Origin of the sequence: uncultured Mucilaginibacter sp. (assembly GCF_913773635.1) — a bacterium.
Classification (GTDB): domain Bacteria; phylum Bacteroidota; class Bacteroidia; order Sphingobacteriales; family Sphingobacteriaceae; genus Mucilaginibacter.
Map to the genome: position 1 here is coordinate 1 of NZ_CAJYGQ010000012.1, position 57,671 is coordinate 57,671.

Sequence of the window (57,671 nt, forward strand, 5' to 3'; positions counted from 1 at the left end):
AACAGAGAAGTTAAGCCCGCCAGAGCCGATGGTACTGCAGTAAAATGTGGGAGAGTAGGTCGGCGCCAACCCTTACAAGTTCATAAACCCCTGTCGTTGCTAAAACGTCAGGGGTTTCTTGTTTAAATATAATTTTTACGGCTGTTATTCTAATGTTCTATTTTAGCTTGGTGACTGTGTAAATACTGCAGCATTTTTCCTATATTTTTAACGTGCTAAGTCTATCATTTGAATTTGCACTTAATTCGCCTCCAGTATTTTTCTCGTGGGGAATTTCTTTAAATCTCAGCTTACATACTAATTATCGAAATGAAGCTTCTAAACTTCGTTCGATACCTTTGTCTTTCTCTTATTTTTAGTTCAATCTTATATTTAATCTTGCGATAATATAATTCTACAGCTAAATATTTATTACGATATTTACTTGCAAACCAATTACTTCAAACTGTTCACTCTTCCTGATTTATGAGCCAAAGATTTAAATCTTATGCTGTAGTTATGCTGCTGCTTAAATTATCCTTAGCAGTGTTCAGTGTAGGCGCTCAACCTAAATATAATTTAAAACACTATACCACCACAGACGGCTTATCTCATGATAGAGTTACCTGTATTTTAAAAGATACTGAAGGCTTTATGTGGTTTGGTACATGGGATGGGATTAACCGTTTTGATGGGTACAATTTTGTTACTTATAAAGGCAGGGCAGGTGACAGTTCCAACCTGGAGAATAATAAAATAAGGATAGTTGTGGAAGACAAAGCTCACTATTTGTGGGTGAAAACTTTTGATAACAAAATCTATCGGTTTGATAAGAAGAAGGAAGGGTTTTTAGCCATACAAGGTAAAAGTGCCTTACCTTATGTTAAAGATGTTCTTGTTGACCGCATCATTCCTACAAACGATGGCGACGTCTGGCTGCTTAGTCAAAAGCAAGGTGCACTATGCGTTTCCAGGCAATCTGGTGAACGCGTAACAATTAAGGCGTTCAATCAATTTGCTAATGGCTCCGCCCAACTTGCCGGCAACGAAATTAATTTCTTATACGAAGATTCAAATCTTAACCTATGGTTTGGCACATCAAAAGGCATTACTGCATTACGCAAGGACGGAAAAAAGTTGGTTAATTTAACATTTGACCGAACGGATAAAGTATTAGGAAGTGGTTTTAATTTTACCTGCTTTAAGCAACAAGCTAGTAAGATTTACTTTGGTACGCGGCAAGGTGTGGTATTTTGTTATGACTTATCCAGTAAAAGTTTCCATCAAATTAATGCCGCTGATGGTGCATGTATTAATGCTTTGGAGCTTGAGGGTAATAAGCTTTATCTTACTACAACAGGTAAAGGACTAATTCAATATGATCTTAAGTCTGGTAAAAAGCAGGTATTTATTAGAGAGTATGGCACACTGCGTAAAATTTATCTTGATAAGTATGGTTTACTGTGGCTCGAGCCAGGTGGAGGTATCATCAAATTTAATCCCTCAAATAAGACTTACAAGCATTTTATTCAAAAAAAGGATGCCGAAACGCAGGTGATACATACAACTTATCAGGTGTTTGAAGATGCATATGGCATATTATGGTCGTGCATGGCGGGTGGAGGGTTTGGTTATTATGACCGTTCTGCTGATGAGTTTAAATATTTTCATGATAAGCCAGGTACTGCCGAGCAGCAATTTTCAAATGTCGTAACTGCTTTATATACCGACCCTACCGGTATCGTTTGGTTTAGTGGCTACGACAGGGGAATCAATAAAATTATATTGCATCCGGCAACATTTAATCACCAATTGATTGATAGGGATGCTGATGCAAAAACCGTTAATGAAGTACGTTCACTTTGCGAAGATCATAACGGTGTTTTATGGGTAGGCACAAAAGCCGGTGAGATACTCACTTATATAAACGGAGTTAAGCAGGCCAATCCGTTTATCAACCTTAATCCACGTGATTTAAACAGAGTATACTGCATAGTTGAAGGTAGGAATCGTACCATTTGGATAGGTACAAAAGGAAGTGGCCTTATTGAGGCGGTTCCACTCGCAAACGATCCATCAAAGTATAGAGTAACAAGGCATATTAATGATCCGCAGGACAAGAATAGCATCAGCAGCAATTTGGTGTATACGGTTTTGGAAGACAAGCGAGGTAGAATTTGGGTTGGTACATTTGCCGGTGGCTTAAACCTATTGGTGCGTAAAGGAAGCAATACTGTATTTAAAAACCAAAATAATTCATTTAGCAATTACGCACAAGCCCGTGCTAACGGCGTAAGGCATCTTCAGGAAGATTTAAAAGGAAACATTTGGGTTGCCAGTACTAACGGTTTGGTAATTTTTGATCCTTCGCAAGGCGTTGAAAGATTTAATTTTCACAGGTATACCAAAGTGCGTGGAGACGAAACCTCGTTAGGTGCTAATGATGTACAATACATTTTACGCGATGCAAGCGGCAACATGTGGCTTGGTACATTTGGTGGTGGGTTGCAAAAGGCATTAACTGACTTTGATTTAAATAAAAAAATCAAATTTCAAGTATACACAACTGCTGATGGTTTGCCTAATGATATCGTATTAAGTATAGCGGCCGACAATAGGCAGCATTTATGGATTGCTACGGAAAATGGCTTGTCGGAGTTCGATCCGGTAAATCAAACCTTCAAAAACTATAATAATGATGACGGACTACCCCAAACGCAATTTTCTGAATCGGCGTTTATAAAAGGCAAGGGTGGGCGATTGTACTTAGGTTGCCTAAACGGATTCGTTGATTTCAATCCCCAACAAATTGGAAATAACCGACAAAATGCTGCTATCGCGTTTACCGGATTCAAGGTTGCGAACAAGAGCATAGTACCCGGAAGCGCTGATTCAATTTTAACAAATGCTGTAGATCAATCTCAAAAAATTGTTTTGAAATATGATCAGAACTTGTTTACAATAGATTACGTCGCTCTTAATTATAAGATTGCTAATAAAGTTTGGTACGCTTATAAATTAGAAGGCTTTGATAAACAATGGAATTATGTTAAAGATGCCAGGCAGGCAACCTATACCAACGTTCCTCCGGGGAAGTATAGGTTTGTTGTGGCTACGATAAGCAATTATCTATTTAAAAATAAGCCCGAGAAAAGTATAGAGATCACCATCCTTCCGCCATGGTGGCAAACATGGTGGGCTTACCTAATTTATTTGCTTTTACTGTGCATAGTGCTTGAGGTTGCAAGGCGGGTTATATTTACGATGATCAGGTTACGCCATCGTATTGCCGTTGAGAAAAAGATTTCGGCTATGAAGGTGGGATTCTTTACCAATATTTCACACGAATTACGTACGCCTTTAACATTAATTATTAATCCGCTCAAGCAAATTGCCAAGGATGAAACCCTATCGGCCAAGGGACGTGAGCATATCAACCTGGTAAACAAAAATGCCGATAGGATGGTGCGTTTCATCAATCAATTACTTGATTTTAGAAAATTGCAAGAGGGAAAGGCTGTCTTAAAATTATCGCAAATTGACATCGTTCAGCTTGTAAAAAATACGGCCTCATATTTCAATGATGTAGCGACTGAAAAGGATATAAACTTTAATATACATACTGATACGCCTGTTTATTTGCTGCCTATAGATGATGAGAAGGTGGATATTGTTATATACAACGTATTAGCTAACGCTTTTAAATACACACCTCCGGGCCGAAGCATATCGGTTGTAATAGATACTCAGGCTAATGACGGTTTTGTATCAATTGAAATTATTGATGAAGGTATAGGTGTACCTGACGATAAGCTGAACGAAATTTTTGAGTTATACTATGAAGGCTCAAACAGTAGCGCGAATGTTAAGGGAACGGGTATCGGTCTTGCATTCTCAAAGGAGTTGATCAACGCTCATCAAGGAAAAATTACTGCAGCAAACAACCCTAACGGTGGAATGACCTTTACTGTTAAGTTAAAATCAAATTTGCAAAATGTAAGCATAAGCGAGTATAAGCCTATTGATACCAGCCAAGTAGTAAGCGTTGAACCTGCTCAAAATTTTCCACCTACAGTTAATAAAAATGACGGTGATTTGGACAAGTCATTAGTTTTAATTGTAGAAGACAATACAGAGTTAAGAAGATTCCTACACGATCAGCTTAGTGAATATTATCGTGTTGAAGCGGCAGCCGATGGCGTTGAAGGACTGGAAAGAGCAAAGAGCTTAAACCCCGATTTAATTATAAGCGATGTAATGATGCCTAACATGGACGGAATTGCAATGCTTGATGCACTGAAAAATGAATTGTTAACCAGCCATATACCAGTTATATTGTTAACTGCCCGGTCGTCAGTGGAACACCAAATTGAGGGAATGCGGTATGGAGCTGATTTTTATGTTACCAAGCCGTTTAATACGGAGTATGTATTTGTATTGGTTGAAAGTTTGATAAGGCAACGGAAGCAGATGTTTGCCAATCTTTTAAACAGTAAGAATTTAGTACAACTGTCCCCTGGCGAAATTTTGATCACTTCAAAGGATGAAGAACTATTGAAACTGGTGGTTGAAACGGTTGAGCAGGGAATGAGTGATTGTGATTTTAACATTGACGACGTAGCCGGCGCTGTTGGACTAGGTCGTACAACTTTTTATAAAAAGCTTAAGAGTTTAACGGGGTTAGCTCCGGTTGAATTTGTAAAGGAAATGCGCCTTAAGCGCGCTAAACAATTAATTGATTCCGGTGAGTTTACCATGTCCGAAATCTCCTATCAAATTGGTTTTAACAGTTCAGGGTATTTCAGTACGTGTTTCAAAGATAAGTACGGTCAAACACCTTCTCAGTATTTGAAATCCCTGAAAGCAGCACAACCTCAAGAAAAATAATTTTTTTGAAAACCATTCAAATGGTATCAAAAAACGCGATTTAACAAATTTTAAAAACTATTTGTCAAATTTTAAAAACTTCATTTGTGCTTTCATATTAGGTTTGCTGTACAATTATAAACCGCCGGTGCCCGGCAATTATTAAGGAATAGCGTTTTATTTTTTTCGATAAACTTAAAGCATCCTGTCCTTAGATTTTTATACCGGCATCAGCATCGAACCAGTTTTCAAGTAACAATTCAAAAAAGACCAGCTGCCAGTAAAGGGCGGAGGTGTAATACTATGCATTTTATATGAGGAGAATTTTACCTAGTTTGTTATTGATTTTTTTGGCGCTGTTTGTACTCAACTCATGTACAAAGAAGGAGTTTAACGAGCGTTACGAACGCCCGGCAAACCTGGCCGATCCGATATATCAGCAATTGGAAAAGCGCGGAAACTTCAAGAGTTTGCTTATTTGTATTGATAAGGCAGGTTACAAAGATATTTTAAGCAAAGCAGGCTTCTGGACAATGTTTGCTGCAAATGATGCAGCTTTTAGCCAGTTTTTAAAAGATAAGAACCTGAACAGTGCTGCTGATATAGACGCCTCTACAGCAGAAAAGATTGTACGATATGCATTAGTGTTTAACGCTTTTAAAACCGACAGGCTTCCCGATTACCAGGCGCTTACTGGTTGGGTGCCTAATATGGCTTTTAAACGTCGTACCGCTTATTATGATGCACCGCAAACTACTAACTACAACGGCAAGGACATAACCTTCGTTAATTCAAACCGTAACAACAGGGGCGGAACCACTTATTTTACCGTAAGCGACAACAATAATAAGTATGTTCCATACATACTCGACAGATTTTTAACGCCTAAGAATCTTACACCGGCCGACTATAATTACTTTAATGCACAAAATCCTTACAATGGCTTTAGCGTTGGCGACGCACAAGTGGTAAGCAGCAATATAATTGCCGAAAACGGTGTAATACATGAAATTAACCGTGTGCTGATGCCATTACCAAGCATTGATCAGTACTTAAACGGTAACACGCAGTATAGCCTGTTTAAATCATTGTTTGACAAGTACATGGTATCTTACATTGTAAGTCCTGAAGCTACCGCCAAAAACCTTGAGAATACAGGTATACAAAAAGACATTTACGTTAAGCTATATGATGCAGGACTAGCCTACTCTCCAAATAACGAAAACTACCTGAAGCTGGATGATAATGATGGGCAAATGGAAGGCTATTCGATGTTCGCGCCAACCAACACTGCACTTAACGATTATATTAACAACGTATTACTCGAATACTACCCTTCGCTTGACGCCTTGCCAAAAGAAATTATGTATGATTTCTTAAATGCCCATATGTTTTCAACTACCGTGTGGCCAAGCAAGTTCGCAAGCACTACTAACGGACAGGGGCAAGGTGCTTTGTTTAACCCCGCTGCCGATGTTGTTGACAAAAAGCTTTTAAGTAATGGTGTTTTTTATGGTACAAGTAAGGTGCAAAATGCAAACGTATTTAGTACAGTATTTGGTCGCGCTTATCTAAACCCTAATTATTCTTTAATGACCCGTGCCTTAACACTGGCATTAAAGGCCAACATAATTAACACCAGTTTAAAGTATACACTGTTTTTAACGTCAGACGAAAAGCTGCGGGCCCTTGGTTTTAATTATGACCTGGATGCAAATACCTGGAGATATACGCCACCTGGTGGTGGAACTGCATTGTCAGGTTCATCGGCACTTGATAAGCTTAACCGTATCATTAATACCCAGGTTGTGCGGGCTGATGTTACAAGCATTGCAGGTAACGGTATCTTGGAGACTTATGATGGTGAGTATATCCGTTATAGTAATAACACAGTATATTCTGCCGGAAACCGGGATGCAGGTATTGTTTTGAATGCCACCAGCTCTCGTAAAACTGAAAACGGTACGGTTTATTACATAGACGGCCTGCTTTCTGAGCCAAGCCTGTCAGTAGGCAAACATCTTGAGGCATTAGCAGCCCAGGCAAATTCTCCATATAAAAAGTTTGTTGATTATGTTAAGGCATCAACTATTTACAATACGTCAAACGGTGAAATTTTAGGTGTTACCGCAGGCTCATTTTACACAGTACTTGCGCCAACAAACACTGCCATTGAAGCTGCTATAGCACAAGGATACTTACCTGCAACAACTTCGCCTACCGACCAGATAGGACGCGATAAGGTGGCAAACTTTATAAGGTACCACATTATTCAAAAGGCAACCGTTGTACCTGATGGTAAAAAGGAGGGAGGCTTTCTAACCTTACTGCAGCGAGCTAACGGTACCAGCACTACGGTAGCGGTTACCAATGTTGGCGTTAACAACATGCAGGTAAAAGATATGATGGGTGGAACTGCAAATGTAGTAGCAGCCAGCAGCAATAACTTATCTAACCGCACGGTGATTCATTTGCTCGACACTTTTTTGAAGTTTAACGCAAATTAAACTACACCATAATCAAATTATAACCAATTGCAATTGATGGTTGCCGGTTTTAACCTCCCGGCAACTTACCAAACCATTAATAACCTTAGTTAATGAAAAAAATATTTACTCACCTTTTTTTCTGTTGTCTTATACTGTGGCCCGCAGTGTTTGTAAATGTGGTTAAAGCCCAAACCACGGTTGCACCTGTTGCCACCGTACGCGGTAAAGTAACCGACAGAAAAGATAAAGCACCGCTGGTGGGCGTAACGGTGGTTGAAGTTGATAAAGAGAAGCGTATTGTTGGCGGCGTATCAACTGATATTGATGGTAATTATGCACTGAGGGTTAAAAGCCGTCAAAACAAAATATCTATATCGTTAATAGGCTACAAAACCATTACGATGGATATAAATGACCGCAGTACACTAAATATATCATTAGAACAAAGTTCAAACACGCTAAGCGATGTTACCGTTACGGCAAATAAAACGTCAAGCAACGGATTACTGCAAATTGATACACGCAACTCAACCACAGCCGTAGCAAAAGTAAGTGCAAAAGACATCGAAGAGTTATCAGCTTCTTCCATTGATCAGGCTATTCAGGGTCGCCTTCCAGGGGTTGATATAGCTGCCAATTCGGGCGATCCGGGTGCAGGAATGCAAATACGTATACGTGGTACGTCAACCATCAACGGATCAACCAATCCGCTTATTGTGTTGGACGGTATGCCTTACGATACCAGTATACCAACCGACTTTAATTTCGGCACTGCCGATGAGCAAGGTTATGCATCTTTGTTAAACATTGCACCGGCTGATATTCAGGATATATCTGTACTTAAAGATGCTGCCGCAACCGCGGTTTGGGGTTCAAGGGCTGCAAACGGTGTGCTGATTATCAATACCAAACGCGGGCGTGTTGGCTCTCCTCAGGTTACGTACACAATGCGTGCTACGGCGTCAAGACAACCCAATGCAATACCTATGCTAACAGGTGATCAATACTCTCAGCTAATTCCTGAAGAGGTAATGAATCGCACGGGTACTCCATTGAATACCCAAACAGTGAAAGAATTTTTATACGATCCGAGCGACCGGTATTACTACAATAATTACAGCAATAATACCGATTGGATAGGAGCCATAACCCGCACAGGTATTATGCATGATCATAACTTGTCGTTATCGGGTGGTGGCGAGAAGGCACGTTACTTTTCGTCAGTAAGTTACCTTAACCAGCGCGGAACAACTTTAGGTACCGCCCTAAACAGGGTTACTACACGTATAAACTTAGATTATAACGTATCTGATCGTATTAAGTTCCGTACGGATGTGTCTTACACCCACTCAAATACTGATAAGGTTTACAATGATGATGCCCGTAGCATAGCTTACCAAAAAATGCCCAATATGAGCATTTATGAAATCAACAGCCTTGGTAACAATACCGGTAATTATCTATCGCCGTTGCAAAACATACAAGGAAGTTACCCGGGCACCTTTAACCCTGTAGCTTTACTTTCATCAGGTATAAACAACGTTGTAGGGGAGCGCATTGTACCGCACTTTACCTTGCAATATGATATTGTTCCAAATTTGTTCCGCGCAACTGCCGATGTTCAATTTGATATCAACAACACTAAAAACCGCAGCTTTTTACCACAAATAGCAACCGGGTTACCAGTAAGCGACTTAAACGTTAACCGCGCGTTTGACGGCGACGTTGATCAGTTTAGTATTCAAACCAAAACTAACTTTATTTATACTCCTAAATTAAACGAAAAGCACAACTTCACGGGCCTTGTTTCATTCATCACTAATGACAGTAAAGCAACCGTACTGCAAAGCGAATCGTCCAACTCAGGCTCTGTATTCTTGCAAGATCCGTCGGTTGATACACGGGTGCTTAACTTAAGATCATCACTAGGGCAAACACGTAGCGTAGCTGCATTGATCAATGCTCAATATGGCCTATTGGACCGCTACATTGTCAATTTTGCGCTGCGTACCGATGGTAATTCAAAGTTTGGTCCTGCACACCGCTGGGGTTTATTTCCATCAATCTCTACCCGGTGGAGAATTTCGGGCGAACCATTTATGCGTAAGCTTACCTTTTTTGATGATTTAAGCTTACGCGCCAGCTATGGCAAGAGTGGCAACGAACCTAGAAATAACTACACATTCTTTAACACTTACGGCAATTACGCTTACGACTACTTAGGTTCATCGGCAGTGTATTCGCAAAATATCGAACTACGTAACCTGCGCTGGGAAACCGTGACCGGCCAAAACGTGGGCTTGACCTTTTCAATGTTAAAGAGCCGTATCAACGTTGATATTGACCTTTACCGCAACCGCACCACCGACCTGTTTTTTAACGACCTGCAATTGCCCGGCATATCAGGTTTCAGCAAAATCAACATGAACGTTGGTACCATGGACAACCAGGGATGGGAAATAAATCTTAATACCGTTGCTGTAAGAAGCAAAAAGCTAATGGTTGAAATGAACTTCAATATAGCTAACAACACTAATATCATTCGTAGCATATCTCCTTATTACCCAAGTACTAAAGGTGATATTACCACTAACGGCAGCTATAAAACAATTTTGCAAATCAATAACCCATTCGGTTCATTTTATGGCTTTCGTTACAAAGGAGTTTATCAGGATCAGGCAGCAACTGTTGCAACTAATGCAAAAGGGCAACCTATTGTTGGGTTAGACGGTGTGCCACTTCAAATGCGCTTTAATTATCCGGCAACTGATTATGTATTTAAACCAGGCGACGCCATGTATGAAGACATCAACCATGATGGTAACATTGATTATAAAGACGTGGTTTACCTGGGTAACGGTAACCCCAAATTTACCGGTGGTTTTGGTCCAACCATTACCATAAACGGTAATCTTAAGCTTAACGCCTTCTTTGCTTTCAGGTACGGTTATCAGTTGGTAAATGGTACGCGTATGCAAACCAGCAATATGTACGGCTTCAATAATCAAAGTACAGAGGTATTAAAGAGATGGCGTAATGAGGGAGACGTTACCGACGTTCCGCGTGCACTTTATAATGACGGGTACAATTGGTTAGGATCAGACAGGTACGTAGAGAATGGTTCATTTATACGGCTGCGTTCGGTTACGGCCAGGTACAACTTCACCAAGCGAATGCTAACCAAAGTTGGAGTGCGCAGTGCCAGCGTATATTTTACTGCTGAAAACCTTTTAACGTTCACCAAATATACCGGTCAGGATCCTGAAGTTTCTGTAAGAGGAAGCGATCCGTTCAGGGTAGCAACAGATAACTCAATGACGCCGCCTACACGCAACCTGGTAATGGGCTTGGTACTTGGCTTTTAACAATCTTGAATGAGTATTGATATGAATATAAAAATCAAATTCTATACTGTACTGCTGCTTCTTGTTACACTCAGCTCAACATCGTGTAACAAATATCTTTCACTTGAGCCGCAGGATGGTATTATAAGGCAAAACTTTTGGAAAACCAAAGAACAGCTTAAGGCAGCTGTTAATGGTTGCTATGCGGGTATGCTGGCCGACCCTTTGGTTGAAAACCTTTTTTTGTGGGGCGAACTAAGAGGCGACATGCTTGCAGCAGGGGTAGGTGTACGTAACGCTGAGCTTAACGTAATAAACGTTAACATATCATCAACCAATACTATTGCTGATTGGTCTATAATTTATAAAGCAATAAACAACTGTAATACTGTGCTTGACTTTGGTCCTGAGGTGCTTAAATATGATAACACCCTTACCCAGGCAACCCTTAACGGATATTTAGGTGAAGCAATGGCCTTACGTGGCTTGTTGTACTTCTACTTAGCCCGCAGTTTTGGTGATGTGCCGTTAAAGCTTAAGTCAACCAGTAGTGATGATGACAACCTCGAAATTCCTAAAAGTACACAGCAGCAGGTCTTTGATCAGATAATTGCCGACTTAAAGCAGGCCGAGCAATTTGTAGCAACATCATACGGTAACCGTAATGACGACAAAGGCCGCATAACCCGCTACACGGTAAACGCAATTTTGGCCGATGTTTACTTATGGCTTGATAAGTATGACGATTGTGTTAAAGCTTGTGATTACATCATCAATTCTAACCAATTCACCCTTGTGCCAGGTGATAACAACTGGTATTCAACCGTATATTTTCAGGGCAACTCAAATGAAAGCCTTTTTGAATTGCAGTTTAATCAAAACAAGCTTAACCCGTTCTACAACATGTTTATCAATTTCAAACGTTTCAGAGCGGCATTAAAGGTAGCAGCCGAGGTTTACACACAAGACTTTTTTGACATTACCAACATTGATATACGCGGGAACGATGCATCATTGAAATTTAACGATGGTACTATTTATAAGTATCAGGGTATAAATGCCAATTCATCACGTACGGCGGCGGCTTCATTTGCACACTGGTTTGTATACCGTTATCCTGATGTATTGCTGATGAAGGCCGAAGCGCTTAATCAGCAAGGTAATGGACAGGCTGCTTTAAATGCTATCGAGGTTATTCGTACGCGTGCTAATGCTCTACCAAGCTCAGCAATGGTAGTTGATCCAACCGATCGTAACGGAGTAACTGACTATTTACTAGCCGAAAGGGCTCGCGAGTTTGCATTTGAAGGCAAACGCTGGTATGATTTATTACGCAATGCCCGCCGCAACAATTACGAAAGGCTTGATTTGATACTGAATGTTGTACCAACAACAGCAGCAGATGAATATCAGCAAGCGGCCATAGTTAAACTCAGAGACAAACGCAGTCACTACTTTCCAATTTTCTTGTACGAACTGCAAACCAATAAAGCACTGGTTCAAAACCCATTCTATCAATAAGTACCATTTAAATAAGTGTTTATGAAAATATTAAACTCATACAAATGGCTTGCATCGGTAACGGTAGTAGTACTGCTGGCCGTTATGCTAAGTGGCTGTAAACGCGAAGAGTTTACCGAAACCACAACCGGCGATGTTAACATTACCGAATACCTGCAGCAAGATCCTAATCAATTCTCAACCTTATCGAAAGTGTTGCAGATAACCGGTAGCGACAACTCATTAGGCGGATATGGTACCTATACCTTATTTGCGCCTACCAATGAGGCTTTTGCTAAATATCTTACCGAATCAGGTAAAACATCGGTAGATCAATTGGGCGTGGAAGAGTTGAAAGACCTGGTACGTTTCCATTTAATAAGGGATACTATCACTACCGATAAGTTTACCGATGGTAAGTTGCGTACTAATACAATGTATGGCCAATCAATATTAACCGGCGCACAAAATATAAATGGTGTAACAACGCTTACCATTAACCGGCAGGCAACATTGGTAAAAGGAAACATACGTGCCGGTAATGGAATTGTGCATGTTATTGATAGGGTTTTGAAACCATCCAGGTTAACATTGGCCCAGGCAATAGAGCAAAATCCAAACTACAGCATATTTACCCAGGCGTTAAAGGAAACCGGCTTTTATGACAGCCTGAATGTACTGCCTGTTAATGCTCCTGATACCAACAAACGTTTTCAAACGGTGCTGGCGCAATCAAATGCTGTGTTTGCAGCCGCGGGTTATAGTTCTTACAGTGCCTTAAAAAGTCGCTTTTCAAAAACAGGTGATCCTAAATCAGTGATTGATAGCCTTCACCTGTTTATGGCTTACCATATTTTGCCCGGATTAAAATATTTACCAGATATTTTCAATGCATCATCGCACGTAACGTTGGCGCCGCTTGATGTAATTACCACAAAGCTTGTAAACCAGCAAATATTGGTGAACGATGACACTTTTGATGGCAAATATGAGCCGGGAGCACTTATAAACCGTGTGGCAAGTGATAACACTACAGCCAATGGCGTATTGCATGATATGGCTGCGCATTATGCAATCAAAGTGCGTTTCCCTATACCGGTTTATTGGGAAGTAACCGACCAGCCTGAATTTAAAAGACTGACAGGAATATACCGGGTTACTAATAAGTCAAGCCCTAATTATGTTACCGGCGATTTACAAGACATAAAATGGCAAACCGGTTCTGTGAGCTATCGTGTGGCTCCAGAGGCTCGTCAGTTTTATGTGTATAATAACGATTATTTATTTATTGCAGCTTTACGTACGGCAGCTACAGCAAACAGTTTTGTTGAATTCAAAACTCCGCTATTAGTAAAAGGCCGTTACAAAGTGTGGGTTTGCTTCATTCGCCGTGGTGGGGGTAAAGGTGTATCAGTTCTGTTCAATGGCGAGCCCTTATCACGTGTGCTCAACCTTACTGAGAGTTTACCGGCACAGGTACTGGTAGGTAACCGCTGGACGTATCCTGCAGGTACTTCACCTGAGTCGTTGGAAGCATTGGGCAAAAAGATAGTTTTTGGTGGGCCTAGCGTACCTTACTATAACAACCCGGCACAAACCATTGAGTATTACAGAGACAGCTACGGCTTATTGGCAGGTACCATTGATGTGCAGAAAACAGACAGGCACAATTTAAGGCTTCAAGCCGTGGCCGATGGTTCGGGCGATGTACAAATTGATATGATTCATTTCATACCCGAAAACATGGATCAGCTGTATCCGAAATTTAACCCGGATGGCTCAGTAATTCAAAAACCACAATAAACCTTCGGACAAATTTATCATGACGGTAAAATATAACAGAATTCTGCTTTTAGTTTGCGTAGTTGCAGCCTTGCTTGGCTGCAACAAATACGCCGACGAAACCAAAGTGAACAACGCGGCTTTGGGGCAAACACTTGCTCAGCTCATAAAGGAAACTCCGACCTTGAGCCGCTTTAACGAACTGCTGATTAAAACAGGCTTTGATAAGGTGCTTGAAGGCTCAAAAATGTACACAGTTTGGGCACCCGATAATCAAACACTGCAAGCGCTTGACGCTGGTACATTGAATGATGCCGAACGTTTAAAACAGTTTGTAGGTAATCATATAGTAAACCTGAGTTACTATACTAATACTCCAAACCCGGTTTTGCGTATAAAAACTTTAAACGGTAAATACATTAAGTTCAGCACAACACAATTTGAAGATGCAGGCATAACATCGGCTAATAAGTATGTAAGCAACGGCGTATTGCATACCATCAACAAACTTGTTCTTCCCCGGCAAAATGTTTGGGAATACGTTAACAGCACAGCTTACAAACAAAAAAACTACATCAATACACTCGATTATCAGGCAATTGATTCGGCAAAAGCCGTACAAATTGGTTTAGATCCGGTTACAAGCAAGCCAATTTATCAGCCTGGCACCGGCATTATTACCCGTAATTTGCTTTTTGACCGGATTGGTGATTTACGCAACGAGGATCAGGAGTATACCTTTATTTTACTTACTGATGCCGCGGTTGATGCCGAGCGCGCCAAGCTTAAGCCTTATGTACAAGGTGCAAATAATGATGAGACTGAGCGGTTAAGTTCGCTTCATGTAATTAAAGACCTTGTTATAAAAGGTAATTACGCCTTACAAGATTTACCTGCGTCAATAACATCTGCTGATGGTGTTACGGTACCAATTGATAAAACGGCAATTATTGATACGCGCACAACAAGTAATGGTACTGTATACATTATGAGTGCAGCAAACGTAAAGCTCAGTGATAAAATACGCCCTGTTAAGCGCGAAGGCGAACAGCCCGATGGCTTTAGCCGTACTGATAAAAGCGGCAACATTGCATATCGTTTAAGGCTAAACCCACTTAGCGGGCAACAGTTTAACGACATTTATATTTTCAATCACAAAATTCCGCTGTTTAATGTGCGCTATAATCTTAAAGAGCTTTACAAAGTGCCTTATAAGGTTTACTGGGTTGCACCAAACGATGTTCAAACGGTAGCATTTAAACAACGGTTTGCCATTAATGATCCACTATCTACAGCATTTGCCGAAACTGATGTACCGCTTAAAAACTACAACCAGGTATTTGTTGGTGATTACGTTCCGGCGCAATTTGGCGGAGTAACTGCATACGTTGTTGCAGCCAACAATGGCGTAGATGCTACAAACTCTATAAACGTAGACTACTTTGTACTGGTACCGCAACTGCCCTGATTTTTAAACCTCGTGAAGCAATTATATAACCTATAAACATGCGCATTTCTACTCCAATACACGTATTAGCTATTTGCGGAAGTATATGTTTTTGTACGGCAGCTAACGCCCAGCAAAAAGATAGCACCCGGGTAGCGGCTACGTCTGCAAATAAAATTAAGAACGGTTACGAGGTAACAGGTCAGGTTACCGATGCAGCCACTAAAAAGCCTGTTCCGGGCATAAATGTGGTTGTGCAGGATATAGCCGCAGCAATTACCGATGATAAGGGTAACTTCAAAATTATAGTACCATCGAAAACCAGTGTACTTCAATTTTCGGGGCAGGGGTTTCAGTATAAAGACGTTGCTGTAAACGGTCGTAAGGTAATCAATGCATCGCTTTATGAAGACGGCTTTACATCAGCATATGATCTGGTGACGCTTCCTTTCCGCCAAGCGCCTAAATCACAAATTAGTTATGCAGTATCTTCGGTAAATACCGATGGCAGCTGGACACGGAATAAAGAAACTCCGGATAACTTTTTACAGGGGCAGGTAGCCGGATTGAACGTTATACGCCGTTCAGGAACGCCTGGAGTTGGGGCTGAGGTGTTTTTACGCGGTTTTAATTCATTGAATGCTACTAATCAACCTCTTTACGTTATTGACGGGATGATTTATGATGCCAACAGCTACGGGCGATCAATCATCAACGGACACGTGACCAACCCGCTGTCAAACATTGATATCAAAGACATTGATAATATAACTGTTATCAAAGACGGGGCTTCATATTATGGAAGCAGGGGCGCAAACGGAGTAATACTCATTAATACAGCACACGCAAAAGAGCTTACTACCCGTATTGACTTTGCAGCCTATGGCGGAATGAACTTTACACCGAAGCAAATTCCTCTACTAAACACTACCGATTACAGGTTATATCTTACTGATGTGCTGCGAAGCGCGGGTCAAACTGATGCTCAGATACAGGCGCAGCCGTATATGAATGATGATCCTGCAAATCCAACTTACTATCAGTATCACAACAATACCAATTGGCAAAAAAAGGTATTTACCAACAGCCATAGTCAAAATTATTATTTAAAGGTAACGGGTGGTGACAATATTGCAAAGTATGCACTATCAGTTGGTTATTTGAACAATGATGGTTTAACTGATAGCACTAACCTTAAAAGATACAGTACTAGGTTTAATGCCGATTTAAACCTTACACCTAAATTAACAGCTAACACAAACCTGTCTTTTTCATCTTCAGAACAGATACTTAAAGATCAGGGTCTGACTACAGCCAATCCGGCATTGATAGGCCTGATCAAAGCGCCGTTCTTGTCTGTAAATCAAATTTCCGAAACCGGTGTACAGTCTCCAAACCTGGCCGATGTTGATATATTCAACGTCAGCAACCCGGTAGCCCTCATCAGGAATGCACAGCAAACCAATAAATATTATCGTTTTTTCGGTTCCGTAAAGTTCAATTTCCAATTTAACAAGCATCACAGCGTAAGCTCACTTACCGGGCTGGTGTATGATAAAGTGCGCGAGAATACATTTATACCTCGTATGGGAGTAGTACCTGATACGCTGCGTAATGCAATAGCATACAGTCGCTTAGGTGCATCAATACAACGGTATAACTCATTTTACAATGATACCTGGTATTCATACAAACGTACCTTTACAGGTGAGCATGACATACTTTTTAATGCAGGCTTCAGGTATCATGATAGCGAGAGCGAGCAGGACTATGCGCAAGGCTATAATTCACCAACTGATGACTTTGTAAGTATTGGCAACGGCGTTACAAACTTACGCAGGTTAACCGGAGATTATGGTAAATGGAAATGGCTTAACGCCTATGCCGCGCTGAATTACAGCTTTCGCAGTAAATACTTTTTATCAGCAAACTTATCTGCTGATGGCTCATCACGTTTCGGACGCGATATACCCGGCGCATTAAGTATTGCAGGTAATAAATACGCGGTGTTACCATCGGTAGCAGCAAGCTGGTTAATATCATCAGAAAAGTTTTTAGCGTCGGCTAAATTTATAGACCTGTTAAAACTCCGCGCCAGCTATGGGCTTACCGGTAATGATGATATTGGTAATTATAATACCCGTTCATACTACCGCGCTCAAAACCTCTTAGGCTCTCAGGGCCTTGTATTGGCTAACATTGCCAACCCCCAATTACAATGGGAACTTAACAAAAAAGCTAACGTTGGGCTTGACGTGGCTCTTTTTAATGAGCGTTTAAATCTCAGCATTGATGCTTACCATAACGTTACGTCAAAAATGGTCACGCTCGATCCGTTGAATACTGCTGCGGGTATGCAGTACGTGGTTGCCAACAGCGGCGGTATGCGCACAAACGGTATTGATTTAAGCCTTAACAGCCGAATTATAAATAATGCCGTTAAGCTTGATGTTGGACTTAATGTATCAACTTACAGCAATCGCATTACTGCTTTACCCGCCGATAATTTAATAACCAACTATGCTGGCGCCACCATGATAACTCGTATTGGGCAGTCTACAGCTATGTTTTATGGCTATAAAACCAACGGAATTTATACTTCTAACAATGAAGCCGCCCAAGTTGGCTTAAGTATAAGAGGTACAGATGGAAGCCTGGTGCCGTTTAAAGGCGGTGATGTGCGATTTATTGATGTAAACAACGACAAGGTTATAGACGATAATGACCGCCAGAGTATAGGTAATCCCAATCCTGATTTTGTAGGAAGCTTTAATGGTAAGGTGAGCTACAAAAGTATGTCGCTCACAGCGTTGTTTACCTTCAGTAGCGGTAATGATCTATACAATGGTCAGCGTGCAATTTTACAATCACTTTCATCCCCGGCAAATCAGTTTGCTAACGTAGTAAACCGGTGGAGGTTTGACGGGCAGATTACCGACGTACCACGTGCTGCATACGGAGATCCGATGGGTAATGCACGGTTTAGCGACAGGTTTATTGAAAGCGGATCATATGTACGGTTACGCACCATTGCAGTGAATTATAACCTTCCTATTAAGCCAAAGCTGCTTAAATATGCCACCATTTATTTAAATGCCGATAACCTGTTTACCGTTACTAAATACCTCGGCTATGATCCGGAATTCAGCGCCGGAAGAAGTCCTTTGGTACAAGGTATTGATACGGCCCTCGAACCACAATTCCGCTCTGCACAGTTAGGTATTCGTATAGGATTATAAAACTCAAAACATGAAAATCAGATTTACCCCCTATATAAAAGCCGCAGCATTGGTTGTAATGCTTACAGGTTCTTATTCATGCCGTAATATGTATGATGTAGAACCTCAAAACCAGGTTGACGCAAAAAATATGTTCCGTAACATCTATGACGCAGATGCTGCAGTGATAGGTATTTATGGTAAAGTGCTGAGTTTGGCCCGGCAGTACGAAGTGCTTAATGAACTACGTGCTGACCTGATGGACGTGACTCCAAACGCAGGTGCCGAGTTACAGCAAATCAATACCCACAATGTGCTCGACGGCAATAGCTTCGCCGATCCGAAACCGTTTTACTCGGTAATCTTGAGTTGTAACGATGTGATGAAGAACCTGAAGTTGATGTATGATACTAACAAGCTTACTGCAAATGACTACAATCAACGGTGGAGTGATGTGGCAGCATTACGCTCATGGTTATACTTTCAGTTGGGGATTCATTTTGGCGAGGTGCCTTACGTTACTGAGGCATTAACCAATGTAAACGACGTTAAAGACCAAAGCAAATACCCGCGTTTGAAACTGGATGCATTGGTCAGAACGCTTATCACCTTTTTAGAGGCGTTACCATATAAGCTTCCTTATCCCGCTGCCAATACTATGATAACACAGATAGATGGTTATCCTTCAAAGCTGTTTTTTGTAAACAAAAAATGCTTGCTGGGAGACTTATATTTATGGAATAACGAATATCGTAAAGCCGCAACTGTATATAAAGAAGTGCTTGAAACCTCAACTCCTAATGGACCGAGTGATAGCTACAACTATTTCAACACCTATACTTTAAACAGTGGTAGTGATAATGATGCAGTTACCACAAGTGCCTGGCAGGGGTTTTTGTCTCGCTCAATGCAAGATAGGGAGTTTCAGAGTGAGTGGATTTGGGCAATGGTCTTTGACAAGGCTTTTGCACCTGAAAATCCGTTTATTAACCTCTTTGCTAATAACGGTGGGCAGTATCTGGTTAAACCATCGCAAACCGCAATTGACAACTGGAACAGCCAGATACAAAACGATGGAACTCCATTTGACTTACGTGGTCCCAACAATACGTATAAAATTATAAATGGCCAGCCTGTAATAGTTAAGTTTTTGTACAATTACTTAAGTACAACCACAGGTTTACCGGTAAACGCCTTAGAGAATAACGGACGCTGGTTTTTATACCGCACACCAACGTTACACCTAAGGTATGCTGAAGCTGCCAACCGCGACGGGCAAACAAAAATTGCCTGGGCCTTGGTTAATGCCGGCATTAAAGGTGCTTATGATAACACTGCCGAACCGGATGCAACTAAACGCCGCATAACCAACTTGCCAGAACCTTATATGTTTGATGCCCGCAAACTCGATGCACCTACAATAAGAGGTAAATATCACCGTAACCTGGGTATAAGGGCACGTGTTGGTACAATTAATTTAAGCGTTGCCTTTCAAAACGATATGGTAGGCATGGAAGATAAGCTACTGGAAGAGGCAGCACTTGAACTGGCTTATGAAGGTAACCGTTGGCAAGACCTCATGCGTGTTGCACTACGACGTAATGACCCTGCATTACTGGCAGATAAGGTTTACAACAAGTTGCTTAAGGACGGCAACCCTGCGGCGGCATCTGTAAGGTCGCGCTTAATGAATACCGCTAACTGGTTTTTACCTTTCAAATAATAAGTAATTATATAACTCTGTCTGTATGTCAATATTACCATTGGTGTCATCAAAATATAAGTTGCTCTTTTCGGCAATAACTATTGCTTCGTTTGGCGGATTTTTGCAGGCAAGTGCTCAAAAACTGGCTTTTCCTGAGGCAGAAGGGTTTGGGCGTTTTGCCACAGGCGGCAGGGGAGGCGAGGTATATCACGTTACAAATTTGAATGATTCTGGCGAAGGCTCGTTTCGTGATGCCGTTAGTCAATCAAATCGTACTATCGTATTTGACGTAACGGGTGTGATAAAGATAACTGATAAAATCAAAGCATCACCTAAAATTACCGTTGCGGGCCAAACTGCCCCCGGGCAGGGCATTGTGGTGTATGGTAACGGTGTTTCATTTGCCGATAGCAGCATTATAAGATACATACGCTTTAGAGGGAGCATAAACATGCCGCGGGGTGCCTGCACAGTGGTTGCTGATAATTGTAAGGATGTAATATTTGATCATGTGAGTATTGCCTGGGGTCGCTGGGATAATTTGCATATTAAAAACAGCCACAACATAACGCTTCAATATTGTTTAATAGGCGAATCTATTGATCCGCAAAGGTTTGGTGCATTGTTTGAAAATCCAACCAATATCACTGTTCATCATAGTTTGTGGATTGATAATTCTAGCCGTAACCCAAAAGCAAAAGCAGGTATTGAGTACATCAACAACGTTATATACAATTGGGGATCAAACGGTTTTGTAGGCGGGCATTCAGGTGCCGTACACACCCAGGATATCATCAATAATTATTTCATAGCGGGTCCTAGTTCAAGCAAGTCATATATGGGTTTGTTTTCTGCTACAGACAGAGTTTACCAGCGTGGTAACTACCTCGATGCCAACAAAGATGGTAAACTGAACGGACGGCTACTTGTTGATTCGGATTTTGTAAAAAAGGGTCCCACTTTATTAAAAACATCAAACTACAAACCTGCCGTAAATATTGATAATGCTGCTGCAGCTTACAAAAAAGTGTTGAACGAAGTAGGTGCATCGCTACGGCGTGATGCAGTTGATGAGCGGCTTATTGGCTACCTCAAAAGTTTAGGTACTAAAGGGCAAATCTTTAGGAATGAAGCGGATGCCGGAGGTCAGCCCAACTTGCCCGCGGGTGAAAAATTCGCAGATAGTAACAATGACGGAATACCCGATAAGTGGGACAAAAAGTTTAACACAAGCGCATCAAATGATGAAAATGGGTATACCCGTTTAGAGAAATACCTTAATGATATTGTAAAGTTGAAATAAGACCTTGTAAACTACGTTTGCATTTTTAGTTGGTTTGCCGGGCGTTGGGAAACGTCCGGCTTTTTTAAATGTGAACCGATTTTAAGGCACTATAAAAAATTAAAGCTTTGAATTTAAAAAGTAACCTCATAGGCATTTTAATGCTAACACTGCCTTTTGTACCTGTTAGTATCGTAAGGCATACCATTTTAGTAAAAGGCAAACCATCACTCACAGAAAATAAGATTTATAACATAAAAAACTGCGGTGCAAAGGATGATGGCCATACCGTAAACACGGTTGTTATACAAAAAGTAATTGACAGCTGTAGCGCAAATGGCGGCGGCACTGTCCTTATTCCGCAAGGGACTTTTGTGAGTGGTGCTTTGTTTATAAAACCGGGTGTGAATTTGGATATACAAAAGGGCGGCATACTTAAGGGATCTGTTAATATAGATGATTATCCGCGCCAAATGACCCGTATTGAAGGTCACTCGCAAATGTGGCGACCTGCTCTTATAAATGCTAAAGGTGTTCATCAGCTACGGATAAGTGGTGGTGGTGAGATAAATGGAAGCGGTCGTCCGTTTTGGAAGTTGTTTTATGATACACGTACTAAAGTTGCCGGAACTGCAAACTTAGATGTAGATAGACCGCGGCTTATGTTCATTGAGGACTCGCATGACATTAAAATTTCTGGCATAAACTTCAAAGACTCCGGCTTTTGGAATCTTCATTTATACAGGGATAAAAATGTGATTGTACAAAATTGTCGGTTTGAAGCAGCACACCGTTCAAAGCCTGATGACCATGCTCCAAGCTCTGACGGTATTGATGTTGATAGTTCGCAGGATATATTTATAAGCAAATGCTACTTTGCCGTTGGAGACGATGATATTGCGCTTAAAGGTTCAAAAGGGCCCTTTGCTATGAATGATAAGGATAGTCCGCCGGTTGAGCGTATCCGTATAGCCGATTGTGTATTTGAAGCTGGAGGCGGCGTGGTTACCTGTGGCAGTGAGGCCACTATTGTGCGCAACGTTATTATTGAGCGTTGCATTGCCAGGGGAGTAAATGTTTTAAGGCTTAAACTACGGCCCGACACGCCGCAACAGTATGAAAATATAAGTTTAAGTGATATAACCATGTCGGGCAAATCGCAGCTTTTAAAGGTATCACCGTGGACACAGTATTTTGATTTAAAAGGTCAGCAGCCACCTTCATCACTTATAAAAAACATTAGTATTAAAAATGTAAAAGGTGATTGCGCAACTTTGGGTGAGGTAAAAGGTACCGCCAAAACCACCATTCATCCTATACAGCTTACCAATGTAACGCTGGCTGTGGCAACTGTAAATTTATCAGACACCACCTGCAAAAATATTGCTTTAAAAAATGTGGTTATTAATGGCAAAGCTTTTACGGCTGCCAGATAGTGGATATTAACTTTTTTATTAAAGAAAAGCTTTCCTCAAAAGGAAGGCTTTTCTTGTTTTACACAAGGGGCAAAGTTTTTCATTGTTTAACAAATCCCTAACATTAGCATGTTTTTGAAGTAACAACAGAGCTAAATCTTTGCAGGGTATGGAATATATTACCCTTATACGCAATGGTTGTCTTACAACTTTCAAAATTGTTTACTACCAGTATCATCCAAAGTTATACGCTTTCCTGTTGGGTAAAACATCTTCATCTTATATTGCCGAAGAGGTTGTGCAGCTAACATTTATTAAGCTGTGGAACAACCGCGAAAGCTTGTCATTAGAAATTAATTTTGATATCCAACTGTTTCGCATTGCACGTACTACGCTCATTGATGAACTACGGAAGGATAGCATCAGAAATAACCATATCAGCCGTATTGAGTTTAACATAAACGCTGGGTATAATGAACAATTTGATAACCGCGAAACGCTAAGAAACGTCACTAAAGCCATTGAAAAACTGCCTCACGTACGTAAAACCGTTTTTAAATTGAGTCGATTTAACCACCTCACTAACGCCGAAATTGCTGCAATGCTTTCCATCTCAACGAAGACTGTCGAAAATCATATCAATCTTGCTTTAAAAGAACTACGCAATTCGACAATAATTACAGTTTCCTTCCTTTCTGTAGCTCATGCAATATTAAATAATTATTAAGTGTTGGGGGTTAGCATTGTGATGGCCGTATTGTATGTATATGCAGCCCACGCCAGCTCAAATTATTAAATATTTTAAACGCGAGTGCACACCCTACGAAGCTGAACTTGTTCATCGGTACTTATCAGCGCACCCGGAAGTACTTGAAGAATACGTCGGTGAAAAGGAGTGGAGAGATTTAGCACATTACAGTAGTCCCAAAAGCTCGCGCACCGAAAAAATGCTGGGCAATATCCTGCTGGGCATTGAACGTCATTCTGAGCAAAAAGTAAGGCTCATAAATCCGGCTATTGTTAATGCTTTAGCAGCTTGCTTATGCATAGCGGTAACTATTTTATTATGGGTACACTTTAACCCGGTAAGTAAGGCCAAACCAGTGCCGTTTGCGGCAAAAGTAACCAAACAATTAAATTGGAGAACTACCATAAACAAGGCCAATCATGAGTTAAGCGTTTTGCTGGATGATGGCTCGCACATAGTAATGGAGCCAAAGGCTGCGATAAAATACACTGTGCCTTTCAAGCGTAATGCCAGGGAAATATATTTAAAAGGTGTTGCCCGTTTTTACGTAGCTAAAGATAAGAGCAGGCCGTTTACGGTTTATGCCGGGCCGTTGGCAACCACCGCTTTGGGTACTGTGTTTAAAATAACAGCCAAGCCAAACAGCATACACACCAAAGTAAGGCTTTTAAGCGGTAAGGTAAAAGTTGTGCAATACCAAAACCCCGAGCCTCAGAGTCAGGCAGTGTATTTATTGCCTGGTAAAGAGCTTGTGTTTAACAATAAACACCAATCTCTAATAGTTTCAGCGTTCAATACAAACCCTGTTAAAGCAAATTTTGCAGTACAGGCCGGCAAAACTATTATAAAAGGGGATACGCTCAACTTTACAAATCAGCAGCTCCCGCTTGTTATTAATAAAATTGAAGAGACCTACAACGTTCAAATTCAATCGCGCGTAAGCTTAAAAAAATACTATTTCACAGGTGAGTTTAATACCCGTACTGAAAGCCTTAACAATGTTTTAGGCACCATTACGGCACTTAATAAACTGCACTTCAACCTGCAGCCCGATAGTACTTACATCATCACTAAAAAATAAACTACTGCAAATCAACCCAAAAAGCTATGAACAAAACTTACAAGCAATGTTTTAAATGCCTGCAGGCAATTTTCCTCATATGCGGCTTTTTGCTGCTTGGAAAATCCTTGCATGCGCAAACTGGTCCATCGGCCTCAGGTATGGTTAAGGATACCCTCGGAGTGCCAATAGTTGGAGCAACCGTTAAAGCTGAAAACAAGCTTACCGGCAAAGCAACCAACGCAACTACAGATGTTAATGGTGTTTTTAATATCAGCAATCTTCAAACAGGTGGCAATTATAGCTTTACCTTTACTTTTATTGGTTTTGAAACTAAAACACTTACAGGTTACCAGGCACTGGCCGGTAATAAAATATCGCTTTCGGTAACGCTAAAAGAAAGTGCAACCTCTTTAACCCAGGTGGTAGTAACCGGCTACGGAACCAGCCGCAAAGCCGACTTAACCGGTGCAATAACATCGGTGCAGGCAGAGGATTTTAACCGTGGTGTGATAAGTTCTCCGGCACAATTACTTCAAGGTAAGGTTCCGGGCTTTAACATTACCCGTAGCGGTAACCCTAACGACAGGGGATCAATACTTCTGAGGGGGCCATCAACTTTACGTGCCGGGGCACAGGAACCTTTTTATGTAATTGACGGCGTTCCGGGTGCATCAATTGACTTATTGGCACCTGATGATATTATGAGCATTGATGTGCTTAAAGATGCATCATCAACCGCAATCTATGGTGCGCGGGCTGCCAATGGTGTTATTATGGTTACTACCCGCAAGGCAAAACCCGGGCAATCAAGCCTGAGTTATAGTGGTTACGGCGCAGTTGAAAACGTATCCAACCAGATTGCCGTACTTGGTGGCGATGAGTTGCGCAGCTACCTGCAGGCCAATAACCGTACTTTAAACCTGGTTGATAATAATGCCGGTGCTAATACCGACTGGCAAAAGGAACTTACTCAAACAAGCATCTCCAATAACCACAACGTTTCCCTTAATGGTAACTCAGGGCAAACGGCTTACAACGTAAGTTTAAATTACCTGAATAATAAAGGTATCATAAAAACATCCGGACTTGAGCGTTTCATCTTACGTGCCAATATTGATCAAAAGTTTTTTGATAACAGGTTGCGGTTAAATGTATCGGGCGTAAACAGTGTTACCAGCAGCCGTAACATTGCCCGTGAGGTATATCAAAATATGCTTACTTATTTACCTACGGTAAATGTAAGGCAGCCTGACGGCTCTTATACAGAAAACTTTACCCGTACACGCGGATACCTGAATCCGGTATCATTGATCGATAATAATATCTACAACAGCAGGGTAAAAACCTTTTTAGGAAACGCAATTGCCGAAGCACGTTTGTTCACAGGCTTGAAGTATACGCTAAGCATTTCGTACCAAGACGAGCAAAACTATAATGATTCATATAACAACCGTTTCTCGGGTTTAGCTCAAGGACTTAATGGTTATGCCCGCAGACAATCATGGACCAATAACAAAAAGATTATTGAAAGTTACTTTAACTATGATAAGCGGTTTGGCGATCATGACTTAAAGTTACTTGCCGGCTACTCATGGCAAGAGGATGAACGCAATAATGGTTTTGGCACTTCAAATCAAAATTTTGTAAATGACAATCTTACCTACAACAATCTTACTTTAGGCAACGCACCTGTAGGAGCAGTAATTAATTACAGCGTTGATGATCCTATACTGGGTGGCACCAATCCACCTATTGCTATATTAAGGATTATATCTTTTTACGGCAGGGCGCAGTATAATTACAAAGATAAGTATCTGTTCCAAACATCGTTGCGTCGTGATGGATCTTCAGCGTTTGGGGCCAATAGCAGATGGGGATATTTTCCATCAGTATCGGCAGCATGGAACATTAGCAATGAGGACTTTATGAAAGGTGTGAGCTTTGTAAATAATCTTAAGCTAAGGGCGGGCTGGGGTAGCTCTGGTAATAGCGATGGCATCAGGCCGTTTACTACTCTGCTGCTTTATGGTGTAACCACCGGTTCGAGGTTTTATTACAACGGAAACTACATCAATCCAATCGGCCCGCGTCAAAATCAAAACCCGGATTTAAAATGGGAAACTACTGATGTAGCAAATATTGGTGTTGATTTCAGCTTATTCAATAACATCCTGTCAGGTTCGGTTGATGTGTATGATAAACGCACTAAAGATTTAATCAACGATTACCAGGTATCAACAACTCAATATTACCTGCCGTTTTTAACAGCTAACGGTGGTAACATCAGAAATAAAGGTATTGAGGCCATAGTTAGCGTAAGGCCCTTAGTGGGCAAATCTCTGAAATGGACAAGCACGGTAAACGTAGCTTATAATAAAAACACGGTAGAGTCACTATCAAGCGATTTGTTTCAGTTAGATTATCAGCGTACAGCCTACCTTGGCGGTAAGGGGCAATCAGCTAATCCTTCACAAATATTGCAAACAGGCTTACCGTTAGGTTCTTTCTTGTTAGCTCGTTATGCCGGGAAGGATGCTCAAGGGGTAAGTCAGTTTTACAAGGCCGACGGCTCGATATCAACCACTCCACCCGTAGTGGCCGATTTTGCTTATGTTGGCAATGCACAGCCAAAACTTATTTACGGTTGGGGCAACACCTTTACCTATAAAAATGTTGATTTAGGCTTTTTTGTGCGAGGTGTATTGGGCAACAAGGTGTTAAATGCAACCCTGGCTAATTTAAATAGTCCGTCTGATGCAACTAATGTAAACATTCCAAGGTTTACGTTAAACGAGTCTCCTAACGATAATAACGCTTACATACTTTCAGACCGTTATCTGGAAAGCGGTTCTTACCTGCGTTTAGATAATGCTACGTTAGGCTATAACATTCCGCTAAAGGTAAAATCAATAAACCGTTTGCGCATTTATGCCACCGGAAATAATTTGTTTTTAATAACCAAATACCGCGGTATTGACCCCGAAATGAATATGGGTGGTGTTACGCCTGGTATTGATAACAACAATTTCTATCCTAAAACACGCACATTCCTTTTAGGCTTAAACGTTACTTTTTAATCATTAATTCAACAATGAAAAAGATATTATTTTTTGCGGCGTTAGCTTGTGCTGCTGCAAGCTGCACCAAACTTGATGTTCCGGTAAAGTCTGAACTTACGCCTGATAATTTTCCAAATAACCCTGAAGGATACATTGCAGCTACGGGCCCTGTATATACCCAACTGCGCTCGATTTACGCGGTAGATTATTGGAGAATGCAGGAGCTATCAACCGATGAGGCTATCATACCCGCCCGTGATGGTAATTATGACGATGGCGGACAATATCGGTTTTTACACATGCACACCTGGGGGCCCGATCATCCAAACGTACGCTCAAACTGGGAATGGGGTTTTGGAGGAATAAATGCTTGTAACAGGCTTATCAGTTTGTTTGAAACCAATGGTGCTGTTGCAACGGCAAAGGCAAGTATTGCCGAACTGCGCACCATGCGTGCACTGTTTTACTTCTTTATGATGGATTTGTATGGTAACGTGCCCATCATATCAACATTCCCTGTAAGTGGTTCGCCTAAAACAGCACCACGTACCGAGGTATTTCAGTTTATTGAGAAAGATTTAAAGGAAGCTATTCCAAATTTAAGCAGCACTGCAGGTACACTTACTTATGGTAGGCCAACTAAATGGATGGCATTTACACTGCTCGAAAAACTGTACCTGAACGCACAGTATTATACCGGCCAAGCCCGTTACACCGAAACTGTAGCCATGGCTGACAGCGTTTTGGACCGTGCAAAAAATATATACTCGCTAGATGCTGACTACACGACTTTGTTTGCGCCGGAGAACGGGCCTCAGATAAAAGAAACCATTTTTGCTGTGCCTTACGATCCAAACGTTGCCGAAGGTAATCACTTTACGCGTTTTGGCTTACACACGGCTGTTCAAGCCAAATACAGCATACCATTCAGGCCAAGTATTGCTTTGAGTACTATTAAAGAATTCTGGCAAAAATTTAATTTAACGGGTGATGTCCGTAACAACACCTGGCTGGCCGGTAAACAGTATGAAAACAATGGAGCACCAATCATTATCAAATCAACCAAGAAAGGCGTTGATGCGTCATATGCAGGCGCTGATGGTACTGCATCTGTAGATTATCATTTGGATTTCACGCCTGAACTTACACTGGTTAGGCCTGCCACTATGGATGTTGGCAATGATGAATTAGGTAAGGCCAAAGGTGTACGCTCAATTAAATTCTACCCTGATAAAAATGCCAATCCAAACACTCGTTATCAGGGGAATGATATGCCAATACTACGTTTGGCTGATGTTATGATGATGAAAGCTGAAGCTATTTTACGCGGCGCAGCACCAACCTCTGTTGGCGGCGAATTGCAAACAGCCGATGTATTGGTAAATAAGATACGCACGCGTGCAAAGGCACCTGTAGTAAGTGGAGTTACGCTAGATCAGTTGCTTGACGAGCGTGCACGTGAGTTTGCCTGGGAGGGCTGGCGTAGAAATGATTTGATACGCTTTGGCAAGTTTGAAAGTGCCTGGGGTTTTAAAAGTAACGCCGATGTAAACAAACGTATTTACCCGGTTCCAACCAGCGAAAGGTCATTGAACCCTAACTTGATACAAAACCCGGGATATTAATTGCTGCTGTTTTGATATATTGCGCTGCAAAGTGATTTTAACGCAGCGCAATATATTGTTGATCGCACCCTAATTAACCAACTAAAATGAAACGAAGAGATTTTGTTAGAAATACCGCTCTAACGGCGCTTGGTACGTCAGTTGCCGCTCCGTTGAGTGCCCTGGCCGAAAATGCGGTTACGCACTTTGAAAGCGAAGACCTTGCACCTGCTGGCCCCGAGCCAAATGGATTTACCCTTAACTTTTTAGCACTTGGCGATTGGGGACGAAACGGTGAATGCCTTCAATTGGAAACAGCAAGACAAATGGGCGATTGGGCAAAAAACAATCCTATAAACTTTATCTTATCTGTAGGAGATAATTTTTATCCGAAAGGTGTAGTAAGTGAGCAGGATCCGTTGTGGCATTACTCATTTGAAAATGTATATACCGCACACTCTTTACAGGCCGATTGGTTTGCTATTTTAGGTAATCATGATTACTATTCGGATCCTGATGCTCAGATACGTTATAGCAAAGTAAGCCGCAGATGGAACATGCCAGCCCGTTATTATACCAAAGAGGTGGCCTTGGGCAAAGACAAAGGCAAAGTGCTTTTTGTGATGATTGACAGCCAGGCTATTGTTCAAAACCACGAAGATCAGCATCCTGAAAAGCAGCTTGCCTGGATAGATGAGACCTTAAAGAAGGCTTCAGCCGATGTGAAGTGGAAAATAGTTGTGGGCCATCACCCAACGCATACAGCCGGGCCAAGGGTTAGTAATTATGATACACTTGCCATCAGGAAAGCTTTAAAGCCGTTACTGGAAAAGCATAAGGTAGATGTTTACTTATCTGGCCATGAGCATTCAGTACAGCATTTAAAGCCCGAAGGATTCACTCACCAGTTCATATCAGGTGCCGGTTCAGAGTTAACATATATTACACCTGGTATAGAGTACAGTAAATTTGGTGCCTCTGAGAATGGGTTTATGTATTTCTCGGTTGACGATAAGCGTTTGAACGTGAAAGTGGTGAGCGTAAGCGGAAAAGTTTTGTACAACACTCAGTTAAGCAAATAAATTACGTTTAACTAACATAGTGTTGCTGGCATTTAATTGCCAGGTGTTATCGTAGTAATGAAGGGGCTCATTTTGGTGAGCCCTTTTTATGTTATCAGTTCCTATCAAAAGCCGTTACGCGGAACCAATCAAAATCGGCATAACCAGAGTCATTGATTTGTGTAGAACGGGTACAAAACAATCCTAGCTTGGCACCTTTCCATTTGCCAGGCGTAGCTTTAAATTCATCACCAACCAATTTAAATATTAAACCATCGGTACTATAACTAAATCTGCAAATGGCATCCTTTGCAACAGTTACACGCAAATAAACGCTTGATGACTCTAACTTGGTTACAAGCTTCATATTTTCCAACTCACCTTTGTCAGCATTTTTGCATACGCCGTAATACAGGTAATCGCCATCTTTTTTATGTATTATGCCAATGTTCGCATAGCTTAAACCCATTACGGCTAGTCCTGCTTTTTCACCGTCTATTTTGATGTTAGGCTTAAATTCCAATTTGGTGGTTGCTGTGAACTCATCAGCCGGGAATTTTTGAGATAGCACGTTAGGGATATCCCACAAGTTTTTAGCGCCCTCCGGCACTTGCGCACTGTATAACCTAAGCACCCCTTTAGCCGGATGCAAATAATTCCAATGCGCTTTGTTGTTAGCCATCCATTGCCATTGTAACCCTAAAACATTACTCTTAAACTCATCACTTTCAACCGGATTTTCAATGACTGATGCAATGTTGCTTTTAGGTTTTCTATGTTGGTAAACCGGTTCACCTTTGCCATCGCCATCTACGTCAGAGCCTATCACCGGCCAATTATTTTTCCACGTCATGGGTTGCAGGTGTACTACCCGGCCGTAAGCATCTTTGTCCTGAAAGTGAATAAACCAGTCTTCTCCCAAAGAGGTGTTTACCCATGCGCCCTGGTGCGGACCATTCACGGAACTTTTACCCTGATCCATTACTACTTTACGTTCATAAGGACCGTATACCTTTTTGGAACGCAACACCACCTGCCAGCCGGTTGAAACACCCCCGGCCGGGGCAAATATATAATAATAGCCATTTCGTTTATAAAATTTAGGTCCTTCAATTGTTGGGTCAATTTCGTGGCCATCATATACAATCACTCCTTCGTCAAGTACCTTGTCACCGTTTTTATTAAGTTGGTTTAATGCAATTATACTTTTTATACCCGCGCGGCTCCCCGCAAAGCCATGCACAAGATACATTGAGCCGTCATCATCCAAAAGAGGGCAGGGGTCAATAAGTCCTTTGCCTTCCATAACAAGCACCGGCTTGCTCCAAGGTCCTGCGGCATTAGTTGCTTTGATTAGGTAAATTCCAAAATCAGGGTCGGGGTAGTAAAGGTAAAACTCTTTATTATAGTACCTGATAGATGGAGCCCAAACGCCGTCCCCGTGACGGGGAAGATCGAAATGCCCGACAGGATACTGTTTTAACAGGGCATGACCTATTAGCCTCCAGTTTACAAGATCAGTTGAATGGAGTATGGGCAACCCCGGTATGTCTTCAAAGCTCGAGCTAACCATGTAAAAATCATTTCCAACCCGTACCACATCAGGGTCAGAGTAATCAGCGTTTATAATGGGGTTTTTATAGTAACCGTTGTTTAAGTCGGGAGCCCAAACTTTGGATCGGTAAGGTATTTCCTTAACTAAGGACGCTAAATTTTGCTGAGCGTTTGTGTTTGCGGGCACAAAATCAATTAAAATCAAAAAAATGACGAACGCTTTATTTAAGAGGTGATAGCTTAACATGGTTTGAAAAGCCGCTATGGCTTATATAATTTAGGTTGCTGTAAGGTAATCACATTAATAGTAATCAAAGGAAAAATAAAATTTTAAATTAAATCTACTATATACATAGACTTTGTATATATTTGTTTTGTCAAAGCAATTTGAACGCATTTTTATCATGACGCAAAACAGCACTTCATACCTTTTTAGCAAGATTACCAGCAATCGCTGTTGTTGTATGTGCTTTTAATTTTCGTTGCCTCAGCGTTTATAAATTTTATTTAACCCAAATTTTCTTTTTCGTATGGATTACCCTCAATTTGATGTACTTGAGATTACTCCGGAGTTGGAGTATAACACTAATAAATATCATAAACTTGAACCCGTGAAAACGGGCGAAACTGTTAAGCATGGTTTGCCGGTGCCTGTAATTGGCGCACTAAACAATTTTTGTAAGGCTAAGGCGCTGCCAAAATTAAGTAAGATATTAGTAGTGTATTTTTATTCTAAACATTGGGGAGATGTTGGGTTGGACCATTTAAAACAACTCAATGCTATAAGAAACGAAACCAAATTTTATGATGGGAAAATTGTAGTGGTTGATGCTGATGGAGACGAAGATGGGTTACAGCAGTTACTTTGGCTGCACAATATATCGTTACCTATACATTCAGATACGAATGGTGCCATTGCCGGTTTATTTGGCGTGTTTTCTGAGCATAGCCCAACCTGGAATTTTTATGGTGGCATTGATGTTAATATTCCACTTCCGGCCACTTATGTAGTTGATCATGATTTTAAAGTAGCTTTTAGCTATCCAAATGAAAACATCAGCAACACAATTCCGGTAAATGAAGTGGTTGATGCGGTGTATCGTTCCAATAATTATCTGGCGGGCAGACGTTCGGCGTAACAATCAAATGGCGGAGTGGCCGAGTGGTTAGGTAGGGGTCTGCAAAACCTTGTACGGCGGTTCGAATCCGTCCTCACGCCTCAAATTTTTTCCATTTGCATAATAGTGACTTTAATTTTACAGGCTAAACATATTTGCAAGGTTTTAGTTAGCTTAGCTTAAGAACAAGCCGTTCTTGCTAAAGGAGCTAATGAAGCTAAATAAATGTGATTATGATGCAATAATTGTTGGCGCAGGCCCTAATGGTCTTGCGGCTGCAATTTTAATGCAACAACAAGGACTTAAGGTACTTATTGTAGAAGCAAAAAGTACTGTTGGCGGCGGGCTACGCACTGCAGAATTAACACTGCCGGGTTTTAAGCACGATATATGTTCGGCAATACATCCGCTGGCATTTAAATCGCCATTCCTTAAAACTCTTCCCCTTCATAACTTTGGGTTAAAATATGTAATGCCGCATATAGATGCTGCGCATCCCTTTGATGATGGAACTTGCGCTGTGCTTAAACGTTCGGTTGCAGAAACCGCCGCTTTGCTTGGTGATGATGAGCAGGCTTACAAAGCTTTGATCTCGTCATTGGTAAAGAGTTGGCCGTTAATAGCATCTGACGTACTGGGCCCGTTAAAGCTGCCAAATCATCCATTCAAAATGGCTGAATTCGGGTTAGTTGGTTTGCAATCAGCAACAATGCTTATCAATAAATTCAAGACCACGCACGGGCAGGGGCTTATTGCCGGTATGGCTGCTCACGCAATTCAACCTTTACAAAACCCCGCTACAGCTGCGGTAGCATTGGTATTGTTACTTACGGGCCATACCGGTGGCTGGGCAATACCGCAAGGCGGTTCACAGTCAATAGCTGATGCGCTGGCCGCTTACTTTTGCAGCCTTGGCGGCGAAATACAAATCAATTTTTACGTTAGCAGTTTAAAGCAGCTTCCGTCTGCAAATGCTGTGTTATTTGATGTAACGCCTCAGCAAATGCTTCAAATTGCCGGGTACCGTTTTTCGAGCCTATATAAATGGCAGTTGGAGAAATACCGTTATGGTGATGGTGTGTTTAAAATAGATTGGGCATTGGATGCTCCTATACCTTTTACAGCATCAAATTGCCTAAGTGCCGGCACAATACATTTAGGCGGTACTGCGGCCGAAATAATAGCGGCCGAACAAGCTTCGGCCAAAGGCCAGCATACTGATAGACCTTACGTTTTGCTGGCTCAGCAAAGCATATTTGATGAAAGCCGCGCTCCGCAAGGTAAACATACTGGTTGGGCATATTGCCACGTTCCAAATGGCTCTACCAAAAACATGACTGACATTATTGAAAGCCAGGTTGAACGTTTTGCTCCGGGGTTTAAAGAAAGAATAATTGGCAGGCACACCATGAATGCAGTACAGATGCAGGATTATAATGCAAATTATATTGGTGGCGATATTAACGGCGGAAGGCTTGACCTAACCCAATTATTCACCCGCCCAGCGCTGCGTTTTTCGCCATACCGCACATCGGCAAAAGGTTTATATATCTGTTCCTCATCAACCCCCCCCGGTGGCGGTGTGCATGGAATGTGCGGTTACTACGCCGCAAAACGAGCACTCAGAGACGTATTTAATTTACGTATTCAGCGCGTTTAGTAATTTAAAGACCGTAGTATCTCGCTTATGGAAAAGTGAGCGCCGCATACAAACTCATCAGCCGCACCGTAATATACAGTCAGTTGGTCACCATCAACTATATGGCCGTTAGTAAACACTACATGTCCAAAAAAGCCGCTGGTTTCATATTCTTCCAAAGGTTCCATTATCGGCTCCTCGCTGCGGGCCAGGACTTTCGATGGATCTTCTAAATCCAACAAAACTGCTCCAAGGCAATATCTATGTTCCTTGGTAGCGCCATGGTAAATTTCCAACCAGCCCTTTTCTGTTTTTATAGGTGCAGCACCACCTCCAACACGGCCGCTATCCCAATAGCCAGCACGGGTTTTCAAAATACATTTATGGTTGCCCCAATGTATACCATCAGGAGATTCGGCAATCCATATAAAATTACCACCCAGGTCAACGCTGCTTGGTCTGTGTAGTGCGTAATACTTGCCATTAATTTTCTCTTCAAATATGGCGCAATCCTTATTGTGCGGAGGCAGAATCAAGCCATGCGAGGTAAAGTTTTTCCAGTCGGTTGTTTTGCGCAACGCAACGGCTACACCGTTTGATGATACTGCAGTAAAAGTCAGGTGATATTCGCCTTCAACCAAGCTCACCCGGCAATCTTCAATACCAAACGTTTGCAGGTATCCCTGCCCAAACAGCTTAGGGTAGCCCTCCGGCTCATAAAAGTTTATGCCGTCATCGCTGCACAAAAGGCGCAGGTGCGATAGCGTTGTAAGATAATCAATACCCTTGTATCGAATAACGCGTGCGTCAGTAGCAATAAGGTCTGCATCGTTCAGTTCAATTTCCATTATTTCTATGCCCCCATCATCGGTAAGTACCGGGAATGATACATGAACCTCACTTTGTTGCGGCCGTTCGGCTACACGTACCAACAGCCAAATTTTACCATCAAACCTAAACACCCCCGGATTAAGCAGACACGCAACCTGCAAGCCCTGGCCACTTGGGAGTAGACTTTTAGGAGCTAACAATGGATTTTGAGGGAAACGTTTAGCTATATCTGGCATTGCTGTAAAGTATTTTATTATACTATTGGTTAACCACCAGGCTGTAGAATTGTTGATTCGCTTAAGCCATAATTAATTACTCCAAACAATTTATATAGCGATGATATGAACTTTAAAAAATAAATCTGAGTATTGAAGCATTTAGCCTGCTTTATTAATAACGGTTTTCTATATTTATTCCCATTATCGTAAAATCGAACATACACTAAATCTATGAAGTTAGAGAAATTTTCATTTGGCATGGGCGACCGCTTTGCTCATCAGGGTGAAGCACAACTGAAAGCAGTTTTAAGAGCCAAAGAGCAGGGCGTAAACATTACCCCAATCTGGAATAAATCAAACCGCGAACACAAAACTGTTAAAACCGAGCCTGCAGAATTGCGTGCTGAGGCTGATGCAGCTGTAGCCGCATTAGGTTGGACCGATTCTTACCGTGTAGACGCTGATCATATTACCTTAGCAACCGTTGATGGTTTTATTGCCAGCTCTGACTTTTTTACTTTAGATGTTGCCGATTATATTGGTAAAGCTGCCCCTGATAGTGAAATTGAAGCTTTTATTGAACGCCGTAAAAAATACATCGGCAGTCTGTCAATATCTGGTATTGCTGAGCAGTTTGAAATTACCGAAAACATGCTTCGTGAAATTGCAGGTAAATTCCTTTTGGCTGCTATAGAAGCTGGTAAATTATACAAACATATTGCTGCCGGCAAAGGTGAGGATAACTTTATTGCCGAGGTATCAATGGATGAGGTTAATGATCCGCAAACCCCGGTTGAGTTATTCTTTATATTGAGCGCACTGGCCGATAATGATATCAAAGCACAAACCATTGCACCGAAATTTACAGGTCGTTTCAATAAAGGCGTTGATTATGTGGGTAACCTTCAGCAATTTGCCAAAGAATTTGAAGAGGATATTTTGGTGATCAAAGAAGCCATCAAAGAATTTGGCTTACCTGAGAACCTGAAATTAAGCGTTCACTCAGGTAGCGACAAATTTTCAATTTACGCACCAATTGCTGAACTAATTAAAAAGCATGATACCGGCATTCACCTTAAAACTGCGGGTACAACCTGGTTAGAAGAAATGATAGGCCTTGCTGAGGCAGGTAATGAGGCCTTAGACCTAGCTAAAGAAATTTACGTTAATGCTTTAGGCCGTTTTGATGAGCTTTGTGTGCCTTACGCAACCGTTATTGACGTACAAGAAAGCCGTTTACCAACCGCCGAAGAAGTAAAAGCTTGGAGTGGCGACAAGTTTGCCAACAGTTTGCGTCATGACCAGAAGCATCCTGACTTTAATCCTGATTTCCGTCAGATGCTTCACGTGGCTTACAAAGTTGCGGGTGAGAATGGTGACCGTTACTATGCTGCCCTTAAAAAGTACAAAGATATTGTTGCCGCCAACGTAACGCTCAACCTATATGAGCGTCACATTGTGCCGTTGTTTTTAAGCTAAGAACAGATAAACCTTTTTTTTGAAAAACATGCAGTTATGAAAGCTGCATGTTTTTTTTGCTTTATGTGGTTGATAATTTATGTTTAAAACGTCAATATCAGTTCGCGGATCACTTGCCAAAATCTGCTACATACTGTTACTTTCTTTAACTATTAGTAGCCAGGCACAGGTATTACGCAAGCGTACAACTATGTTGATGGGAGCAAGGTTTGATATAAGCATTGTTGCTACAGACTCAATTACCGCCGAGCAAAATATTGATACCTGCATAGCTGAAATAACCCGTATAGAGAACCTTATATCAGACTGGAAAGCCGAAACGCAGATTGGGCAAGTAAACACCAATGCTGGTATAAAAGCTGTAAGGGTAAGTCCTGAAGTTTTTAGCTTGGCCCAGCGTGCTTTACATCTTTCAAAAATTACTAACGGTGCTTTTGATATAAGTTTTGCCGCAATGGACAGGATTTGGAAATTCGATGGAACCATGACACAAATGCCAACACCTAAAGCGGTGAGGAAATCAGTAGAAAAAGTGGGGTATGGTAATGTGATGCTAAATGCTAAAAACTCCACCATCTTTTTAAAGAAGAAAGGTATGAAAATTGGCTTTGGTGCATTAGGTGAAGGTTACGCTGCAGACCGCTGCCGGAGCTTAATGCTTAAACGGGGAATAAAGGCAGGCATTGTAAACGGCTCGGGCGATATGAATACCTGGGGCAAACAACCTAACGGTGATGATTGGGCTATAGGCATTACTAACCCTATGCGCGAAGATACCATATTTGCGATTGTACCGCTAAAGCAGGGTGCAGTAGTAACATCGGGCAGTTACGAAAAATTTGTAGTATTTAACGGTAAACGCTATTCCCACATTATAAATCCGGCTACGGGTTACCCTGCTACAGGACTTACCAGCGTAACCGTATTTGGTCCAAGTGCCGAGATAGCCAACGGTTTCAGCACCTCGATTATGGTATTGGGGCGCGAAAAAGGATTGAAATTGCTCAGGCAATTTCCGCAATATAGCGGCATAATGATTACTGATGATGGCAAGGTGTTTTCTTCGTCAAACATCGATGTGAGTAAATTTAAACTCAAATAAGGGCTGTTAATAACAGTCGGTAAGTATTTGATTGTGCGATTGGTAATAGCTGATACCTTTGCCAGTTTTTATTTCACAAATACCGTCTAGCACATTCATTACATCTTTTTGCATAGCTAATGAACCACATATCATAATAGTGCCTTTTTTGCTTAATACATTTGCCATAAAATCGGCATCCTGGATTATTAAGGCACTTACATATTGTTTGTTGCCCTCGCGCGAAAGGGCAATATGCAAGTGCTTAAGTTTACCCGCAGCTTTGCCTCCATCTAAAACAGATTTGTAACCGGCAACCGAATGGCTGTGACGGAATCCACAATATAAATGACACGGAACGTTTGCCGTATTTTGGCTTATCATGCCTAAAAAAGGGGCTATACCTGTTCCGTTAGAAATCATAATCACCTCGGGTGATTTGGTCGGAAAGTGAAAGTGTTTGTTATTTATAATGCGCGCTTTTATTTTTTGAGCAGGTGTTAAGCTGTGTAAAAATCCTGAACCCAGCCCATGTTCATGTAAGCGTACACTAAGTTGAATTTCATTGTCAATTACACCAATTGAATACAACCTTTCGCGGTGATCATTGGCAGGATAAATAGCCAGCAAATCGCCCGAGGTAACCTTTTGCATACGCCTGGTTTTTAAGCGTACTGAAAATGTGTCGTCCTGCGGGTCTGTCGCCGTGTTTGAACTTACTGTAAATGAGTTGAGCCTGTGTTTTTTTGCGATTTTTAAGTTAGTAAATGACTCAATAATGAAGCCCGACTGCTGCGACCACGCTTCTGCCCAAATTTCAAATTCCTGTGGCGAGCGGTCGTTAACAGTATGAATATCAACCAGTGGTTTGGCCCAGCTTTGTTGCGAAAGCATATTGTTCACCTCAAACGCAAACCGGCAAAAATCGGGATAAGCGTGTGACCCAAACCCTAATACGGAGTAATTTATGTTTTGCCGCTGCGGGTGCTTTTTAAGTAGGTTAACAAATTTAGCAGCGTTAGTTGGCGCATTGCCAAGACCATAAGTTGCGGTAATAATTATCAGATGTTCGGCCTTTGGAAAGTTGGTGTAGTTATTTAGTTCCGTAATAAAAGATCGCTGTCCTTGCTTCAATAATTGTTGGTGCACAGCTTTTGCAAACCGATACGTGCTGCCGTTTTCAGAACCAACAAGGATAATTACGTTACTTTCATTAGCTTTAAACTTATTGCCAACCTGGTTAGCCCGGCGTTTGATTGTAATAGCGAAGCCCGAATAAATGAAGAATAAAATGTTTGCCGCTGCAACGGCCAGCACCAGTGCCCAAATAATGTTAGTTCGACCGGTATGCAAATCAAGACTCAAATTTGAGTACACCACTGCTTTAGGATATACCACTTCGCTCAATTTATCACCCGTTATTTGATTTACAGCAATTTCGCGGTCTTTAAGCTTAATGGTGTAATAATCTTCTACATCTTCTGAAAACGGAAATTCAATGCTTTCAACCTCTGATAACTTGGTGTTTTTGAAAACATTTATTTCGGTTGCTTTACGCGCCGGTGTCGGGTTGATGTTGTCAAAATCAACTTTGATATTTTCCTTCCTGGTGTCAAAGAAATTAAATCTTGCCAACGAGAGGTAAGTACCGCTAACGGCGATGATGAGTATAGGGATTAGTGACAAACGACCTGAAACTACATGATAATACTGGGCAAAGCTATCGCGCACAATGCGTTTAAAAAAGTGTTTAAATCCACGTTGCCGCTGTATGATTAATGCAACGCCCGATGTAGTTATTAGCATAAGCAAAAATGCCGTAACACCAATAATTGCTCGCCCAACCTCATGTAAAAATAATGACCTGTGCAGTGATCTTACCGTTTCAAAAAAATCATTTTTCTTTGGGGGAAAGCCCAATACTTTGCCAGAAAGCGGATTTACGAAGGCTTCAACATTTTTACCGTTGGCATCGGTTGCTTTTATCTTAACGAATTGATTGGCATCAACTGTAAGCTCGCTAACGTCGGGGTAAGCTTTGCGTAATGCGGGAAGTGATTGCGCGAGCGTAATTTGGCTAAAACCATTAACGCCAAATGGCTGCGTTTTCTGGCTAACTGGCTCGAAGGCCAATATAATGCCGGTTATTGATAGCAGTGTAAGCAACAAAAAAGAAGATACAGCCAGGGCTAAGTGGCTGTATCTCCACACTGAAATTGTCATGCGTTGTAAATGCCTTAGTTGGCGCTAAAACGTACGTAGCGTATATAACCCGTACCTTCTGTTTTTGCTGATAGTCCTTCAGTGGTAAGCGGTACCTCAACGTCACTTACATTGTACTTTTTATCTTCAACAGCGCTTTCAAAACGTATCTTGTAGCCGGCGTTTATTTTCGATTGTTCAACTTCAATTACATTAACACTACGGTCGCCACCTGTTACCGATGCACCTGTTATAGCACTGATGTTTGTTGGTTTGGCTTTATAAAACTTATGCCATTCCTTTAAACTATTGTACCATTTTTTGTCTGACCCTAATACATACAGCGTTTTTTCGTAAGCACCTTTATTGTTTATAAGCGAAATAACTACATATGCACCGTCGCCCATATAGTTGGACATTTGCACCATGCACTTGTATTTATTAGTTTGGGCTGATGCATTTTGTCCAATTATGAACAAGCTTGCCAGGATACAGAAGATTTTAAAAAAGCGGGGCATATAATTATTTTAGAAAGGTAACAGATACGTTATTTTTAGTAAGTGATTCGTTTTCAGTAGCTAAATCGTAAGCAGTTTCTTTAAAGTTGGTAACTGCATCTTTTTTTGCACCTGCCGAAATAAGGTACTTCATCATGGCATCGTCCTTAGCTATCATGGCCGAGCGGTGTAAGGCGGTAAGTCCTTCAGCATTTTTGGCGTTAATGTCAATACCTAGTGGTTCCAAACGTTTAAGTAAACCAATATCATTTTTAACGATGGCAAGGTGATAAAGCGTGTTGCCATCTTTTTGCGGGGCCGTTATGTTGACGCCTTGATCTTTCAGCAAAGTTAATTTCATGCTAAATTCATCGCCAGCAGTTGCACCCGGCCCGCGTTGCGGACGGTACGATTCCATAAGGTAGTAAGCCAGGTTATTACCTTTTTTATCTATCACCTTTACATCTGCACCTTTAGCTATCAAATACATGATAATTTCAGGTGAATTGCTGCGTACAGCCATAGTTAATGCAGTTTCACCTTTGGCGTTGCCTTGGTTTATATTTTTAACACCTTTAAGCAATGCAGTTAAAACGGCAGTATCGCGGTTAATTGTAGCCGCGTACATCAATGGGGTGTTACCATCTTCATCGGCTTGATTTACGTTTGCACCTTTACTTATAAAATAGGCAATTGTTTCTGCCTGACCAGCGCGGCGGGCCAGGTAATGTAAGGCGTTTTCACCTGTTTTTGAACTGGCTGATGCCTTAACTCCCAGGTTTTCTAAATATTGATAGTAAGACAAAGGAGTAGGGGGAGCCGGCGCGCCCCTGCGACCACCACCTGCTTGTGCCGCCTGCAGCATAGCGTTAGGCCCAGGTTTTAACCCTTTCTGCTGTAAAGTTTTCAGCAACTCAATGTTTCCGCTACGCACGGCATAGTCAAAGGCATTGTTTCCTGCAGCATCAGTAGTTTTAAGATCAATGCCTTTAGATGTGAAGTAATTAGTTAGCGCTAAATCTTTATCATTGGCAATAGCCAATAACAGTGCGTTTGCACCAGCGGCGTTCACGTTCTTTTTAAAATTGTCTCCATGAACTAACAGTACATCATACACCTTAGTGTTCGGCTGTCCTGCAGATGCTGCAAAAAGAAGAGGGGTACTCCCGTGGCTGTCAACAAAGTCAACCTTTGCGCCTTTGTTTAACACATAAGTCATTATTTCATCATTGCCACGCATGGCTGCCCAATGTAAATATATGCGTCCATCATGTGTGAGTTTATTAACATCATTACCCGGCTGATCAATAAGATATTTTATAGTCTCGTTAGGCGCCTTTGAATTGATTGCCATTACTACAGCATCAAAGCTATTGGCGTTAAGCTGAGCCGGATTTGCACCTTTTGAAATTTCGGCCTTGACCTGTTCAATGCTTGTTTCGGTTTGCCAAAACGGAGCATTCAATAAAGCGTTGTTTTGTGCCTGTGTTGTCAGGGATACCAACGATGCGAGCGTAGCAAAAATTAATTTTTTCATTAAAGGGAATGATAAGACTAACCAGTGATGTTAAGGCAAATCTAATAAGAATCAGTCTAAATAAAAACTTGTTACGTTGGTACTGATAAGTTTTTTTAAGTAAGCCATAAAAACGTTACCTGTATAGCAGGGTTATGATTGCTATTTGTACGGCGCTTTAGTATGTTTAAAGGTCCATTTAAATCAATATGCCAAAGTCAATCCTGTTTATAGCGTTTGCAACGCTCGTACTTTTTGTTACTAAGTCGAGTGCTAAACAATTTGATATTGTAACACCCGGCAAAAAGGTCTCTATTGTATACACCGACAATGGTAAACTTGATTCGATTGTTGCACACCTTTTAGCTGCCGATATAAAACGTGTTAGCGGATACCTGCCCCAGGTGTTTACCAATTTGAATGATGCAAAAGGGAATGTAATCATCATCGGTACCACTACATCGGCACTTATCAGCAACATTAAAGGTGGGTTTGATACTAATATCAAAGGCGGATGGGAACGCTATAGCATGCGTGTTTTATCTAACCCTGTGAAAAACGTAACTAATGCATTGGTTATTGCAGGCAGCGATTTGCGGGGTACCGCTTATGGTGTGTTTAGTCTTTCAGAAAAAATAGGCGTTTCACCCTGGTATTGGTGGGCTGACGTAGAGCCTGCGAAAAGGAAGTTTTTAACAGTTGATATAGATGATTATACCTCGCAAAGCCCCTCGGTTAAATACCGTGGCATATTTATAAACGATGAGGACTGGGGTTTACAGCCTTGGGCAGCAAAAACATTTGAACCAGAGACGGGCGATATTGGTCCTAAAACCTATGCTAAAGTATTTGAACTATTACTGCGTTTAAAAGCCAACCTTATCTGGCCAGCCATGCATCCAAGCACAAAAGCTTTTTACTCTTATCCAGGCAATAAAAAAGTTGCAACAGATTACCAGATAGTGATTGGTTCATCTCACGCTGAGCCAATGTTGCGGAATAACGTGGGTGAATGGGACGAGAAGATAATGGGACACTTTAATTATGTAACCAATAGAAATACAGTTTATAAATACTGGGAGGACCGTGTTAAGGAAAGCAGTGGTAACAATGCTATGTATACCTTAGGTATGCGTGGCGTGCATGATAGTGGAATGGAGGGGGTTAAAAGCAACAAGGACGCTATACCTTTAATTGAACAAATATTTACAGATCAGCGGGACATGTTAAAAAAGTACATAAACCGTGATGCTACAAAAGTTCCACAGGTATTTACCATTTATAAAGAAGTACTTGATATTTACGAAGCCGGCCTCAAGGTTCCTGAAGATGTTACGCTTGTTTGGCCTGATGATAATTATGGGTACATACAGCGGCTGAGTAACAGTAAGGAAAGTAAGCGCTTAGGTGGGTCGGGTGTTTATTATCATGCATCATACTGGGGGCGTCCGCATGATTATTTATGGCTTTCAACCACACATCCGGGTTTGATGCGCGAGGAAATGACCAAGGCTTACACTTTAAATGCACGAACAGTTTGGGTGATCAATATAGGCGATATCAAGCCCGCCGAGTATAATTTGCAGCTGTTTGCCGATATGGCTTACAACATAACACCGTTTATGAGCAGCAGCTATTCAAATGAGCATTTACAAAATTGGGTTGGCGGTATCTTTGGGCTGAATAAACAAATGGAAATATCGCAGCTCATGTGGCAATACTATAATTTGGCTTTTGAGCGTAAGCCCGAATTTATGGGCTGGAGCCAAACAGAGCCAACAACCCAAACCAAACTAACAGCTTATAGCCACAACAACTATGGCGATCAGGCTCAGCAGCGCATAAACGCTTATGGAAATTTACAAAACCGTGTAGGAAAGGTTCGCACTGAAATTGATAAACGATTGCAGAATGCATTTTACGAGCTGGTTCAATATCCGCTTACCGGTGCTGCTTTGATGAACAAAAAGTTTTTATATCATGATAAAGCTGTTTTATATGCATCTGAAGGACGCATAAGTGCCGGAGATTACAAGAGATTATCAGAAAATGCATATAAGCAAATAATGAAGGAAGCCGATTATTATAACAATCAACTTGCTCAAGGCAAATGGAAGGGTATGGTGTCCATGCAGCCTCGCAACTTACCGGTATTTGAGTTACCTGACTTTAACATGTCGGCTCCGGTGGTGAGTCAACAATGGAACGTTTATGTGGAAGGTTATAAGGCCGGTCAGCTACCGGTTGATAATAGTAATTTGACCTTGCCCATATTTGATAAATATAATCGCCAACGGTATTTTATAGATGTTGCTTTGGGGCAAAGCAAATCTGTTAAGCTTTGCATAAAGCCGTCTGCAAAATGGATTGTTGTAGATCAAAACATGGTGAGTCTTTCAACTGGTATGCTAAAAAGCCATCAACGTTTAATTGTACGCGTTAACTGGGAAAAGGTGCCACCAGGTACGCGCTCGGGTTATGTTAATATTAACGACGGTATGAAGAATATTAACGTCAACGTTGAATTAGAAGCGTTTGAAATTGATAAACTTACCACGTTTGATGGGCCTGTAGAATCGGCAGGCCAAATAATGATCATTGCTTCCAGCGGCCGTGCAAAAATAAATAACAGAGGGCAGTATTCATGGCAAAAAATAGAACATTTAGGTTCAGCGGGTGGCTGCCTGCAAGCCCTTCCGTTATTGACTGAGCCTGACTTTGATTTAACCGATACCGCCGCCATACGTGGTAAGCAGGCAAGCGTAACCTATTCATTTTACACATTAAAAAATGCAGATGCCGCTTTCAGTATTTATACGCTACCAACATCTCCACTAAATCAACTATTTGAAATGCGTTATGCTGTATGCATCGATGGCGGGCCACTCAAAATTGTAAATTTTAAAACGGTAAGCAGGAGTAATGAGTGGAAAGAAAATGTATTAAGCAACTCGGCAGTACGAACAGTCAATGTAAAAGATCTTAAAGCGGGAATGCATTCGCTTTCCATTTACCAGGTTGACCCTGGTGTAATTCTCGACAGGATATTTATAAACCTTAATAACGTTGCGGTACCTTATGGCTCTTTTCCTGTAAAGGTGATTCATAAGTTTGATAAGTAACAACGCAAGCGCGTTGGGATTGGCAAAGGCTAGCGATGTTGATTAGACTGCTATGCAGGTTTGTTAAGCAATCTCAGCCAGCCATTTTTGCTCAAATCTATGATTGATTTTCGATTGATGAAGACCTATAAAATCAACATAAAAATTATGCATAGGAATAAGGATAAGCATGGAAATTTATAACACAAGAAAAACGGCCGCTTATAGCGGCCGTTTTTCTTGTGTGACTTTATTTTACTTGCTGACCAAGGTAAATTTATTCTCTTTAACATCACGCGAGTTAGGGCCTATAAATACTTTGAAGTCACCCGGCTCGGCAACATATTTTAGTTGTTGATTATAAAACTTCAAGTCGTTTTCGGTGATTGAAAAGCTTACTTCTTTGCTTTCACCTGGCTTAAGGCTTATTTTTTGAAAACCTTTAAGCTCCTTAACAGGACGGGTACTGCTGCCAACCAAATCACGGGTATAAAGTTGTACTACCTCTTTGCCTTCAACTTTGCCGTTGTTTGTAACGGTTACTTTTGCCGTGATTGCCTGCCCGGGTTTTAAGCTTGCTGCGCTTAGCTTAACATCGCTGTAGCTGAATGTAGTATAGCTTAAACCAAAGCCAAATGGAAATAGCGGATCATTACTTACATCCAGATATCCTGAACGGAATTTGCTGAACCAGCCATTTGGTGCCAAAGGGCGACCGGTGTTTTTATGGCTGTAATACAACGGTACCTGCCCAACATTTTGAGGGAATGTTACTGACAGTTTACCGGAAGGATTTACGTTTCCGAATAATACATCAGCAATAGCATACGCAGCCTGCGAGCCGCCAAACCAAACGTTTAATATAGCCGGAACATTTTCGCTTTCCCATTTGATGGCTAACGGCCTGCCTGTAAATAATACCAGTACCACAGGCTTGCCTGTTTTTAACAATGCGGCCAATAAGCGCTTTTGAACGGCAGGTATTTCAATGTCAGTACGGCTTGAGCTTTCACCGCTCATTTCTGAACTTTCACCCAATGCAGCTAATACAATGTCTGCTTTTTTAGCCGTATTAACCGCTTCTTCAATTACCTCATTTTCGGGGCGGTTATCGCGTGGTATTTCGCGGCCAAACATGGTAGCGTTTTTTTGCAGGGTAGCGTCGCTTGTTAAATTAGCACCAAAGCTGTGAATGATTTTAACATCTTTGCCCGCTACACCCTTAATACCCTCAAGTAACGATGGCGTGTTGGCCAAATCAGCATTTACCGCCCATGTGCCCGGCATGTTTGCGCGGCTATCAGCAAGCGGGCCAATCACAGCTACAGTTCCCGATTTTTTTAAAGGAAGTACGTTACCCTGGTTTTTAAGTAATACAAAGCTTTGCGTTGCAACTTCACGGCTGAAACTTAAATTTTCGGGCGTTAATATCTCTTTTTGAGCGCGCTCTTCGCTGCAATAGCGATAGGGGTCTTCAAATAATCCTAATTTATATTTAGCTTCTAATATTAAGCGGCAGGCATTATTAATTTCGGCTATGGTAACCTTACCTTGTTGCATTGATTTCTTTAGCGTGGTTAAGTAACCCTCACTTACCATATCCATTTCGGTACCTGCTTTAAGTGCCAGCTCTGAAACTTTCTGCAGGTCACCCAGGCCGTGCTCTATCATCTCGCTCACGCCGGTGTAATCGCTCACTACAAAGCCGTTAAAGCCCCATTGTTTGCGCAACACATCGTTAAGTAACCACTTGTTAGCAGTAGCAGGTACGCCATTTATATCATTAAAAGATGCCATTACGCTACCCGCTCCAGCATCAACGGCTGCTTTGTAAGGCGGAAAGTACTCATTGTACATCCGGTCAAGGCTCATGTCGGTAGTATTATAATCACGGCCCGATTCGGCAGCACCATACAGCGCAAAGTGTTTAACACAAGCCATAATGGTGTTGGCTTTTTTTAGGTCATCGCCCTGGTAACCTTTAACCATAACTTTGGCTATTTGTGAACCCAGGTAAGTATCTTCGCCACTGCTTTCGGCTATACGTCCCCAGCGTGCATCGCGCGATATATCAACCATGGGCGAAAACGTCCAGTTGATTCCATCAGCACTGGCCTCAACAGCGGCCATACGGGCTGTGCGTTGTATTAAATCCAAATCCCAGCTGCAGGCTAAAGCCAGCGGTATAGGAAAACTAGTTTTATACCCATGTATAACATCCTGACCAAAAATCAGAGGTATATGTAAACGGCTGTTTTTCACTGCAATTTCCTGTGCTTTACGTACGCGCCCGGGGGTGGTTAAGCTAAAAATACCACCAATCTGTCCGCTGGCTAATTTTTTTTCAACCCCTGTGCTTACGGCGGTACCAGTTGTTGCCTCACCACCCGTTACCAGGTTAAGCTGACCGATTTTTTCATCTACAGTCATTTTAGCCATTAGCTGGCTTACAAAGGCATTCATTTTAGCTTTTTCTGCTGATACCGGCTTTCTAACTTGTGACTGCGCAGAGGCAGCACAAAACGCAGCAATACATATAAGCGAGGTAGCTTTCTTCATAGTTAGTAATCTTTATTCTTTAGTTTTTTAACAAGTAAGGAGTAATCTCCTTTATCCATATATCGTAACCGGGTTGCTTCATATGCAGCATGTCTGATAAAAATAACTCAGGGCGCAGGCTGCCATTTTTGTTGTGCATTTTGCTGTCAACCTCAATAAATTGGGTAGCCTTGTAATGCGTTAAAAACTCTTTGATTAAAGCATTAGCATGTAAAAAGGCTGATGAGTACTTGGTGCGCGATGGGCTTTGCTTTATTGATATATAAGCCAAAGGCACATCCGGCTGGTTGTTGCGTATGCTGGTAAACAGGCTGGCAAAATGGTCTAGTGTTTCTACTGCACTTGCACCGCCGGCAATATCGTTTTCACCGCAGTAAATTATTACCTGGCGTGCCTGGTACGGAAATACAATATCTTTAACATAGCGATTAACGTCAACCAGGGTTGATCCTCCAAAGCCCCGGTTTATAGCACCATAATCTTTGTAAACCTTTTCTAAGTCAGTCCATTTTGTAAACGATGAACTGCCGATGAAAAGGATGCCGCCCTTTGCGGGGGCATTTAGGCTGTCTTTCTTTTTAAACTTTTGAATGTCATTCCAAAAGGCAGGTTTCTGTTGTGCAATGGTAAACGTTGTAATGCATGATAATGCAAGCAGGAAGAAAAATTTTAATTTCATTACTGTACTTTAATTGGTTTGGATGATTTACTTACACCGTTCTCGTTAAACGATTCGATGCTGAAATAATAGGCTTGGTTTGTGCCTAAACTTTTCAAATCAAGCTCATTTTTATCATATATCAACCAAGAATTGTATAATTTATCTGGCGCAATGCCCCATTTAATGTTATATCCCTGACTGCCTTTAACAGCATTCCAGGTAATCGTTGCATCGCGGCGGTCAGCTTGGCGTATAACTTTGAAATTTTTGGGGATGGCAGGAGCAGCTCCATTTCCGTTGCCGAATATTCTGAAGCCACATATAGCCAGGTTTGCCGGTACATAAATGTTGTTGTAGCGAACATACCTGACCAAAGCAGGTGTTTCCAGCTCAATGTAATCGTTAGGATTGTCGGTAAAACTGTCTTTTTTGTCAATTAACAGTTTCCAGGTTTTACCATCAATACTTCCTTCAACCGTATATTGATGTTTAAGTCCATCAACGCGGCCATACAAATTGCTTTTGTAGTCGGCAAAATTGAGTTGTACTGCGTATACGGTGGCTTGTTTTTGCAAATCTACTTGTAACCATTGCTTATCATTATTTTCAGCGGCAAGCCAAAAAGTTTTTACATCTTTATCTGCGCTGTGCTCGATTATTAGGGTAGAGGAGGCTGTAATAGGTTTTTTATAGTTCAACAGCATCCAGCCCGTAAAGTCGCCTTTTTTGCCTGTCATGGCTGGCGCAAAATGAGGGTAATCACCAAAATACGTATTGGAATACATCAGGCCATCAGCATCAAAAAAAGTAGGATAGGCACAAAGCCGCCGTTCCCAATTTACGTTAACTGATAGCGCCATAGAAGCATAATGCCAATACTGCCCACCCGGACCAAGAACTGTACTGCCGTGACCTGCTCCGTTTATAAAGCCCCCGGGTTTGTATGATATAGGGTTGTTTTGAGCGTAAGTATATGGCCCAAGCGGTTTATCACTTACGTAAACACCATCGCCGTAAACATTAAATTCGGTGCCGGGTGCGGCATATTGCATGTAATATTTTCCGTTATGCTTGGTTAGCCATGCGCCCTCCATGTAACCTTTTAGTTTGGTATCAGAATGGTTTTCGCCGAAGCGTTCCCAGCCATGCTTATCACCATCAAGTTTAAACAGCTCAACAGTTTTTGAAACCGGCTTAAAGTTATTATTTGGGTCAAGCTCCTTTCCGCGTATAGGGAAAGTGTTTGATGAGCCCCAAAACATGTAGGCTTTACCATCATCATCTAGAAATAAATCAGGATCTTGCAGATCATTTAGTATAAATGGTTTGGCCTTCCAATCCCCTTTTTTCGGGTTGTTGGTGTAAAGTATACTCATTGAGCCCGATGGGTCTCCGGTTACATATAATACTGAGTCTTTATAATTGTGGGCAGCAGGAGCGTTGCTTCCCTGAAAATACCATTTTTCGGGTATGATAAAATCCCAGTTGGTTAAGTCTTTTGAGTGCCAGTAACCTAACGATCGGGTAACGAACATATAATATTCACCCCTGAACTTAACAACAGCGGGATCGGCACCTGAACGGTATGACAAACCCTGCTCGGCATTGTAAATCATGTAAGTGTAATCAATGTTGAGCGGGTTACAGTAGGTACGGTTTTGATTTACCTGCGATATTGCAGGCGCACTACATAAAAAGCCGAATAATATAGTTAGGCCTAACTTCATTATTTTTTGGTGAGGTAGGTAGATTTATAGTCGAGTTTTTTTAAACCGGCTTTTACTTCGGGGCAGCTCATAAATAATTTCCAAAGTAAACCCGAGCGGCCATTTTCAATCATTACAGCAATAGGGCCTTGGTCTATACCCAGGTAACGTTTAGGGTACCAATTGTCGGTTTCGCTGAAAGCATCATAGAAACCATATTTGCCCCATACTTTATCACCCAGGTCTTCGTAAAGGTGACGAATCACTTTTATGGAGTATTCAGGCGTATATGGGTAACTTGATAGCGCAGCGGTTGGGGTTATTACGCCCAAATCTTCATGCGTACTATGCCCTGCGTAGCCGTTAACTGAATAACTTGCTGTCAACCCCCAGCAGTTAGCACCATAACCTTTAAAGTGTTTAGGGTTGTCTATACAATAGGCACGTTGAATGAGTGTGTGATTTTTGACCTCGTTCCAATAATTGGCATAGCGGTCAGTTAAGCCTCTAGGGCAAAGACCTAAATACGAGTATTGGGACCAAAATAGAGGACCAACCTGGTTTTCAGGTCCGTTATGTTTTAGCTTAATTGGGTAATTGTATAATTTGAAGTTTGTATTAATGGCTCCCCCTTTTGCCCAGCCTTCATGATAAACCTGGGCAGGTATGCCGTGGGTAGTAGAGGAAGCGGCCATTATGTACATAATAAGACACTCGTTATAACCCGTAACCGGGAAATTCATTTGCCAACCCACATTAGGTGACCAATGCCAGTACAACACATTTTTTTCGCTATTGCGGTACCAGTTCCAGTCAATTTCTTTCCAAAGCTTATCTACTTGTGCAGCCAGTTTGCGTTCTGCAGCATTGCCGTTTTTGAAATACTGGCGAACGCAAAGTAATCCCTGAGCCAAATAAGCCGTTTCTACAAGATCACCTCCATCATCATTTTTACCAAAAGGCTTCACTTTTCCGGTTTCACCATATAGCCAATGTGGCCATGCTCCGTGAAAACGATCAGCCTTACCTAAAAAATTTACGGCTTTTTGCAAACGCTCAAACCCTTGTTTGCGGGTGATATAATGCCTGTCAATGCCGGCTACAATGGCCATTACGCCAAAGCCTGCCGCACCCGTAGCTACAACATCTTTATCGTTCTGAGGATAATCGCCATCAACGTGAAAACGCTCACGCGCTAAGCCGGAGTTGGGTTCGGCTCCATCCCAAAAATACTGGAATGTTTGTTTTTCAACCAGGTCAAGTAACTGTTTATCAGTAAGCCCTTTTTTTATTTTTAAATCAGGGTTGTAAGTTGTACTACCAGCCGTTTGCGCAAGTGATACCGAATTTACACCTGTTAAAACGGTAAATAGGATAATAATGAGCAGTACTTTTTTCATAGGGATTACTGGGTAAAATGCCGGTTGGGCCTTAAGGATTTGGCTGCAGAATTACAGACTTTAAAAATGCCGCCACGAAGACACCAGGTGAATTCGTGGCGGCAAAATATTAATTGCTTGGATTTGGCTTTAATAAGCCGCCACTTAAGTCAATTTGCTGTTGCGGGATAGGGAATAATGCCCGGTTTGCATTCCAGGTTTTGCCGTCAGCAGCGAACGCAGCTGCAGCACGGCCTGGCTGCACGGCATCCTGACGAACAAGATCAAAAAAGCGATCTTGCTCCATAGCGAGTTCAACACGACGCTCATGCCAGATTTGTTGCAACGTTGGTATACCAATAGTTGGAACTTTAGCGCGTGTACGTAGTTGATTAATGTCGCTTTGAGCAATACCACCCTGGCCTGTTTGCAAGGCAGCTTCAGCATGTATTAAAAGAACTTCTGCGTATCTGATTACCATTACATGCTTTGGTAACCTGTCAAAGTTGCCACAATTTGGCTCAGCCTGACGGCTGTAGTAAGCCTTATAGTTATAGCGTTGATTTTGAACTGAATCCTGTGTTGGTATACGGAATCCGTCATATAACACCGTACCTACCGAGTTTGCACCGTTTGAAGGATTTATGGTGATGATAGTGGCATTTTTGCGTACATCACCGGCTTCAAATTCATTTACCAAGCTTTGCGATGGGTTGTTAAAGCCGTAACCACGGTCAACCCAGCCATTTTTACCACCGGCACGCGGGCCTTGGGCTACGGTAAACCTGTCAATTGCAGCATTACAAGCAAGGTTTTGTCCTGCTTGAATTTCAAAAATTGATTCTTTGCTGTTATTGCTTACCTGGCGGAACAATAACGTATAATCAGCTAACAGCGAGTAATTATTACTTTTAATAACTGCATCAGACATGGCGTATGCATTGGTATAGTCTTTATTGTAAAGGTAAACTTTAGACAGTAATGCCTGAGCTGCACCTTTGCTTGCACGGCCTACATCAGCACTGTTGTTAGCAATAACCGGTAAGTTTTCGGCTGCAAATGTTAAATCAGCAATAACAAATTTGTAGATGTCTTCTGCGGTTGCACGCGTTTGAAACTGTGGCGAATTGGCTTCGCTTGCAGCCGGAACACGGTCAAGTAAAGGCACTCCACCAAAAATGCGAACCAGGTTAAAGTAAAACATGGCGCGTAAAAAACGGGCTTCACCAATTAAACGGTTCTTTACCGTTGCATCAAACTGGGCGTTTTGCAATTGACTAAGCGCCTGGTTAGCGCGGGCAATTGCCTGGTAATAACCTTTCCATATATTGTTAACCACACCGTTGTTTCCATTGGCTGTTAGCTGGTCAATAGTGTTGGCATCGCCATAGTCGCTGGCTGTGCTTCCTTTATCAGCATCATCAGAGGCTATATCACCTAAAACAGTAAACTGAAAGCCTCTTACATCGTTGCCAAAAGCATCGCCGGCAAAAAATATATTGTATATACCGGTAACCAGATTGGAAGCAACGTTAGGATCGCTGATAATTTGCGCTTCTGTAATTTCACCTTGCGGATTTACATCAAGCGAATTTTTACACGAATAACCGGTGCCTACAAGTAGCGCAGTCATCGCAGTTATGGTTGAAAATTTATATAATGATTTCATTGTAGTGGTAGTGATTAAAATTCAACATTAAGTCCGAAAGTAAACGTGCGGGTTGTTGGGTATCCGTTTAAATCAACACCTGATGAAATTACGTCAGCAGGGATAAGCTCAGGAGTAAAACCGCTGTAGCGTTTAGCTGTAAAGAAGTTTTGCGATGCAGCAAATACCCTGATTTTATTAATTTTAATGCGTTTAAGCATTTCGGCAGGGAAAGTGTAACCCAGTGTTAAATTGTTTAAACGTAAAAACGCTCCCGACTCAACGAAGTAAGTAGAGGCCGGCATGTTTTGCGGAATGGTGCGCGGATCGGTATTTGATGCGTTGGTTGGAGTCCAGCGGTTGTTAGCGTAATCAGCCTGGATGTTGTCAAGCGCATTGGCACGGAAAGCCTTACGACCATTATAGATCTGGTTGCCCCAGTTGCCGTAAAAATCAGCACTTAAATCCCAGTTTTCATAATCCAAGCCAATGTTGAAGCCACCGTAGTATTTAGGTTGGTATGAGCCTGCGTAAACACGGTCATATGAATCAACCACACCATCAGGTACTCCGGCAGGGCCGCTAACGTCGGCATAAACCATACCGCCGATGCTTTTTCCATAACCACCTAAGTTATAGCTTGGTGCAGCATCAATTTGCTGTTGGTTTTGAAATATACCGGTTTGCTGCAATACATAATAGCTTGCAATTGGCTGGCCATTATCAGTACGGGTAATATTGCCCTGGTTGCCAATACTGCCTCCTAAAAGAGCCTGACCACCGTTTAAGCCAACCACTTCGTTTTTGTTGTAGTTAATGTTACCACCTATGGTGTAATTCAGTTTGCCAATTTTGTCGCTCCATTTAATAGCAAATTCAACACCTGAGTTACGATATGAAGCAGCGTTTGTTACAAACAATGCATCAGGGTCGCCTAAGATAGCCGGTAGGGTAACATTCGTCAGTGCATCAACTACCTTTTTATTATAATAGTCAATTTCACCGGTTAACTTGTTGTTCAAGAAACCATATTCGATACCAAAGTCAAATTGGGTTGTTTTTTCCCATTTCAAGTTTGGATCTTTTATATCCTGAATAGCACTACCTAAGGTGAGGCTATTATTATAAAAATAAGGCAAGTTAGGCTGTACTGTTGTAATGAATAAGCCCTGAGCTATATTATCATTACCTAGTTGTCCCCAGCTACCACGCAGCTTCAAATTGCTGATTACTTTACTATCACGAAGAAAATCTTCCTGAGAAATTACCCAGCCTGCACCGAAGGTAGAGAAGTAGCCATATTTTTTGCTAAAACGTGAACTACCATCAGCTCTGAATGAGGTGTTGAATAAATACTTACCTGCATAGCTATAATTAATGCGACCTAAATAAGATAAACGACGGAATAAAGTTCCTGAGTTGGCATATACCGCACCTACATCAGGGTTACCTGTATTTAAGTACCATAAATCAGGATCTTCAGGAACATCACGACGGCTACCGCTAAACAAATCTGTTTTGATATATTCTTGCGTAAAGCCACCCAAAACGGTTAGGTTATGCTGACCAAAGCTTTGTTGCCAGGTAGCAGTGTTATCCCAAACTGTCCAAAACGACTGGTCATTTTGAATAAACAAAGTACTGAAGTTGCTGAATTGCTGACCACCTGCAACAGTAAATATGTTACCGTCTGCGGCAAATTTCGCATTATAGTTACGCTGTTTATTCCAATATGCATCGGCGTTTAAAGCTGTGCGTAGGGTTAAAGACTTAATAGGCTTGTACTCAAGGTAAACGTTGCCCTGTACACGGTTATTGATGGTTTGGTTGTTGGTTTTGTTAAGGCTTAATAATGGGTTGCCTAAGTTACCCCATATACTGGTGTTGCCATAACGACCGTTTTCATCCTGAGCCGGAATAATTGGTGCAGCACGGTACACGTTGCTGTAGACACCAGATAAAGGCACCGGGCGTTCGTTGCTACGGGTTAATGACATTTGAGTTCCAAACGTTAAATTGTCCGTGATTTTTACGTCAATATTTGAGCGGAAACTGTAACGGTCAAATGAATTTGTTTTGATCAAACCATCATCAGTAAAAGCGTTTGCGCTGAAAAAGTACGTAGTTTTTTCGCTGCCTCCAGCTAGAGATAAGTTATGGCTCATCTGCAAGCCTTTGCGTAAAACGGCATCATACCAATCGGTTGTGCCGGGGGTGGTAAGAGGGGCCACGTCGCGCGCTACATCATTAGGGCTGGCATCACGTAAATAGTTGATGTACTGATCGCGGTTTGCCATCTGTACTCTGTTTGAAAGCTCGCGGAAACCTGCATTGGCATCATACCTGATTACAGGCGGGCCGTTTTTCCCTTTACGGGTGGTGATGATTACAACACCATTGGCACCACGAACACCGTAAATAGCAGCCGATGCATCTTTAAGTACATCAATGCTAACAATATCGTTATTGTTAATGTTGCGGATATCATCAGTAAGCACACCATCAACTACATATAATGGGTTAGCCCCACCTAACACAGAGCCTGTACCGCGTATACGAAGCTGAGGCTGAGCATTAGGCTGACCAGAACCTAACACCTGCACACCGGCTACTTTCCCTTGCAAGGCTTGAGTAGGGGTTTGAACAGGTTGCTTGGTAAGTTCAGCACCACTTACATTACCAATAGAGCCGGTAACATCACGTTTGCGTTGTGTACCGTAACCTATTACCACTACCTGCTCTAAACTTTTATTAGAGGCAGCTAAGTTTACATCAATTGTGGTGCGGTTGTTGATAGTTACATCCTGGTTAGCGTAACCTATATAGCTAAAGGTAAGCGTGCCATTGGCAGGAGCCGAAATGGTATAGTTACCCTGAGCATCAGTTTGTGTACCTGTAGCCGAACCGCTGAGTTTTACAGTCACGCCGGGCAGGGGCTGTTTGTCTGTGGCATCAATTACCTTACCTGTTATCGTACCGTTTTGCGCAAGAGCAAACGACGAAAGAAACAGTAAAGCAAGGAAGACAATCCTTGTAAAGATTCTTTTCATAAATAATAATTTTAGTTAATTGGTTAACAATAATAGGGGCTTATTGCTTTGGCAAAATTCAATTTGAGCGGGCAGAAGTGCAACTATATTAACTCTACATTAATACATCTTACGTCTAAAACATAGGTGTATTTACACACAAACATTTTAATTTACTATCTCAAGTAATTGATTTTTAATTATTTATGTGTAAATGTTTTTTGCGGATGTTTGCTGGTGACAATCGAGATAGTATGTATTCTTTTATGAACTATGAGAGGTAATGATGTAGTATTATAGCTCCATGAGAAACTCTGCGAGGTTCTTATCATGGGGTAAATTCAGCTTTTTCCGCAAGCGATAACGCCTGATTTCTACTCCACGCAGAGTTATGTTGAGTAACGATGAAATCTCTTTGCTACTCATATTCATCCTCAGATATGCGCAAAGTTTGAGATCGTTTGGAACCAGTTCGGAGTGTTGAGATTTTAATTTTTTGAAGAAATTTTCATGAGCCTCGTTAAAGCTTTTTTCGAAAAGGTTCCAGTCGCGCTCGTCGTTCATTCCTTCAGTTATCACTTTTTGCACCTTGCTTACTTGTTCAGCAGGCAGTTTATTACCACTTTGATCTTTAATCTTTAAAATTTCGTCACTCAGTTTTTGCAATAATTCATTTTTATACGCAACAGACAATGCTGAGTTGGATAGCTCCCGGTTCTTAGCATCGAGTTCGGCTTGTAGCTTTTCGTTTTGCAGCCTCGCAATTTTTCTTTCGTTAGCTTCCGTTTCTTGCTTCAAAATCAGTTCCTGCTCGGCCTGTATGCGTTTAGTTATGCGTTCATGATCTTTTACAAGCTTTTTATTGTACAATTTTTTAGCCAGGTAAGCTAA

The 57,671-nt window shown here is 41.6% G+C and carries 32 protein-coding genes and 1 tRNA gene (1 of these 33 running past the window's edge); 21 read left to right on the forward strand and 12 right to left on the reverse strand.

All coding sequences use genetic code 11. From position 1 onward, the window contains the following. Positions 1 to 465: 465 nt before the first annotated feature. The 15 genes from QZ407_RS14695 to QZ407_RS14765 all read left to right on the forward strand — a co-directional run bounded on the left by QZ407_RS14695 (position 466) and on the right by QZ407_RS14765 (position 30,583). Positions 466 to 4,866: a two-component regulator propeller domain-containing protein gene (locus QZ407_RS14695; RefSeq protein ID WP_295772397.1), complete on the forward strand. Its 4,401-nt coding sequence runs from the start codon at positions 466 to 468 to the stop codon at positions 4,864 to 4,866. A gap of 293 nt (positions 4,867 to 5,159) precedes the next feature. Beyond that, positions 5,160 to 7,352, forward strand: coding sequence for a fasciclin domain-containing protein (locus QZ407_RS14700; RefSeq protein ID WP_295772399.1), 2,193 nt, complete (start codon positions 5,160 to 5,162; stop codon positions 7,350 to 7,352). 92 nt (positions 7,353 to 7,444) lie between these two features. After that, complete coding sequence (locus QZ407_RS14705) at positions 7,445 to 10,699, forward strand: SusC/RagA family TonB-linked outer membrane protein (protein ID WP_295772401.1); 3,255 nt, start codon at positions 7,445 to 7,447, stop codon at positions 10,697 to 10,699. Between the two features lie 21 nt (positions 10,700 to 10,720). Beyond that, positions 10,721 to 12,199 carry a RagB/SusD family nutrient uptake outer membrane protein gene (locus QZ407_RS14710; RefSeq protein WP_295772402.1) on the forward strand — a complete coding sequence of 493 codons (1,479 nt, stop codon included), beginning with the start codon at positions 10,721 to 10,723 and terminating at the stop codon, positions 12,197 to 12,199. 21 nt (positions 12,200 to 12,220) lie between these two features. Next, on the forward strand, positions 12,221 to 13,981 hold the full coding sequence (locus QZ407_RS14715) for a fasciclin domain-containing protein (RefSeq protein ID WP_295772404.1): 1,761 nt from the start codon (positions 12,221 to 12,223) through the stop codon (positions 13,979 to 13,981). Between the two features lie 19 nt (positions 13,982 to 14,000). Next, positions 14,001 to 15,428, forward strand: coding sequence for a fasciclin domain-containing protein (locus tag QZ407_RS14720; protein WP_295772405.1), 1,428 nt, complete (start codon positions 14,001 to 14,003; stop codon positions 15,426 to 15,428). Between the two features lie 38 nt (positions 15,429 to 15,466). Next, positions 15,467 to 18,646: a SusC/RagA family TonB-linked outer membrane protein gene (locus tag QZ407_RS14725; protein WP_295772406.1), complete on the forward strand. Its 3,180-nt coding sequence runs from the start codon at positions 15,467 to 15,469 to the stop codon at positions 18,644 to 18,646. 10 nt (positions 18,647 to 18,656) lie between these two features. Continuing rightward, on the forward strand, positions 18,657 to 20,348 hold the full coding sequence (locus QZ407_RS14730; protein WP_295772408.1) for a RagB/SusD family nutrient uptake outer membrane protein: 1,692 nt from the start codon (positions 18,657 to 18,659) through the stop codon (positions 20,346 to 20,348). A gap of 25 nt (positions 20,349 to 20,373) precedes the next feature. Continuing rightward, positions 20,374 to 21,633 carry a hypothetical protein gene (locus tag QZ407_RS14735; protein ID WP_295772409.1) on the forward strand — a complete coding sequence of 420 codons (1,260 nt, stop codon included), beginning with the start codon at positions 20,374 to 20,376 and terminating at the stop codon, positions 21,631 to 21,633. Between the two features lie 107 nt (positions 21,634 to 21,740). Next, a complete protein-coding gene (locus QZ407_RS14740; RefSeq protein WP_295772410.1) occupies positions 21,741 to 23,048 on the forward strand; it encodes a glycosyl hydrolase family 28 protein in 1,308 nt (435 codons plus the stop codon). A 148-nt stretch (positions 23,049 to 23,196) separates the two neighbouring features. Beyond that, a complete protein-coding gene (locus tag QZ407_RS14745; RefSeq protein ID WP_295772412.1) occupies positions 23,197 to 23,754 on the forward strand; it encodes an RNA polymerase sigma-70 factor in 558 nt (185 codons plus the stop codon). A 40-nt stretch (positions 23,755 to 23,794) separates the two neighbouring features. Then, positions 23,795 to 24,856 carry a FecR family protein gene (locus tag QZ407_RS14750; protein WP_295772414.1) on the forward strand — a complete coding sequence of 354 codons (1,062 nt, stop codon included), beginning with the start codon at positions 23,795 to 23,797 and terminating at the stop codon, positions 24,854 to 24,856. 26 nt (positions 24,857 to 24,882) lie between these two features. After that, positions 24,883 to 27,915, forward strand: a complete 3,033-nt coding sequence (locus QZ407_RS14755) for a SusC/RagA family TonB-linked outer membrane protein (RefSeq protein WP_295772415.1) — start codon at positions 24,883 to 24,885, stop codon at positions 27,913 to 27,915. A gap of 14 nt (positions 27,916 to 27,929) precedes the next feature. Continuing rightward, the gene (locus QZ407_RS14760; protein ID WP_295772416.1) at positions 27,930 to 29,522 is read left to right on the forward strand and encodes a RagB/SusD family nutrient uptake outer membrane protein; all 1,593 of its coding nucleotides are present in this window, start codon (positions 27,930 to 27,932) and stop codon (positions 29,520 to 29,522) included. An 86-nt stretch (positions 29,523 to 29,608) separates the two neighbouring features. Then, positions 29,609 to 30,583: a tartrate-resistant acid phosphatase type 5 family protein gene (locus tag QZ407_RS14765; protein ID WP_295772417.1), complete on the forward strand. Its 975-nt coding sequence runs from the start codon at positions 29,609 to 29,611 to the stop codon at positions 30,581 to 30,583. 94 nt (positions 30,584 to 30,677) lie between these two features. Here the strand turns inward: QZ407_RS14765 and QZ407_RS14770 are convergent, their stop codons facing one another. After that, a complete protein-coding gene (locus QZ407_RS14770) occupies positions 30,678 to 32,303 on the reverse strand; it encodes a glycoside hydrolase 43 family protein (RefSeq protein WP_295772418.1) in 1,626 nt (541 codons plus the stop codon). 343 nt (positions 32,304 to 32,646) lie between these two features. Between QZ407_RS14770 and QZ407_RS14775 the strand changes: the two genes are divergently transcribed. From QZ407_RS14775 to QZ407_RS14785, 3 genes are all read left to right on the forward strand, one after another. Further along, a complete protein-coding gene (locus tag QZ407_RS14775) occupies positions 32,647 to 33,255 on the forward strand; it encodes a redoxin domain-containing protein (protein WP_295772420.1) in 609 nt (202 codons plus the stop codon). Between the two features lie 9 nt (positions 33,256 to 33,264). Then, positions 33,265 to 33,336 (forward strand) — tRNA-Cys (locus QZ407_RS14780). A 109-nt stretch (positions 33,337 to 33,445) separates the two neighbouring features. After that, the gene (locus QZ407_RS14785) at positions 33,446 to 34,894 is read left to right on the forward strand and encodes an NAD(P)/FAD-dependent oxidoreductase (protein ID WP_295772422.1); all 1,449 of its coding nucleotides are present in this window, start codon (positions 33,446 to 33,448) and stop codon (positions 34,892 to 34,894) included. On the opposite strand, the gene QZ407_RS14790 is transcribed toward QZ407_RS14785, so the two are convergent. Continuing rightward, on the reverse strand, positions 34,891 to 35,940 hold the full coding sequence (locus QZ407_RS14790; protein WP_295772424.1) for a glycoside hydrolase family 130 protein: 1,050 nt from the start codon (positions 35,938 to 35,940) through the stop codon (positions 34,891 to 34,893). The genes QZ407_RS14785 and QZ407_RS14790 overlap by 4 nt on opposite strands. A 213-nt stretch (positions 35,941 to 36,153) precedes the next feature. Here QZ407_RS14790 and QZ407_RS14795 point away from each other — a divergent pair, with 213 nt between their 5' ends. Both QZ407_RS14795 and QZ407_RS14800 read left to right on the forward strand, forming a co-directional pair. Beyond that, positions 36,154 to 37,401, forward strand: coding sequence for a tagaturonate epimerase family protein (locus tag QZ407_RS14795; RefSeq protein WP_295772425.1), 1,248 nt, complete (start codon positions 36,154 to 36,156; stop codon positions 37,399 to 37,401). Positions 37,402 to 37,480: 79 nt separating this feature from the next. Continuing rightward, positions 37,481 to 38,503, forward strand: a complete 1,023-nt coding sequence (locus tag QZ407_RS14800) for an FAD:protein FMN transferase (protein WP_295772427.1) — start codon at positions 37,481 to 37,483, stop codon at positions 38,501 to 38,503. Between the two features lie 6 nt (positions 38,504 to 38,509). Here the strand turns inward: QZ407_RS14800 and QZ407_RS14805 are convergent, their stop codons facing one another. Genes QZ407_RS14805 through QZ407_RS14815 form a run of 3 tightly spaced genes read right to left on the reverse strand, consistent with a single transcriptional unit; the run spans position 38,510 to position 42,718 of the window. Then, the gene (locus tag QZ407_RS14805; protein ID WP_295772429.1) at positions 38,510 to 40,705 is read right to left on the reverse strand and encodes a PepSY domain-containing protein; all 2,196 of its coding nucleotides are present in this window, start codon (positions 40,703 to 40,705) and stop codon (positions 38,510 to 38,512) included. Between the two features lie 14 nt (positions 40,706 to 40,719). Continuing rightward, the gene (locus QZ407_RS14810) at positions 40,720 to 41,202 is read right to left on the reverse strand and encodes a DUF2271 domain-containing protein (RefSeq protein WP_295772431.1); all 483 of its coding nucleotides are present in this window, start codon (positions 41,200 to 41,202) and stop codon (positions 40,720 to 40,722) included. 4 nt (positions 41,203 to 41,206) lie between these two features. Next, positions 41,207 to 42,718 carry an ankyrin repeat domain-containing protein gene (locus QZ407_RS14815; protein ID WP_295772433.1) on the reverse strand — a complete coding sequence of 504 codons (1,512 nt, stop codon included), beginning with the start codon at positions 42,716 to 42,718 and terminating at the stop codon, positions 41,207 to 41,209. A gap of 188 nt (positions 42,719 to 42,906) precedes the next feature. Here QZ407_RS14815 and QZ407_RS14820 point away from each other — a divergent pair, with 188 nt between their 5' ends. After that, a complete protein-coding gene (locus QZ407_RS14820; protein WP_295772435.1) occupies positions 42,907 to 45,819 on the forward strand; it encodes a glycosyl hydrolase 115 family protein in 2,913 nt (970 codons plus the stop codon). 234 nt (positions 45,820 to 46,053) lie between these two features. On the opposite strand, the gene bglX is transcribed toward QZ407_RS14820, so the two are convergent. The 7 genes from bglX to QZ407_RS14855 all read right to left on the reverse strand — a co-directional run. Next, a complete protein-coding gene (gene bglX, locus QZ407_RS14825) occupies positions 46,054 to 48,357 on the reverse strand; it encodes a beta-glucosidase BglX (protein ID WP_295772437.1) in 2,304 nt (767 codons plus the stop codon). A gap of 19 nt (positions 48,358 to 48,376) precedes the next feature. After that, complete coding sequence (locus QZ407_RS14830; RefSeq protein WP_295772439.1) at positions 48,377 to 49,036, reverse strand: GDSL-type esterase/lipase family protein; 660 nt, start codon at positions 49,034 to 49,036, stop codon at positions 48,377 to 48,379. Further along, positions 49,036 to 50,745: a family 43 glycosylhydrolase gene (locus QZ407_RS14835; RefSeq protein ID WP_295772441.1), complete on the reverse strand. Its 1,710-nt coding sequence runs from the start codon at positions 50,743 to 50,745 to the stop codon at positions 49,036 to 49,038. The genes QZ407_RS14830 and QZ407_RS14835 overlap by 1 nt, the downstream gene beginning before the upstream one ends. Beyond that, on the reverse strand, positions 50,745 to 52,124 hold the full coding sequence (locus QZ407_RS14840) for a glucoamylase family protein (protein ID WP_295772443.1): 1,380 nt from the start codon (positions 52,122 to 52,124) through the stop codon (positions 50,745 to 50,747). Before QZ407_RS14840 ends, QZ407_RS14835 begins: the two co-directional genes overlap by 1 nt. Before the next feature lie 109 nt (positions 52,125 to 52,233). Next, on the reverse strand, positions 52,234 to 53,772 hold the full coding sequence (locus QZ407_RS14845) for a RagB/SusD family nutrient uptake outer membrane protein (protein ID WP_295772444.1): 1,539 nt from the start codon (positions 53,770 to 53,772) through the stop codon (positions 52,234 to 52,236). Positions 53,773 to 53,786: 14 nt separating this feature from the next. Continuing rightward, the gene (locus tag QZ407_RS14850) at positions 53,787 to 56,801 is read right to left on the reverse strand and encodes a TonB-dependent receptor (RefSeq protein ID WP_295772446.1); all 3,015 of its coding nucleotides are present in this window, start codon (positions 56,799 to 56,801) and stop codon (positions 53,787 to 53,789) included. A gap of 273 nt (positions 56,802 to 57,074) precedes the next feature. Next, positions 57,075 to 57,671, reverse strand: the end of a protein-coding gene (locus QZ407_RS14855; RefSeq protein WP_295772449.1) for a triple tyrosine motif-containing protein. It continues 2,283 nt past the right edge of the window; only the last 597 of its 2,880 coding nucleotides appear in the window; its start codon lies off the right edge, out of view — the gene reads right to left on this strand; the stop codon is at positions 57,075 to 57,077.

Excerpts from the sequence above, each read along its gene's own strand:
- QZ407_RS14695 (WP_295772397.1), top strand. The coding sequence starts at position 466 with ATGAGCCAAAGATTTAAATCTTATGCTGTAGTTATGCTGCTGCTTAAA.
- QZ407_RS14700 (WP_295772399.1), top strand. The coding sequence starts at position 5,160 with ATGAGGAGAATTTTACCTAGTTTGTTATTGATTTTTTTGGCGCTGTTT.
- QZ407_RS14705 (WP_295772401.1), top strand. The coding sequence starts at position 7,445 with ATGAAAAAAATATTTACTCACCTTTTTTTCTGTTGTCTTATACTGTGG.
- QZ407_RS14710 (WP_295772402.1), top strand. The coding sequence starts at position 10,721 with ATGAATATAAAAATCAAATTCTATACTGTACTGCTGCTTCTTGTTACA.
- QZ407_RS14715 (WP_295772404.1), top strand. The coding sequence starts at position 12,221 with ATGAAAATATTAAACTCATACAAATGGCTTGCATCGGTAACGGTAGTA.
- QZ407_RS14720 (WP_295772405.1), top strand. The coding sequence starts at position 14,001 with ATGACGGTAAAATATAACAGAATTCTGCTTTTAGTTTGCGTAGTTGCA.
- QZ407_RS14725 (WP_295772406.1), top strand. The coding sequence starts at position 15,467 with ATGCGCATTTCTACTCCAATACACGTATTAGCTATTTGCGGAAGTATA.
- QZ407_RS14730 (WP_295772408.1), top strand. The coding sequence starts at position 18,657 with ATGAAAATCAGATTTACCCCCTATATAAAAGCCGCAGCATTGGTTGTA.
- QZ407_RS14735 (WP_295772409.1), top strand. The coding sequence starts at position 20,374 with ATGTCAATATTACCATTGGTGTCATCAAAATATAAGTTGCTCTTTTCG.
- QZ407_RS14745 (WP_295772412.1), top strand. The coding sequence starts at position 23,197 with ATGGAATATATTACCCTTATACGCAATGGTTGTCTTACAACTTTCAAA.
- QZ407_RS14750 (WP_295772414.1), top strand. The coding sequence starts at position 23,795 with ATGCAGCCCACGCCAGCTCAAATTATTAAATATTTTAAACGCGAGTGC.
- QZ407_RS14755 (WP_295772415.1), top strand. The coding sequence starts at position 24,883 with ATGAACAAAACTTACAAGCAATGTTTTAAATGCCTGCAGGCAATTTTC.
- QZ407_RS14760 (WP_295772416.1), top strand. The coding sequence starts at position 27,930 with ATGAAAAAGATATTATTTTTTGCGGCGTTAGCTTGTGCTGCTGCAAGC.
- QZ407_RS14765 (WP_295772417.1), top strand. The coding sequence starts at position 29,609 with ATGAAACGAAGAGATTTTGTTAGAAATACCGCTCTAACGGCGCTTGGT.
- QZ407_RS14775 (WP_295772420.1), top strand. The coding sequence starts at position 32,647 with ATGGATTACCCTCAATTTGATGTACTTGAGATTACTCCGGAGTTGGAG.
- QZ407_RS14785 (WP_295772422.1), top strand. The coding sequence starts at position 33,446 with ATGAAGCTAAATAAATGTGATTATGATGCAATAATTGTTGGCGCAGGC.
- QZ407_RS14790 (WP_295772424.1), bottom strand. The coding sequence starts at position 35,940 with ATGCCAGATATAGCTAAACGTTTCCCTCAAAATCCATTGTTAGCTCCT.
- QZ407_RS14795 (WP_295772425.1), top strand. The coding sequence starts at position 36,154 with ATGAAGTTAGAGAAATTTTCATTTGGCATGGGCGACCGCTTTGCTCAT.
- QZ407_RS14800 (WP_295772427.1), top strand. The coding sequence starts at position 37,481 with ATGTTTAAAACGTCAATATCAGTTCGCGGATCACTTGCCAAAATCTGC.
- QZ407_RS14805 (WP_295772429.1), bottom strand. The coding sequence starts at position 40,705 with ATGACAATTTCAGTGTGGAGATACAGCCACTTAGCCCTGGCTGTATCT.
- QZ407_RS14810 (WP_295772431.1), bottom strand. The coding sequence starts at position 41,202 with ATGCCCCGCTTTTTTAAAATCTTCTGTATCCTGGCAAGCTTGTTCATA.
- QZ407_RS14815 (WP_295772433.1), bottom strand. The coding sequence starts at position 42,718 with ATGAAAAAATTAATTTTTGCTACGCTCGCATCGTTGGTATCCCTGACA.
- QZ407_RS14820 (WP_295772435.1), top strand. The coding sequence starts at position 42,907 with ATGCCAAAGTCAATCCTGTTTATAGCGTTTGCAACGCTCGTACTTTTT.
- bglX (WP_295772437.1), bottom strand. The coding sequence starts at position 48,357 with ATGAAGAAAGCTACCTCGCTTATATGTATTGCTGCGTTTTGTGCTGCC.
- QZ407_RS14830 (WP_295772439.1), bottom strand. The coding sequence starts at position 49,036 with ATGAAATTAAAATTTTTCTTCCTGCTTGCATTATCATGCATTACAACG.
- QZ407_RS14835 (WP_295772441.1), bottom strand. The coding sequence starts at position 50,745 with ATGAAGTTAGGCCTAACTATATTATTCGGCTTTTTATGTAGTGCGCCT.
- QZ407_RS14840 (WP_295772443.1), bottom strand. The coding sequence starts at position 52,124 with ATGAAAAAAGTACTGCTCATTATTATCCTATTTACCGTTTTAACAGGT.
- QZ407_RS14845 (WP_295772444.1), bottom strand. The coding sequence starts at position 53,772 with ATGAAATCATTATATAAATTTTCAACCATAACTGCGATGACTGCGCTA.
- QZ407_RS14850 (WP_295772446.1), bottom strand. The coding sequence starts at position 56,801 with ATGAAAAGAATCTTTACAAGGATTGTCTTCCTTGCTTTACTGTTTCTT.